The organism is Aliivibrio friggae (assembly GCF_057368515.1).
Window position 1 is genome coordinate 865,070 of record NZ_CM170649.1, and the last position, 57,671, is coordinate 922,740.

Genomic DNA, 57,671 nt, shown 5'->3' on the forward strand with positions numbered 1-57,671 from the left:
TACAATGATTGAAAATAATTTTGCCATTACAGGTACGTTTATCGCTTACCTGATAATGATGCTTGCGATTGGGGTTTATGCCTACAAGCGAACGAGCAGCTCATCTGATTACTTTTTAGGTGGTCGAACTCTAGGACCTTGGCCTGCAGCACTATCAGCGGGTGCCTCTGATATGAGTGGTTGGTTGTTACTTGGTCTACCTGGCTATGCTTACGCTGCGGGTTTAGAGTCTTTATGGCTTGCTGGTGGTCTATTAGTGGGTACATGGCTGAACTGGTTAATCTGTGCTAAACGTTTAAGAACCTACAGCATGACAACCGATGATGCATTAACACTGCCAGAGTTTTTATCACGCCGTTTCAATGATAAATCTAAACTAATTCAAACCATTTCAGCGTTGTTTATTTTGCTGTTCTTCCTTTTCTATACGAGTTCTGGTTTGGTTGCTGGTGGTAAATTATTTGAAACTGTATTTGGTCTAGATTACAAAGTAGCGGTGGTTATTGGTACGCTTTGTGTTGTGTCTTATACCTTATTTGGTGGTTTCTTAGCGGTAGCTTGGACTGATTTAGTTCAAGGTCTATTAATGTCAGCAGCGCTTATGATTGTTCCTATTGCAGCCATGCAAGGTGGTTTTGGTCAGTTGAGTGCGGATTTAGTTGCGATTAACCCAGAGCTTATGACGCTATGGACAGGCATGGATGGCAAACCGCTAAGTGCGATTGCGATTATTTCATTAGCGGCTTGGGGTCTTGGTTACTTTGGTCAACCACACATTCTAGCGCGTTTCCTTGCTTCTCGCACAAACAGAGAGCTGACGACTGCTCGTCGAATCGCCGTAGTATGGACTGCGTTATCGATGGTTGGTGCTGTGTTGGTTGGTCTTGTTGGTTTACTTTATGTAAATGGCTCAATGGCAGGTCAAGCGATTGATGGCGAAAAAATCTTCATGCTATTAGTGAATGCGATGTTCCACCCAGTTATTGCTGGCATCTTATTGGCTGCGATCCTTGCTGCCATCATGAGTACTGCAGATTCACAACTATTAGTTTCTTCTTCAGCATTATCTGAAGATCTATATAAACAACTAGTGAAAAAAGACGCAACCAGTAAAGAGGTCGTTAATGTAGGACGTCTTGCAGTGATTGCGTTATCACTTATCGCATTAGCGTTAGCGATGAATCCTGATAGCTCAGTACTTGGTTTAGTTTCTTATGCTTGGGCTGGTTTTGGTGCAGCATTTGGTCCTGCCATTGTACTAAGTCTTTACTGGAAAGGAATGAACCGTAATGGCGCTCTTGCTGGTATCGTTGTTGGTGGTATCACGATTGTTGTTTGGAAACAGCTAACAGGCGGTTGGTTCGATGTGTACGAAATTGTCCCTGGGATCATTTTCGCAACGACGGCAATTATTGCTGTGAGTAAGTTGACAGGTAAACCTGAAGAAGCGGTCGCTCAGCAACATAAGAAATTTGAACGTAACTTGGTTGAGTTTGAATAAGCTTACGTAAATCAATAATAGAATTTAGCCCCATTAGAGTGCTCTCTTTTGGGGCTTTTTTGTAGGTTCAATGAAATGAAACTGTTACAATCCAAACACTTCAAAAAGAAATAACAATTATAATCAATTAGATTGCATTATTAGGAGAGTAAACATGAAATTAATTCGTTTGGTGCTTGGCAAGATTATTTTGGCGGCAGATTGTGTATTTACACCATCAGGGGTAAAACGCGATCCTGCAAAGCAAGCCGAGATAGATGCAGAAACAGCAAACTATTCACTATACCAATTTGAAGCATGTCCATTCTGTGTGAAAGTTCGTCGTACAATTAAGCGTCAATCATTAAAGATCGAACTGCGAGATGCAAAAAATAATGAGCAGCATAGATCTGAATTATTAGCCGGCGGTGGCCGTGTAAAAGTGCCATGCCTGCGAATTGATAATAACGGCGAGACAACATGGATGTATGAATCGTCAGATATTATGGCGTTTTTAGAGAAGCAATACCCTTAATTTTCATAAGCTTGCAATACCACTAAGGTGGTATTTCTTGGTTGGTTTCATCTAGGTGTACCATTAATAGTACGCCTTTTTTATGTTTAAAATATGTAAATTATTAATAGTCTTACTTTTGATAATTGGTTGTTAATACTTCTATTACTAGCTATTCTATTTATTTTATGAGACTCAAGTCACAAAATACTTGGTTTTAAGTTATAGTTCAGTTAAACTGTTCTTCGTGACTTGATTCACAATAAAATAAAAACACATTAGGCTAGTGATTATGGATAAAATGAGTACAACTCATAAATGGTCAATTAAAAATTGTCCCAAGGATATAGAGAGCCAAGTTTTATCTGTTATTGGATTAATCGATAAGAAAGGTTCAGCATCAGATATGGATCTCTGTAAGATCTTTGGTGAAGTTTTATGGAGTGATGGGAAATATTTCAATTCTCACGCATTTCGCTTCTTATTTGATCATGAGACTCTTTCATGTGAAGTAACGAAGAGACACTTACACTAAAGTAAACAAGCTATGTATTTTTAAGGCCATTATTATTCCCCAATAATGGCCTTTTTTATTGTCTGTTATAAACCAAACTAATCATTTTCTACTCTCTAAAAAAACCTCTTTGAACGCAATAAACCTTACATTAAGTACGTCTTTACAATCTTTACTTTTTTATTCTGGTGAATGCGAATCGTTTTCATTATAGTGATATTTAAATACGAACAATTATCACTTGAGTGTAAAGAATATGAAAAAAAGTATCGCTACAATGTTATTTGGTTTACTAGTTTCTGCATCAAGTTATGCTGAAACTATTACGGTTTCTCACCAATTAGGTAAAACAACGCTTGAGACAAAACCTCAGCGTGTTGTTGTTATTGGAACGGGAACCTTAGATGCCATTGATTACTTTGGTATCAAACCAGTAGCGGTGACTCAAGCAACTACAATGCCTCCGTATCTATTAAAATACAAAACAAAAGAGTTTGCTTCTTCTGGTAGTTTAAGTGAGCCAGATTTTGAAACTATCTATATGCAAAAGCCGGATGTGATCATTATTGGTTCTCGTGCTGTTAAAGCCTACAAAGAGTTATCTGAAATCGCACCAACAATCGTCTTTACTGCGGATTCAAAAAGCTATTGGGAAAGTACACAGCAACAATGGCGTATGCTAGGCAATGTCTTTGAGATCCAAGATAAAGTAGAAGAGAAAATTGCTAGTGTAGACACTGAGTTCAAAGCGATTGCTGAACACAACAAAACAAATAATGTTGCAGCGTTAACAGTAATGAGCGCAGGCGGTAATATTACGACTTTTGGTGCTCAATCTCGTTTTTCTTCTATTTATAAAGATTTTGGTTTTAATGAAGCGGTAGAAGGCATTAAAGAATCTCGCCATGGTGATTTGGTATCGTATGAGTTTATTCGTAATGTGAACCCATCAAACCTTCTTATTGTTGATAAAGATAAGTTAATTAACAAAGATAAAAGCCGCACACGTGAAGAGTTTGCTAACCCATTAGTACAAGCGACGGATGCATATAAAAATGACAGCTTAACGTATCTTGATATTAATGCGTGGTATTTGGCTATTGCTGGAGTGACAGCAACAGATCAAATGATTTCAGATATCAAACAATCCATTCATCTTTAGATTTCATTCTAATTACCATTCATTTTTAGTTTTCTTTTAAAGCGTACTATTTCATTGAAGTAGTGCGCTTTGTGCAGGCTGAGGTTAGCTTTGAAAAAGTTATTGCTTGTTCTTATTGTATTAAGTTTTGCTTCTGTGTTTGTGGGAGTTGCTGACTTACCTTTAACCGCTATTTTTTCTGGTGATACAGAAGCACTAGAGCTCCTTGTTGTTAGTCGACTACCACGTTTATTAGCGATATTATTATCAGGTGCAGGATTAAGTATTGCAGGCTTAATCATGCAACAGATCAGTCAAAACCGATTTGCAGCCCCTTCAACTTCAGGCACGATTGAGTGTGCGATGTTGGGTTATGTTCTGAGTTTAGTGATTTTTGGCCATGGCGATAACTTACTGCTAATTTTTGCAACGGCGATTGGCGGTACACTTCTTTTTATTCAATTCATTCATCGTATTCAATTTAAAAACGCTATCTATGTTCCTCTAATTGGCATCATTTTTGGTAACGTTGTTTCATCTGCTGCAACCTTTGTCGCGTATAAATACGATGCAGTTCAGAACCTTTCTGCATGGACGGTCGCGAACTTCGCCAATATTCTGCAAGGTAACTATGAGCTGTTATACATTGCTGTGCCAATTTCAGTGATCAGCTATTGGTACGCGACTCGCTTATCTGCCGTTGGTATGGGGAAAGATTTCGCGACCAATATTGGTTTGAAGTACAAGCAAATTCTATTTCTCGGCATTATTTTAGTTTCTGTTATGTCAGCAACGGTAGTGATGATTGTTGGTCAATTACCTTTCCTTGGCTTAATCGTACCAAATTTAGTTGCTCAGTTTTATGGTGATAACCTACGCAGAAACATCCCTCTAACGGCGATTGTTGGCGCGATATTAATTCTTGTGTGTGACGTTGTAGGACGTGTGATCATTTTCCCTTATGAAATTCCAATCTCTATGATCATTAGTATTCTTGGTGGAATGGTGTTTATTTTCTTTATCGTTAAAGGTAAGCAGAATGTCTGATTCAATTAAACTAACGGCATTGGCATTCATAACCGTTCTATTCATCTTTTTGTTTATTGGTATTGGACTGGATGCTTCTAACTATGAGTACTTTTTGTCACGTCGCGTGCCTAAAGTATTAGCGATGATCTTAGCCAGTATTGCGATTGCACAGTCATCTTTGGTATTTCAAACCATTACACATAACCGCATTTTAACACCAAGTATTATGGGCTTTGATGCCTTGTATTTACTGACTCAAGTATTGGTTGTGGTTATTTTTGGCAGTTTTAGTATTTTCTTATTAAACCCATTTGTTAACTTTGCTATGTCAGTGGTGATAATGGTCGGATTTTCTTTGTTGTTATTTGGTTTTTATTTCAAGAAAAACAACAGTAACGTAATCACCTTATTATTACTTGGTGTGATTTTTGGACAGCTGTTTTCTAATGTGTCGTCATTTTTTATGATGTTGGTTGACCCAAACGATTTCGCGTCAATTCAATCAAGTATGTTTGCTAGCTTTAATAATATTAACAAAGACTTAGTTTATTTTTGTGTTATCCCATTATTACTAATTAGTGCCGTGTTATTTCGAATGTCTAACGTGCTTGATGTGTTCTGGCTTGATAACGATAACGCGACCAGTTTAGGCGTTGATGTGGGGAAAATAACCAAGCAAGTGCTTATTTTAGTGGCTATCTTAATTTCGGTATCTACTGCGTTAGTTGGTCCAGTGATGTTCTTTGGTTTATTGGTGGCAAACTTAGCAAAAGAGTTTTTCAATACCTATCGTCACCGAACTTTGCTACTGGGAAGCAGTTTAATGGCAATGTCGATGTTGCTTTCAGGGCAATGGGCGATTGAGAACATCTTTAAGTTTGAAACGACATTAAGCGTAGTGATTAATTTTATCGGTGGTTTGTACTTCTTATCACTGTTAGTTAGACAAAAAATTCAATAGAGAAACGTATGATTTCATTATCTCAACTTTCAAAATCATTTGGTCAGCAAAAAGTGGTTGATCAAGCTTCTGCTTCTTTTATTAAAGGTGAAGTGACGTCGATCATTGGACCGAATGGCGCAGGTAAAAGTACCGTGTTATCTATGGCAAGTCGCTTATTGGCCAAAGACAGTGGCAGTGTGCTCATTGAAAACCAAGAAGTGGTGGATTGGGACACAAAAGCCTTAGCGAAAAAACTAGCCGTTCTTAGACAATCGAACAATTTAAACATGCGCTTTACGGTGCGTGAGCTTGTTGCCTTTGGTCGGTTTCCTTATAGCCAAGGTAAGCTAACAAAGCACGATAATGAAGTGATGGATAAGGCGATCAATTATTTAGATCTTGCTCCTATTCAGAATAAGTACTTAGATCAATTAAGTGGTGGCCAGCGTCAATTAGCATTCATTGCGATGGTGGTTGCACAAGATACGGATTATGTCTTTTTAGATGAACCGTTAAATAACCTAGATATTAAGCATTCATTACAAATCATGAAAAACATTAAAACGTTGGCTCATGAATTAGGAAAAGCGGTAGTGATAGTGATCCATGATATTAACTTCGCGTCGTGCTATTCAGACAATATTGTGGCGCTTAAAAAAGGCAAAGTAGTTGCTAATGGCACGGTTGCTGAAGTGATCAGAAAAGACGTGTTATCAGAAATATACGAAACTGAATTTGATATCCATGAAGTTAATGGTCAACGTATTTGTATGTATTACGGACAATAAAGGATTAAGTTATGAATAAGAAACCTTCTCCACGTGTACTGACCGTGGTTAATAATCTACAGCTTACTACCAATATGCAGCGCATTACTTTTAAAGCAGAAGATCTTTCTGGTTTTGATATGGAAACAGAGGGTGGTTACATTAAGCTGATGTTTAATGAAAATGGCGGAACCGACCTTTCTGGTATTGCTGAAGGCACTCGTCCAATGATGCGTACTTATACCGTGCGTAATTTGAGAAAAGAGCAAAATCAGCTAGATGTGGATTTTGTTCGCCATCACCATGCGAATACAGTGATGAGTGCTGAAACAGGTGGCTTTGCTTCTGCTTGGGCTCAGAATGCGGTAAATGGTGATACGATTTCAATTGCTGGGCCAGGCAGTATCAAAGGGCTTAACCATCGTGCAGATTGGTACTTTTTAGTGGCAGATATGACAGCGTTGCCTGCTTTGTCTGCAAAACTTGAGGCTCTACCAACAACCGCAGTAGGTTACGCTGTGATTGAAATTAACCATCAATCAGATAAACAGACGTTAATTAAACCACAAGGTATTGAGCTTGCATGGGTTATTAAATCTGATGCGCAAGATTTAATAGATACGGTTCGAGAGCAAGAGTGGAAAGTGGGTCGAGTTTCGGTTTGGAGTGCGAGTGAGTTTAATCAAATGAGATCGCTTCGTACGTATTTCCGTAATGAAAAAGAAGTGGATAAAGACGATCTTTATATCAGTAGCTATTGGAAAGAAGGCTGTACTGAAGATGGGCATAAAGTAGCAAAGCATGAGGATCAACTCGCTGAAGGTTAAGATAAACTTTGCGTGATGGACCACATTTCTTTTGATGGATTGCTCCTATACTGGTAAACAATCTAATAGAAAAGGAAATGCCAATGCTTAATGAAAACCATGCTTTTATCTTAGATTTTCCAGAGCTTAAATTAGACATTGTTCAGCTAAATCATGACGATCCCGCATTCAAAGCAGAACTTCAAAAATACCATCAATTGGATTATGACATTCGAGAGTTAGAGATCTCAGGTAGTCCAATTGATGATGAAAATATGAATACACTTAAACATCAGCGTATGGAGTTAAAAGACACCCTGTATAAGCAGCTGACTGAACATCATGAGCAAGTCGCTCATTAATTTAACGTTTTATGAATAATGAATCCCTGTCGATTATTGATGGGGATTTTTTTTGCATAAATTTTAAAAAAATATCGTCTTTTTCAAATGGTGTTCGTCTTATAGATGTAAGTAGAAAATATTGAACCTATTTGGAGTAACACAATGATTAAATTAATTAGCTTTAAAAACTGCCCATTTGTACAACGTGTAATGGGATCTCTTGTAACCAAAAATGTGCCATTTGAAATAGAGTACATTGAATTAAATAATAAGCCACAATGGTTTTTAGATATAGCTCCCAATGGTCAAGTCCCTGTATTAATTACTGAAAATGAAACGGTATTATTTGAGTCTGATGCAATTGTTGAATACCTAGATGATAAATATGCACCAATCGAAGACTTATCAGCAGAGCAAAAAGCGTTAGATCGTGCATGGTCATATCAAGCAAGTAAACACTATATGCCTCAATGCGGAACCATGGGTAGTAAAGATAAAGAGACATTCGAAATGCGTTTGACGAACCTTTCTAAAGCGTTTGCGAAGGCAGAAGGTAAATTAGGTGAATCATTATTCTTTAAAGGGGATTATATCTCAAATGTAGATATCGCTTGGCTACCCTTACTGCATCGTGCGGCTGTGATTAAAGCTCAATCAGGGTTTGATATGCTGTATGGTTTTCCAAAAGTTCAAAAATGGCAATCAGCTCTTATTGAATCTGGCCTTACAGAGAAAACAGTACCACATGATTTTGTTGCTACTTTTAGTGGGTTCTATTTGAAGAATACCTACCTTGCACATGTGATGAATGGTACAGAAGAAGAGTGTGCAACAGGCACATGCTCAACATCATCAAGTTCATGTTGTAACTAGCAATATTTGTAACTTATATGCTTTAATTAAGGTAATCAATGTTATTGGTTACCTTAAATTGGTTGTGTCATTCAAAAATTAGCAGTGTAAAGGTAAGTTATTTGTATGAAATTAGAAGTGATTTGGTCTGAGTATCAATCAAGTTTAAAAGCGTTTTTACGGAGTAAAGTCTCTAATCCTGAAGATGTAGAAGACCTGCTGCAGGAAATTTTGATTAAAACGCATAAAAACCTTACAACGATATCGGATAATCAAAAAGTTAAATCTTGGCTATTTCAGATAGCAAATAACACCATTATTGATTTTTATCGCCAAAATAAAAAACGCACAGAGCTAACTGAAGATGATTTATGGTTCGATGAACAAAACGAAGAGCAAATAGTGAAAGAGCTTTCTCGATGCCTTTTACCGTTTATCAAGCAATTGCCTGATGAGGATGCTGAGTTATTATCTTTGATTGAAATCGAGGGGATATCTCAAAAAGAGTATGCTGAAAAAAGCGGGTTAAAGTATTCAACGTTAAAATCCAGAGTAAAGAAAAGTCGTGAAAAATTGCATGGTTTATTTATGACTTGTTGTGATTTCTCGATAGACTCTCAAGGAAATTTAATCGAATATAAATCCAAATCAGGTAAGTGTGATCGCTGTTGATTTTAGTTAAAGTGCATCTAACGTTTACAAAAAAGCCGACTTATAAACAGTCGGCTTTCTTATTTCATTCTTCTACTAACAATAATTACGCTTTGATAAGTAAGCTTGCTTCTTGTTTGGCTTTTTTGGTTTTAACTTGAGCCAAGATAACACCAGAAATCACCATTAAACCACCCATTAAATGATAGCTTTCAATCTTCTCGCCCAATAGGATTGCGGCAAGTGACACGGCAACCACAGGCAATAAGTTCATGAACATGGCGCTTGATTCAGCTCCAATGACATCAATCGCTTTTACCCACATCCAAGGCGCTAAAATAGACGCAGCGATAGATGCATACATGATTAATGGGATAGAACTTTCTGTTGGTAATAAATTGTCGCTGGTTAACCATAATGGCGCTAGCATGGCGACAGCAAACAACCCTTGCATATAAATTAGCTGCCAGCTAGTGATGGGCATTTTCCAGCGTTTTAATAATACACAATAAGTCGCATAGCAACTTGCAGCAATGACCATTAAGCCATCACCTTCTGTAATTGGTTGGTGTAAAAAGAACGTAATATCACCATGACCAAGCATAAAGGTTAAGCCCGCCAGTGAGATCACTGCACCGACAATACTTAATTTAGAGATACGTTTACCCAATAGAGGCAGACTAAGAAAAATACTGATTAACGGTACTAACGAAGTAATAAGAGACATGTTAGAAGCCGTTGTCGTTAGGCCGGCGTAATATCCTAAAGATTGGTTTAAAACCATACCAAGCAGCGCCAAAAATGCCAATTTAGAAAGATACGGGCGAATAACATGACGAGATTTTATGATCGAAGGTAAACAAAATGGAGTCAATAAAAGCATCGCAAAAGCCCAACGGTAAAAACTCATTGCACTTGGCTCAATAGCAGAAGCTGCCATCTTATTGATAATAGAATTGCCGCCCCAAATAAGTACGGTAAATAGCGGTAAAAGATAATACATGTGATCTGCATCTCGTTAGGGGTTAATGAGATGCAGTTTGACAGGTCTATTGAAATGCATATATCTCTAATCAGACACTTTGATTTAGTAGAAAGACATTATGGTATTAAACCAGATCACGGTTACATTTTGTGTTTCATTCCAGCCATTACTTTTTTCACAGGAGCTTTAAATTGCTCTTTATCACCATTGGCAAAATTCAGGGTGACATCAATAAACTCTTCTTCTTTTAATGGGCCTGTTAATTCAAAAAGCATAATGTGTAATCCACCCGGTTTTAGAGCGGTGTTTGCATTTTTTGTAATGGTTATGGATTCCACTTCACGCATCTTCATCATGCCATCTGTTTTTATTACAGTATGAAGCTCAACTTTATTTGCTGCTGAGGTAGTGGCTGATATCAGTGTTCGATCGTTATCACCGTCATTTTTAATTGTCATGAAAATCGCGCTATTTACCGCATTGGGTGGTGTTGCTCGTGCGTATGGATTTTCAATGATTAAGTCGCTTTGAGCAAAAGCGCTAGAGCTAAGTAAAAGGGCACTTAGAGCAAAGATTGTTTTTTTCATCGGATATTCCTTTAAGAAGTAATGGTCCCTTAGGGACACGAGTTATTTTTATTGTGAAAGAGATAGCATCGCTTTCACTATTGGATCAGGTGTCACGGTATGAGGCACTTTGGTGATTAATGTTCCGTCTGGTTTTAAAAAGTAAAAGTAAGAGGAGTGATCAATCGTATACTCTAGAGCTGAGTTTTTGAGTTCGGTTTTATGGAAGGTGACGCCGTAACGCTCAGCTAACATATTGACCGCTTGCAGTGAGCCAGAACTGCCTTCTATCTTTTTATGAAAGTAATGGGCGTATTCAGCAGAGTGTTCTGGTGAATCTCTTTCAGGATCAAGCGTGATAAAGATAGGGCGAAATTGAGATAATGTGGTGTCGTCTATTTGATTGAATGCGCCTGAAAGCATGGCTAATGAGGTCGGGCAGACATCAGGACAACGAGTAAAGCCAAAATAGACAATGCGAATACGGGGATCGTTCAGATCAAACAGATCAACGGCATTATTGCTTTCACCATAAAGAGACACATCGTCAGTGACGTTTGCTAAGTAGATCTGTTTTAACGCAAATCCTGCGAAGATGATCGCGATAATGAGTAAGAGTTTTTTCATTGTTGAGCCTTTAATGAAATAGTGACTTCTGTATTTCCATCAGTGAGGGTTCCTGTCCACACCATGGTATTTTGAGTACAAATAGGTAATAGGATCTCGCCTTCAAACGTACTGTCGTTGGTTTTGGTTAGTTGAAAAATAGGATTACCCATTTCCATATCTACCCCTTGGAGAGAAATAAGGAGCTTTTCTGAGTTTGTATTTGGCCACTTAACGGTAATAGGGCTAGGCTCTAAAGGCGTAAGAGTGTCTTTTTGTAGACGAATATCAACCCCATGCTGGGTGCAAGGTTGGCTGGACAGTTGACAAGTATCTTCAATTGCAATGCTTGGCTTCATCTTGTTTTTGACAAAATTAGTCATGTCAGAGAAAAAGAAGCCGATAAGTAATAAGGCAACAACAAATAATATTTTGAATACAGTAGAAAGTATTTTCATACAGACAGCAACTCAAGAAAAAAGTGTGCAAAGGGTAGCATAATGAAAATACAGGATAGAGTACTAGTTACTGTAGTGTGAGCTCAGTTAAGTTGTCTAAGAAAAGAGGTTATAACAATGGATAAAAAGCGTTGCGAATGGGCAGAGGTTTCTGATTTAGATAGAGATTATCACGACAATGAATGGGGTGTTCCTGTTTATTCTGATGATGAATTGTTTGAGTATTTAACCTTGGAAGGCGCGCAAGCAGGGTTAAGCTGGTCTACAATTTTAAAGAAGCGAGAAGGATATCGACTTCTGTTTGATCAGTTTGATATTGAAAAAATTGGTCAATACGATCAAGAGAAAGTAGAAGCCTTAATGTTGGATGCACGAATTATACGCAATCGCCTAAAGATTAATTCGACGATTACTAATGCTCACGCTTTTATTGAAATACAAAAAGAGTTTGGTAGTTTTTCTGATTACTTGTGGGGCTATGTTAATAAAACACCGATCAACAATCACTGGCAAAGTATGTCTGAGGTACCTGCAACAACTGAATTATCAGATAAGCTCAGCAAAGATTTAAAGAAACGTGGTTTTAAGTTTGTCGGTTCAACTATTTGCTATGCCTTTTTGCAAGCAACAGGCGTTGTTAATGATCATTTGGTTAGTTGCCCTTGTTATAACAAAGAACAGTAAGGAGAAGTAATGGATAAGAAATCATTACCTGATGTAGAAGAAAACATTATTGAAACCGTGGATGTGGACGGAACGTATCAAGAAGAGCTGCGTAAGAAAAAGGAACGTCGAAATTACCCTTCTAAACCTGTTTTATATGAGAGACGATTTAAAGAAGATCGTCGTTATAAAGACAAGGTAGACATCAAAATTTAAATCTTATATTTACTTAATGAGTGTGAACCATGTCACATTTTGTGTTTTTTGGAAATAGTTGTAAATTTTCTCAATTTTAATGCTTGCAAGTCAGAAAATCGCTTGTATTCCGTACAAAATAGGAGGATTATCCGCTTTCCTTTTCACTTGTATCAAAATGTTTCTAATATGAACCAGTTCGACTCTTTATTACCGCCACAAATGGCTGAACGCGCTGCTGAAGTTGGCGTAGCAAAAGCAACTAAAGACCCATTTAAATCATTCTTATTAGCAATTACCGCTGGTATACACATTGGTATTGCTTTCATCTTTTATACTACGGTAACAACCGGTGCTGAAGATATGCCATGGGGTATGACTCACTTTATTGGTGGTTTAGCCTTCAGTCTTGGTCTCATTTTAGTGGTAGTGACGGGTGGCGAACTATTTACCAGTTCTGTGTTAACACTGGTTGCTCGTGCAAGTGGAAAAATTAGCTGGAAAAGTCTTTGTGCTAACTGGGCTGTAGTGTATGTAGGTAACTTTATTGGAGCCATGCTGCTTGTTGGTATCATGTTAGTTGCAAAACAATACATGAGTGATGGCGGTGCTGTTGGTATTAATACCATGAAGATTGCTCAGCATAAACTTCATCACGGTTTTTGGCAGGCAATAGCACTAGGCTTAATGTGTAACGTATTGGTGTGTGTTGGTGTTTGGATGACATTCTCAGGTCGTACATTAACAGATAAAATTTTAGTGATGATCCTTCCGGTTGCTATGTTTGTTTCTGCGGGCTTTGAGCACTGTATTGCAAACATGTTCCAAATTCCAATGGCTATCGGTATTAAAACATTTGCTTCTCCTGAATTCTGGGCGGCAAGCGGTTATTCTGCATTAGATTTTGCAGACTTAACATTAAGTAATTTTGTCATTAATAACCTTATCCCTGTGACGATTGGTAACATCATTGGTGGTGGTATCTTCGTTGGTATGGGTTACTGGATCATCTATTTACGTGAGCCAAACCATCATTAATTTGATGCGCTAAACTGCTTATGTAGAGTTTAGATAGATGTTAGATAAAGAAAAGGAGCGTATTGAACGCTCCTTTTTTATGCCTGTTATTTAGTAATTTTCAACTAGTGGTTTACCTTGATTCTAAAGAACATTGCATAAAAGAGTGGGATAACTACTAATGTCAGTATGGTTGCGAACAACAAACCAAACATAATAGTCACTGCCATGCTTTTAAAGAATGGATCGATAAGCAGGGGAGCAACACCAAGTATGGTTGTTAGTGCTCCGAGTAATACTGGTCTTGCGCGGCTTAATGACGCATCAATAATCGCATTATAAGGGTGCTTACCATTTCCGACTTCAACATCCGCTTGGTCAACAAGTACGATTGCGTTTTTTACCATCATACCAATAAGACTTAAGAACCCAAGTATCGCCATAAACTCAAACGGCGTTTGGAATATGACTAATCCTATTGATACACCAATGATCGCAAGTGGTGCCGTTAACCAAATAACCAATGGTTGACGTAATGCGTTGAACATGAAAATAACCGCTAAGATCATCGCTGCAAACCCATAAGGTGCCGAAATAACTAATCCTTCATTGGCGTCTTTAGAGGCTTTATATTCCCCGTACCAAATCAACTGGTATCCAGATGGTAGTTCTATTGCTTCAACTTTCTCTCTTACTTGTTTAAAGGCATCCGCAGTCAGTACTCCAGGTGCAGGATCAGCTTGCACTAAAATTGTCGGCATTCGATCAATACGGCGTAAAATCGCATCTTCCCAAACTAAGTTTGATGATTCAATTAGTTGGCTTACTGAGATAAAACTGCCGGTTGTTGGGCTAAAGACCTCTGTATTTTCTATCGCACGTTGATGATTACGCTCTGTTTCTGGTGAGCGAGCCACAATTGGAATTAAGTCATTACCTTCACGATAAACGCCAACGTTTCGTCCAGATAATGTCTGAGCGATGGCTTTATTTATCTCTTGTGTGGTTAATCCAAATTGTTGTGCTTTTTCTTCTGAAAACTGAGGACGCAGCACTGGTACTTGTTGACGCCAATCGTCTTGCACCGCAATCAATTGTGGATCATTAATCATGATCGCCTTTGCTTGCTCTGCTAATTGGCGCAGTACATGGCTATCTGGACCTTTAAATCCAGCTTCAATTTTTTTACCGCCGCCGCGGCCTAGCATGAATTTCCATACTTTAATCGATGCATTGGTGTATTTTGTATCCAACTCAGTTTGAAGTTCAACCAACAGTGGAGCAATGTTTTGATAGTCATCAATATCAATCAGTAGCTGACCATAACTAGGGTTACGAGCTTCTGGTGAGTAGGTTAGCATGAAGCGTAAACCGCCACCGCCCACAAAACTGGTGATATTTGTGATGCCTTCTTTCTGTTTTACATCTTGCTCTATGGCCGCAATAGTTTGCTCTGTGCGCTTAATGTCTGATCCTTGTGGTAAATAGACATCAACCACAAATTGAGCACGTTGAGATTCTGGCATAAAGCCCGGTGGAATATAACGAACACCATAAATAGAAGTAAATAAAACAACCAGTAAAAGACCTACACTGATGCCGCGATGCGCTAATACCCAAGTTAATAATTGACGGTATTGTTGACTAATACGGCTTGGTGGTGCTTGGTTATCTATTGGTTTCACGGTTAGAAAATCGTGGCATAGCATTGGCGTGATTGTAATCGCAAATACCCAACTTAATAGCATCGAATATAAAATCACCCAAAATAGAGAGCCTGCATATTCGCCCATGTCTGATGGAGAAAGACCGATAGCACTAAAAGCACAAATACCTACAACCGTACCACCTAAAAGAGGCCATTTAGTTGCATTAACCACATCAGAAACAATCTCCTCACGGCTGTCATTTGGTGTGGTTTGTAAGCGTACTAAAATACCATCTGTCACCACAATCGCATTATCTACCAGCATGCCTAATGCAATGATCAATGCACCCAGAGAGATCCTTTGCATTGCGATGTCTTGGATTAACATGATGCATAACGTGCCTGCAACCGTCAGTAGCAAAACAAAGCCAATGACGATGCCTGAGCGTAGCCCCATAAATAGCAGTAAGACGACAAATACAATTACAACAGCCGCAATGAGGTTATCAATAAAGTTGGTTACCGACGCACGAACAGAATCCGATTGCATAGAGATAACGTTAAGCTCTATCCCTAATGGACGTTGACCTTCTAGCTCTGCAATGCGCGCTTTTACGGCATCGCCCATATCAACCACGTTACCGCCTGATACGTTTGAAATACCAAAACCTACGGCACGTTCACCATTGTAACGAACCAGCATAGAAGTCGGTTCTTGGTAGCCACGAATAACCGTTGCAATATCACCTAAACGAAGGACAGTATTATTATCCCCAAGGCTTACTTGCAGGTTATTTAAGTCATTAATTGAGTTAATTCCAGAGTTTGGGATCACAGGAATACGCATTGCATCCGTTTCAATACTACCGGCAACCGTAACGATGTTTTGTTTTTGTAGTACCTGATACACTTTCTCTGCAGATACGCCAAATTGCGCCATGCGCTCGCTCGACATTTCAACGAAAATAGTTTCTTGGCGCTCGCCTAGTGTTGCTGTTTTTGCAACACCAGGGACAAGAACAAGTTCACGTCGTAAGTCATCGACATAATCTTGCAGTTGTTTGTCACTAAAGCCTTCGCCTGTTACGGCAAAAAATAGCGAGTACACATCAGAAAAGTCATCATTAACAATAGATGCGCTTGCTCCTGGTGGTAATTGGCGTTGTGCATCCCCAATTTTACGACGCAGTTTATCCCACACTTGTTGCAAAGCGGCTTGGCTTTGAGCAAATTCAAGTTTGATTTCAACCGTCACTTCAGACATGCCTTGTTTAGAGACAGACTTCACTTCTTTTACTTCTTGAAGTGATTGAACGGCACCTTCAATAATATCGGTTACTTCGTCTGATACTTCCTGAGCGGTTGCGCCAGAATATGGGGTATTGATTACCGCTTGACGAATGACAAATTCAGGATCTTCAAAACGACCTAGTTTTAAATAGCTTAAGTAACCACCAAATAAGATCAGAGTGATAAGCACCCACACTGAGGTACGTTTAGTCATGGTATAACGTGCAATGTCCATCTCTATTCCCCGTCACTCATTGCTGATTGTTCAGAATAGGGTTTTACGATCATGTCGGTTTTAATGCTAGTGACACCGGCAATGATAATGCGTTCATTCATTTGCAAGCCTTGAGTAATAACCACTCGGTTTGCCAGTAATTCACCGGTATTAACCGCGCGTTGCTGTACTTGATTTTGAACATCAACCACCCACACAAATTGACCGCCTTTGTTATCTGGCACGATAGCGGTTAAAGGCACGGTAATAAGAGTGTTCTCTTCTGCTGAGTCTTTTGGATACACAGGAGTCACTTTTACTGTCATGCCCGGTAATACATTAAAGCCGCTTAATTCTTTAAACTTTAGTACCACAGGGTAGGTTTGCGTTATTGGGTCCGCTTGAGTGCCATACGTACTTAATACAAGAGGAAAGCGTACATTAGGAACAGCACTGATTTGAGCTATCGCTTCTGAGCCTTTTAATTCACCTAACATGACACTGTCTGGAATATTGATAAGTACTTCTAAGTTATCAAGATCATGAATGGTCAATACTGGGCTATTTGCTTGTATTTGCACATGATTGTCGATCATCTTACGACCAACAATACTATCAAAAGGAGCGGTCAATTGGGTGTACTCTAATTGACGTTTTGCTTCTTCTAGTCGATTTTTAGCTAGGTTATAGCGAGTGCTTAGTGTGTCTAAATCACTTTTAGCAATGGCTTGGCTTTTTTCATAAATCGCTTTGCCACGGTTGTATTCTGCTTGGCTATTTTTATATTCAACACGTGCTGACTCTAGTGCCGTTTTCGCATCACGAGGATCTAATTGCGCCAGTAATTGTCCTTTTGTTACCTGTTGGCCCTCTTCAACAAGCACATTAATAACACGTCCATTCATTCTAAAAGCTAAATCAGCACGTTCGGCAGAGCGTACAACACCGTTAAAGCGTAATTGCGCATTTATACTTGGGCTAATCACTTCAATAAGTGCAGGGCGAATAGTGTCGACTTTTGTTGTTTCTAATTGTGCTTCGTTTGAGTCACAACCAGAGATCATTAGTGTGCCAATCGCAAGGCTGACAGCCAGTACGGTTTTCTTCATTAACATAACAGTCGAAATACGTGAATTCATTGACTCATTCCTCATGAAAAGAGTGGTTGGTTGAACATAAAATAATCGAGCTAATCATTTTTTCAATTACTAAAGTAAACTCGTGAGTTTATTTTATGGCTAAATTATCACAAAGTAAACTCTTGAGTGTACATTTTTATTTTGAGTGGGTAGAATGTTCTAAATTTAGTGATGGAGGGACTATGAAAAAACTGACACGATCACAGCAAAAGCACCTTGATATTATCAATGCGGCAAAAGAAGAATTTATTGAGCACGGTTTTCTTGCTGCCAATATGGATAGAATTACCTCATCGGCTGAAGTGTCTAAACGTACCCTTTATCGTCATTTTGAAAGTAAAGAAGTGTTATTTGAATCGGTATTAACCATTATTAATGATTCAGTAAACGAAAACGTTTCTTATCAATTTGATGAAGAGAAAAGTACCGAAGAGCAATTGAATGATATTGCTTATAAAGAGATAGAAATACTTTATCAAACCTATGGTATTTCCCTTGCTCGCACCATAGTGATGGAGTTTTTACGCCAACCAGAAATGGCAAAAAACTTAATAAAAAATATCTACAGTATTCGAGCGATAACGCAGTGGTTCAATACGGCTATTGAAGCTGGGCGATTAAAGAATGTCGATTCAAAATTAATGACAGATGTGTACGTGAGTCTGTTTCAAGGCTTGCTATTTTGGCCGCAGGTAATGAATTTAGATACTGAACCGACAGGCGATGCGGTGAAGAGTAAGGTAGATACGGTGACGTCTATTTTTATTCAATCTTATGGTATTAAATAAGTGGTCCCAACTAAATAGAGATCTAATAAAAATGGCGGTGAAGATAAGGTGGATAACCTTTCTTTCACCGCCATTTTTGTTTCTATAGCTTGTTCAAAAAATACGTATTACTTGTCGTTTTTCTTTGCGTACATTTCTAAACCAACCACTAAGCCGATACCTAGAATTACACCAACAACAGCAAAACCAATAAGTGCAGGTTGTTGTGTTACTTGCTCATAGTTGAATGGTGATAGGTTGTGCTCAATCAATGGTACTTGCTCGCCTTTTGAGTTGGTGCGCCATTCAATCACTTCTTTCCAAGGCCAGATCTTACCTAATGTGCCCGCCATTAAGCCGGTTAAAAAGATTAAGGTAATATCACGGAATCTTCTTAATAAGAAAGAAAGTACGTGTGAAAAGCTCAGTAGGCCAATGGCACAACCTGACGCGAATAGTCCCATTGTGACTAAATCAAGAGACTTGACTGCACCAAGAACAGGGCTGTACATACCAATAAGTAGAAGAATGAAGCTGCCTGAAATTCCCGGTAAAATCATTGCACAAATGGCAATTGAACCAGCAAGAATATAAGTAAAGGTTGATGGTGTCATGGTCATTGGGTTTAGAACCGTAATGCTATAAGCAAACGCGGCACCCGCCAATAACATAACAAAGCGATCTAATGACCATTTCTCAATTTGTTTTGCGATATGAATGATTGAGATGATGATCAAACCAAAGAAGAATGACCACAGAGGAATAGGGTGCGTGTGCAGCATCCATGTGATGACTTTTGCGAGTGTTAAGATGCTCGTTAAAATGCCACCAAAAAGAGAAATAAGGAAAAAACCATTAATGTGTGCAAATGCCGCTTTAAATCCTTCACGTTTCCATAACCCTAAAATAGAAGGATTAATGCGACGGATGCTTTCTAAAAGCGTGTCATAAATACCAGTAATAAAGGCAATCGTACCACCAGATACACCAGGAACAACATCAGCTGCGCCCATTGCCATACCTTTAAAGAATGTCGTTAAATAGTTCATTTTAGCTCTATATAGATGAAAAAAAACTTATGCATAATGCACGAAGGTACGTGATTATACATAAGTTTTGTATAAAAAATGTCGTAAAAATGATTATCCCAATATCATTAATGAGATAATTGTTGGCATAGGCACTACTTCATCATACTTACTAGCTCATCAGCCATGGCAATCGCTGCTTTTCTATTCGCTAAATTTAGTTTTTGATATAAATTACGAATGTGAGTTTTGATTGTGGTTGGAGCCACATCAAACTCTGCAGCAATTTGCTCGTTACTAAAACCTGAATAAATTAATCCTAATACTTGCCACTCTCTATGAGTAAGAGGGCTTGTTCTTATCAGCTCTGGGACCTCTGGATTATTAATCACTTTTTCAATAAAGGTTTCATCAAAATGGGCAGAGCGAGAGCGTTCATTATTTGATAATGCTTTTTGTAATTGCTCAATACGATGCTTTTCAAGCTCAGTAAGATTTCCTTTTTGCAGTAATTTTGCTAATGGCTTTAAGGTGTTGCGGCCTGCCATTAAGAAACTGCCAATGATCCCCGTTTGATTCGATTGCTTTATTGCCAGGTGCATTGCTTCAATTGATTCATTTATTTGCTTATTCTCATACAACAACACTGATTCCATAATGGCATTACGGTTAATATCGGTGAGTAATTTATGTTGCTGAGCAATGGTTTGAGAAGCTTGCAGTGTTGCAATCGCCGTTTCAATATCTCCTAAATGGAAATAGGCTCTGGCAATATTGCGCCATTGAAGCTGAGTAAAGTGATTACAACGAGTTTCAGGTTTTTCTGTGTGCGTTAACCAATAGCTGATTGCTTCCGTATTGCCTTTCGCCTGCCAATAGAAAAGCTGAGCTGAAGAGGCATTGGCTTTCCAATCAATATGATAATCCGCTTGGCTTAATAGCTGCTGGCATTTTTCTAGATAGCGCTCAGCTTTGTCTAGTTCACCACGAGCTACCGCTAAACGAGCAAGCATTGAGTAACCACGTAGGTGTTTGGTTTCATCAAACGGAGAAAGAACATCTAACCCTTTCCATGTGCACTGTTCTGCTTCATCAAAACGAAACCAGAACCAGTAGATCTGCGCGCGTGAACGTAATAAAAATTCATGTAAAGGCAGCTGACCTAAATCTTGGTCTTCAATCAGCTTGAAGCCATTATCTTGTAAATCAAAAGCGGCTTGCATGAAGCCCTGTGCCATTAATATTTCACTTTGTTGCAAAATAGCCCACAACGCTTGGTGATAAATATTATAGGTCATTGCCATCTTTTCAGTTTGCTGCATTAAGGCAAGTGCTTGTGCAAGGTTTCCTGAAACGTGATGGTATTCGCCAATTACAGATGTCGCGACTATACGGCTGCGATATTTATTGGTATCTAACTCTTCAAGGGCTTTTTCTGCAAAGGCGAGGGCAGCTTCAGGTTCATTTTTGTTGATAGCAACTTGAGCGCGTAAAGCATCGAGTTCGCCCTGCATTTGTCTGTCTAACGCAATATTACGTGCAGACATCTCTTTTTGCCCTTCAGATAGTAGGTCATCCACTTGTAAGTAGTTGTGCTGGCTTTGCGCTAACCATGCTCGAATGATAACTAATCGAGGAGAGGTAAATAACACCTCGGGATCCAATTGCGTAATGGTAGATTCAAGTAACGTAAGCTCGCCATTATTGAATAGATGCCAGCCATACTGCGTTAAGATCTCTGCGACTAATTGATCATCTTTAGCATTTTTCGCGTGGCGAAGTGCTTGATAAATATTCTTTTGTGATAGCCAAGCGTTTGCGGCTTTTTGCTGCAGCTGTACTTCTTCATGCGCTAAATAGTTTTGGCGTTGATGCGTTAAGAACTCAGCAAATAAATTATGGAATTTATACCAGTCTTCTTTATCACTATCGCTATTAATGAATAGACCGAATCGGTTTAGATTCTCAATTAATAGCTGTGCGTCATTTCGGCCTGTGACCCTGACCAGTAGCTGGGTACTAAAGTGTTCGAATACCGCACAACGCATTAAAAAGTGTTGGGTTTCTTTATCTAAATGATCAAACACTTCTTCAGCAAGATAATCCCACAAATGGGCATGATTAAGCTGAGCCATCGCCTGTGTTGAGTTACTTAAAGACTGATTATTTTGAATACTATGCAGGGCTATGAGCTGTAAGGCAGATGGCCAACCTTCAACGTGTTTGCGCACGTTGGTAATTGATTCTTGGTCAATGTCATCGTTAAGACGTTGGTTAAAGAAAAGAGACGTTTCTGATTGGTCAAAAGCTAAACTTTGATTATCAATTTCAATCAATAGATCTCGAACTCGTAAATTGGCTGTGTTTAGTGGCGGTTGAGAACGACTGGTAATAACCAGAGTGAGATTATCAGGCAAATGCTTAAGGAAGAATTTTAGCCCAAGATGAATCGCGTCATTGGTGATTAAGTGATAGTCATCGAGTACGAAATAGGCTTCTTCTTGAAATGGGATCAGCTCAGTAAATACTTGAGAAAACAGACTAGATAAAGAGGCAAATTGACGTTTCTCTGTTAATGCTTTTGAGTGAGGAAGATCTAGTCCGGTTGCATTACTAATGGTTTGAACAAAATATTTAGCAAATTTATATTCATCATTATCACCATCATCAAGGCTATACCAACCTGTGGCCCCTTTACTTGATAACCACTGTGCAGCCATTGTTGTTTTGCCATAGCCAGCAGGAGATCGAAATAAGACCAATTTATAATGAATGGCATCTGCAAGTGTATTAAGTACACGCTGTCTTATGATGGCGTTATGCAAGCGTCTAGGAAAATGTAATTTCGATGGTATTAACATAATTATTGTTCTTCTTAAAAATACTAAGAAGATTATCCATAATATTGGAAAAGAATGTCTCATCTACGCCCCATAAGTGTGATCTATGTTTCTTTTTAGTTATGGTTTGTTTTATAAATCAATCTCTTCTATTGCGTTGTATGATGTAATTTCTTAAATGTTCCAAACTGTGATCTTGTTATCATTTTGTATTTAATGCCACAAAACTGTGCCAGTTATCACGTCAAATCCCCCTGTAAGCCTACAAAGTTTGAGTTATATCACGCTAAATTATGCTTGTTTTTACTACGCCTTTCTTGATTTTAGTCTCCGCCCCCAAGGAGGAGGATGCGACTATTATTCGAAACAGGCAGGATTACTCACAGTTGATTTATGAACCTTCGTGAGAGATACAAGATGAAAACGAACAACATCAAAGATTTTGATAAAGCGTCATTTCAAGCTTCTGTAAAGCAGCATTTAGTAACGACATTTGGTGCTGATGAAAAAACAGCCACTTCTAAGGTATGGTATTTAGCGATGGGTAAAGCCCTAGCTGAACTAACCACGTTTGACCTTGTTGGCACTGAAAATGATGAGAAAATTAAGAACGCACGTAGTGTGAACTACTTATCTTTAGAGTTCTTAATTGGTCGTTTAACAGGTAACAACTTAATTAGCATGGGTCTTTATGAAGACATTACCGATGCTATGGGTGATCTAGGACATAACTTAACGGATTTGTTAGAAGAAGAACGAGATCCTGCATTGGGTAATGGTGGCCTTGGTCGTCTAGCTGCATGTTTTATGGACTCATTAGCAGCGCAAGAGTTCCCTGCTATTGGTTACGGTCTGCATTATGAATACGGCCTGTTCCGTCAGTCTTTTGATGACTGTCGTCAACAAGAAGCACCTGATGCATGGCGTGGTGTAGAAGGCTACCCGTGGGAAGTGGCTCGTCCTGACTTTGCACAAAACGTTGGTTTTTACGGTAAAGTTGAAACGTACACTGAAAATGGCGAAGAGAAACGTCGCTGGGTTCCTAGTATGTCAGTTGAAGGTATGCCTTGGGATTTACCAATTGTTGGTTACCAAAGTGATACGGTTTATCCACTGCGTTTGTGGGAATGTCGTGCTAAAGCACCGTTTAGCTTAGCTAGCTTTAACAATGGCGATTACTTTGAAGCGCAACATGCTCTAATTGATGCGGGTAACGTAACGAAAGTCTTGTATCCGAATGATAACCACGAGAAAGGTAAAACACTGCGTTTAATGCAGCAGTACTTCCACTGTGCATGTTCGATTGCAGATATCTTACGTCGCCATGATGCGGCAGGTCATAAGATTGAAGATCTTCCAAAATACGAAACGATCCAACTAAACGATACTCACCCTACCATTGGTATTCCTGAGTTGATGCGTATTCTAATTGATGAGCGTGGCTTAACATGGGATGCAGCGTGGGCAATTTGTTCGAAGACATTTGCTTACACTAACCATACGTTACTTCCAGAAGCATTAGAAACGTGGAGCGAATCGTTAATTTCTCGCTTACTTCCTAGACATATGGAAATCATTTATCACATTAACTATCTATTCTTAGAAGGCGTAAAACTGAAATGGCCTGGCGATGTTGATAAGCTACGTAAGCTTTCAATCATTGAGGAAGGTACGCATCGTATGGTGCGCATGGCAAACTTATGTGTGGTTTCTTCTTACGCTGTGAATGGTGTTGCGGCACTTCATTCTGAGTTAGTTAAGCGTGATTTATTCCCAGAGTTTAATGAATACTTCCCAGGTAAACTGACGAACGTAACTAATGGTGTGACTCCTCGTCGTTGGTTGAAGTTCTGTAATCCAGGTCTTTCTAACTTGATTTCAACTAAGATTGGTAATGACTGGCCAGCAGATCTAGATCAGCTACGTGATATTGCAAAATTTGCTGATGACGCGAAATTCCAAAAAGAGTTTATGGCCGTTAAGAAGCAAAACAAACAACGTCTTGCGGATTGGGTTCAAGAGAACATGGGTATTGAATTAAATACTGATGCTATTTTTGATGTTCAAATCAAACGTCTGCATGAATACAAACGTCAGCACTTAGATCTGTTAAATATTCTTTCTTTATACCACCGTATTTTGAATGAACCTGGCTTTGATATGCACCCACGTGTGTTCTTCTTTGCAGCGAAAGCAGCTCCGGGTTACCACTTAGCAAAAGAGATCATCTTCGCTATTAATAAAGTGGCTGAGAAAGTAAATAACGACCCTCGTGTATCTGACTTCTTAAAAGTCGTCTTCATTCCTGATTACCGAGTGAGCATGGCTGAAATCATCATTCCAGCAGCTGACGTTTCTGAACAAATCTCTACCGCAGGTAAAGAAGCATCGGGTACGGGTAACATGAAAATGGCCCTAAACGGTGCATTGACTGTCGGTACAATGGATGGAGCAAACGTTGAGATCCGTGAAGAAGTAGGTGATGAAAACATCTTTATCTTCGGTCTAGATGTTGATGAAGTTGAAGCGCTAAAAGCATTAGGTTACAACCCATATAAATATTATGAAGCCGATTCATTACTGCAAGCGTCATTAGACCTATTGGCTGGTGATGAATTTACTCCAGGTCAAGTAGGCCTGTTATCTGCAACGCGTGACAACCTACTTTATGGCGGTGACCCGTACCTAGTATTGGCAGATTTCGCGGATTATGTTCGTGCTCAAAATGACATCGATGCGGCTTACCGTGATCAAAAGCATTGGGCGAAAATGGCGATTTTAAACACAGCACTTGTGGGTAAATTCAGCTCTGACCGTAGTATCCGTGACTATGTGAATAACATCTGGAAATTAAAAGCCGTTAACCGTTAATTTGAAATTAAAAATATAACAATGAGGGCAGTATTATGCTGCCCTTGGAGAAAAAGCGATGAAAGATAATAATACTCTACATCAAATCGCAGAGCAGGCTGGGCTAGCAAATAGTTACGTAAGTGCTTGGGGCGATGAAGAAAAAGTCAGTGACGATACCTTAATTCGTTTACTGGCTTCTTTGGGTTATGATACTAAGAATGAAGCTACATTGCAGCGTTCTTCTGAAAAAATGCAGAAGCAAGACGTGTTAGCGCCGGTGTCTGTTATTCGTGATAACGAGCCACTTCAAGTTTCTATGCAGTTAGGTAAAAGTGCTCGCATTAGTGAATTCAGTTGGAAAGTAACGACTGAAAATGGTGAGGTCCTTGAAGGTTACCTGCAATCTCAAATTGTAGCGGATGAGCGTGAAAAGGGTGGGGTATTATTATTTTCTTTACCAACATTACCTTGGGGATATCACACATTAGAAGTGATTCGTAAGCGCCGTAAAGCTCCTTACGTGATGACATTAATCGTGACACCTCAAGTTTGTTTTAAACAAGATGCAATTAATCAGGGGAAGAAACTGTGGGGTCCAAGTGTTCAACTTTATACACTAAGAACCGCTCATAACTGGGGTATTGGTGATTTTGGTGATCTAAAACAGTTGGTTGGTGATATTGCAAACCGTGGTGGTGATTTTGTTGGTTTAAACCCAATTCATTCACTGTTCCCTGCAAACCCTGAAGGCGCAAGTCCATACAGCCCATCTTCTCGTCGTTGGTTAAATATTCTGTATATTGACGTGTGTTCAGTACCAGAGTTTGCACTGTGTAATCAAGCACAAGAGTTGGTTGGCAGTGCGGAGTTCCAGCAGCGTTTGATTGAAGCTCGACAATCTCATTGGGTAAATTATACCGAAGTGTCAGCGCTTAAAATGAGTGTGTTGCCGCTATTATTTGCGGAATTTAAAGCGCGCCATTTAGATAAAAATAGCGCTCGCTCTGATGCGTTCCTTGCATTTGTAGAAGAGGGCGGTGAAAGCCTACTTCATCAAGCTGCATTTGATGCACTGCATAATTCACTTTATACCAAAGATCAAAGCATTTGGGGCTGGCCTGTATTCCCAAGTGAATTACAACATTTTGATAATAAACAAGTACAGCAATTTATTAAAGACAACCGTGATCAGGTTGATTTGTACATGTACCTACAATGGATTGCCTTTACTCAAATTAATGATGTTCAGCATTTTGCTGAAGATAAAGGGATGGATATTGGTCTATATCGCGATTTAGCGGTAGGGGTTGCGGATTCTGGTTCTGAAACATGGGCAGATCACGGAAATCTATGTCTAGATGCTAGTATTGGTGCGCCACCTGATATTTTAGGTCCTCTTGGTCAAAACTGGGGCTTACCACCACTTAATCCGCATGCATTAAAAGCAACAGGCTATGATGCTTATATTCAACTGCTTCGTGCAAACATGAAAGCTTGTGGTGCATTACGTATTGATCATGTATTGGGTCTGTTGCGTTTATGGTGGATACCAAAGGGTGAAGATGCGACAAAAGGCGCATACATGTATTACCCAGTTGAAGATATGCTGTCGATTCTTGCGCTAGAAAGCCATCGTTATGAGTGTTCAGTGATTGGTGAAGATCTAGGTACCGTGCCTGATGAAATTGTGAATTTACTTGCTGATGCCGGTATTCATTCATATAAAGTCTTCTTCTTTGAAACAGCAGAAGATGGTGGTTTTTATTCGCCTACTCATTATCAAGAGCAGTCGATGTCGGCACTATGTACGCATGATATGCCCACACTACGTGGTTTTTGGCATTGTGATGACTTAAAAATGGGTGAAGAGATTGGCCTATACCCAGATGCTGAGCAGTTAAAAGCCTTATTTGAAATGCGAGCAGAGTCTAAACAAGAGATTTTAAACAGCGTTGATTTCCATGGTTTCCTACCTGAAGGTATTGGCCGTGATGCGTCATTTGTACCAATGGATAGGCATTTAAGTGATGCATTGCAATGTCATTTGGCAGCAGGATCGAGCACGCTTCTCAGTTTACAGCTTGAAGATTGGCTAGAAATGGATAAACCAGTTAACATACCGGGAACTGTTGATGAATATCCAAACTGGCGTCGTAAGTTATCTATCACCTTGGATGAGATCTTTAATCGCCAAGAAGTGAATGAGTTAACTAAGCGTTTAACTGACATTCGTGCTCAAGCTAGCCGAAAATAATAGGAGTATTTACGTTGAACTTACTTGTTGAACGTAAAGAAAAGGACATTTACATGCAGCTTGAAAGAGCTGCATTTTCAGATCCGTTTTCTTTTTTAGGTCCACAATATCAATCTACTGACATTGCCTTGCGTGTTTGGCTTCCTGGAGCAACCTCGGTTAGTGTGCGTCTTTCTTCAAATCAGAAAAGTTATGCATTAAGCTCTGAACCTTCTCAAGAAGGGATGTTTATTCTTAATGAATCCCTTGATATTACCAATGAACATTACCAACTAGTCGTTAATTGGAATGGCATAGAGCAAATCATTGATGATCCTTATCAATATCACGACATTTCCCCGACAGATGCTCAGGCTCATGCGCCAAAAGAGATGTATAACCATTTGGGTGCTCATTTAGTTACGCTTGAGCGTGGTAAAAAGAGTGTTCAAGGTGTGCGATATGTTGTGTTTGCACCGAATGCATCTGCTGTCAGTGTTATTGGTGATTTTAACCAGTGGGATGGCCGTCGTCACCCTATGCAGCGTATTGATAATGGACTTTGGGCATTATTTATTCCAGAGCATGTGGCTGGAGTAAAATATAAATTTGAACTCAAAGGGCCTAGTGGGGAAGCGCTTCCTCATAAAATGGACCCATTTGGTGCGTTTAACGAGCAATACCCGTCTTTCTCTTCTGTTGTTTACGATCAAGCTGAATATCAGTGGCAGGATACGACATGGCAAACACGCCCTGTTACTCAAAAGCAAAAAGAAGCCTTATCTTTTTATGAACTTCATGCCGGTTCTTGGAAGCGAAATGAACAAGGTGAGTTTTTAACTTACCGTGAATTGGCTGAGCAATTAATCCCATACATCGTTGAGATGGGTTATACGCACATTGAGTTGATGCCAGTTTCGGAGCATCCGTTTTATGGCTCGTGGGGCTATCAACCAATTGGTTTATTCTCACCAACAAGTCGATTTGGTACACCTGATGACTTCAAATTCTTTGTTGATCAGTGTCACCAAGCAGGCGTAGGTATTGTTTTGGATTGGGTTCCGGCTCACTTTCCATCTGATTCTCACGGTTTAGCGAACTTTGATGGAACGTCACTGTTTAATGATCCTGACCCGCGTCGTGGTTGGCACAATGATTGGCAGAGTTTTATTTATAACTATGACCAACAGCACGTACGTGAATTTTTAGTTTCAAATGCACTGTATTGGTTTGAACACTTCCATATCGATGGCTTACGTGTTGATGCGGTTGCGTCAATGCTTTACCTTGATTATTCACGTGAAGATGGTGAGTGGATCCCTAACTGGGATGGCGGGAATCACAACCATGGTGCCATTGCCTTATTAAAATGGATGAATGAAGAGGTTTACACTCATTATCCAAATGCAATGACTATTGCTGAAGAGTCAACGGCTTTTCCTGGGGTTTCAGCACCCACGTTTGATGGCGGCTTAGGTTTCGGTTTTAAATGGAATATGGGCTGGATGCATGACAGTCTGAGCTATATCCAAGAAGATCCTATTCACCGTCGTTACCATCATGACACCATTACTTTTCCTATGGTGTATGCATTTAGTGAAAACTATGTGTTATCACTTTCTCACGATGAGGTGGTGTATGGCAAAGGCTCTATTTTAGATAAAATGCCTGGTGATGAATGGCAGAAGACGGCTAATATGCGAGCATACATGGGTTATATGTATGGTCAGCCAGGTAAGAAACTGAACTTCATGGGTGCTGAAATTGCTCAAAGTGCAGAGTGGGATCATGATGGTCAACTGCAATGGTTCTTAACAGAATTTGACCGTCACTCTGGTATGCAGGCATTAGTTCGTGATTTGAATAAAATGTACACTTCGCAACCAGCACTATATCAAAATGATTGTAGCCCTTCAGGTTTTGAATGGCGATTGCAAGATGAAGCCGAAATGAGTGTATTGGCTCATGAACGTTTAGGCGATAATGGTGAGCGTATTTTGGTGGTGAGTAACTTTACGCCATCACCAAGAGAAAACTTCCGCTTAGGTATGCCTGTTTCTGGTGAATATGAGTTATTACTTAATAGTGATGCGAATTTCTATGGCGGCAGTAACTATGATGTTATTGGCGAAGTAAAAACAGAAACTATTGAGTCTCAGGGACTACCTCAATCTATCTCGATTACATTACCGCCACTTTCAACGGTATTCTATCGTTTAAAGTAATCAGTTCAAAAATAGTAAGATAATACATAGCCCTGAATGACGATTGTGGTTCAGGGCTATTTTAATTTATGTATTTTATTCTGGTAATAAATATTCATCAAAACCAAGTTGAGTAAGGTTTTCAAACGCTTCCCATACCTCTTTGGGAATATTTTGTGCTTCTTGGTAACCTAATGTTGGATAGATTTTTAATCGATGTAATTCACCTAAAATAATACTAGCGACATGATCAAAAGTAACCTCTTCAGTAGGGTAATTGATAAAACTAATATTAGGCGAGCTAATACAGAATTCTATATTGCTCCAGTTTTTTAAGAATGTAGCGAGTAGTCTTCTTTCCATATAAGGCTTTTGAACTAACAGTAGAGATTCAACCTTGATATTTTTTTCTTTAAGCAAATCTTGAGTAAAGAAAATATTTTCACCCGTATTAGTCGCTTTTGTTTCAACAAGAATAGCAGAAGAGGGAACCCCCATATCTTTAGCCACATTTGCAAAAGTTTCAGCTTCGCTTAAGTTGAATAAGCCTTCTGTAGCACGTCCTTGTGCTCCTGAGAAGATAAGCAAAGGGGCATACCCGTCGAGATAAAGTTGAGCTGCATGTTCAGCAACACGTAAATCGTAGCTACATAGTACAAAAATAGCGTCACTTTTTTTTATTGGTTGATTTAAAAGATGATAATCCCAGATAAGTTGAAGCTGTTGAAACAAATGAAGCGGCATATAATAATTCCTGTTAAACGATATTATGAAATAATTGCACTGCCTTAAACAACTTTCAACTCCTATTTTTTATGGAATGATGAGCTATATATTAGATTGGTGAATATAATGTTAACTGTTTGTGTTGCTTTGGCCGGAAAGATTGAACTGAAGCACACTCTCAGATGAATTAATATTGAAAATAGATATAAGCTTAAATTTTCTCAATTTTACATATAAAATATGTTAAGTTAATCTCAAATAATGATAATAAGCACTATTAACTAATAGTGATTATATTAAAAATAATCTCAAGGAGAGAAAATGGCTGGTGTATTAGGAATGATTTTGGCTGGTGGTGAAGGCTCACGTCTGCGTCCGTTAACTGAGTCTCGCACAAAACCTGCTGTACCGTTTGGTGGCAGCTATCGTTTAATTGATTTTGCATTAAACAATTTTGTGAATGCAGATTTAATGCGAATTTATGTATTGACTCAGTTTAAGTCACAATCATTATTCCAACATATGAAAAAGGGTTGGAATGTAAATGGAATTACGGATCGCTTTATTGACCCTATCCCTGCACAAATGCGAACAGGGAAGCGTTGGTATGAAGGTACCGCCGATGCGATTTATCAAAATATCAGCTTTATTGAAGCATCAGAGCCTGAGCACGTATGTATCTTTGGTTCGGATCACATCTACAAAATGGATATTCGACAAATGCTCGATTTCCATAAGAAAAAACAAGCAGCGTTAACTGTCTCAGCACTTCGTATGCCAGCTAAAGATGCGACGGGTTTTGGTGTTATCGAAGTGGACGAGCATGGAAAAATGATTGGTTTTGAAGAAAAACCGGCAAATCCAAAATGTATTCCCGGCCACCCTGGTATTGCTCTTGTTTCTATGGGTAATTACATTTTTGAATCAGAAAGCTTATGTAAAGAGCTTAGACATGATGCGGATCTTGCTGACTCATCACATGACTTTGGTAAAGATATTATTCCAAAGATGTTTCCGGAAGGTAATGTATATGTTTATGACTTCAGCACCAATCATATTACTGGTGAAAAAGAAGAAGTTTACTGGCGTGATGTAGGTACGATTGAATCGTACTGGGAAGCGCACATGGATCTTCTTAAGAAAGATGCACCATTCTCTCTATATAACCGTAAATGGCCGCTTCATACATACTATCCGCCACTTCCTCCTGCGACATTCAGCGACTCTGACAATGGTCGTGTTCAAATCATTGACAGTTTAGTGTGTGGTGGCAGTTATGTTCGCGGCTCTCGTATTGAGAAATCGGTACTTGGTTTCCGTAGTAATATTGCCTCTGCTTGTGATATTAGTGAAAGTATTCTTTTAGGTGATGTGAAAATTGGAAAAGGATGCGTTTTACGCCGAGTTATCATTGATAAAGGCGTAGATATTGCCCCTGGAACTGAAATTGGTGTTAATCTTCAGGAAGATAAGAAGAGATACCATGTTTCAGATGAAGGCATTGTAGTTATCCCTAAAGGAGAGAGAATTGGTTACTAAGACGCTTTCAATTTTATTTGTAGCATCTGAGGTCGAAGGATTAATCAAAAGTGGAGGCTTGGCTGATGTAGCCAAGGCTCTGCCTAAGTCCCTTAACACATTAGGGCATCGAGTAAATATTGCGATGCCAGCTTACAAAAATATTTCAGGTCGAGACGACGCAGAGGTTTTGTTAGAGACAAATTTAGAGCATTGGCCACATACACCTTATCAAGTAAGGGCGTTAGAAGTGGATGGTGTTTCTGTCTTTGGTATTGAGTGTGCTCAGTATTTTGATCGTGCAGAAATGTACGCTGAAAATAATCAAGCCTATGCTGATAATGGTGAGCGTTTCGCTTTTTTTAGTGCAGCTTGTCTTGATATGCTGCCAAAGCTCAATGTGAAACCTGACATTATTCATGCAAACGACTGGCACACAGGTTTAGTGCCATACTTACTGAAGAAACGTTATAATAATGATGTTTTTTTTGCACACACACGCAGTGTTCTTTCTGTTCATAATGCGGTGTTTAAAGGTATTTTTCATTACGATGAAATTAATTGCCTTACAGAGTTCAAAACGCATTACGTTCCTGAAGCCTCAGTCAGTCATACGCACATCAGTATGTTAAAAGCCGGTGTGTTATGTGCCGATAAAATTAATGCGGTAAGCCCTACTTATGCAAAAGAGTTACTGACCGAACTTGGTTCTCACGGCATGGCCGCTGATTTCCAAGCAAGAGAAGCCGATTTGTTTGGTATTTTAAATGGCTGTGATTATGGAGAATGGAGTCCTGTAGTGGATACTTTCATTCCTAAGCAATTTAAGGCCAATCGCATTAGTATGGTTCGTGGTAAAAAAGCATGTAAATCAGCGTTGCAAGAAGAAGTTAATCTTCCTCAAAAAGACGTTGCTATGTATGGCATGGTTTGTCGTTTAACTAATCAAAAAGGCATTCATTACCTATTACCTATTTTAGAGCAGTTCTTAAAGAATGATGCTCAAGTTGTAATAGTAGGTACAGGTGATCCTATTCTGGCTAACCAATTGGCAGAGATTGCAGCAATACACAGTGATAAATTTGCCTTTGTAGAAGCTTACAGTAATAAGCTAGCACATTGGGTTGAAGCGGCTGCTGATTTCTTTTTAATGCCTTCAGAGTTTGAACCTTGTGGACTAAATCAAATTTATAGCATGGCTTATGGTACCCTTCCAATTGTACGTGAAGTCGGTGGTCTTAAGGACAGTGTGATTGATTATGATATTGATCCTGATAATGCAACTGGCTTTAGTTTTAAAAACCCAGAACCGGTTGAGTTATTATTAGTATTGATGCGTTCATTATTACTTTATAGTCAGAACCTAAATGAAATAAAGCGTGTTCAATTACATGCAATGACGCAAAATTTTAGTTGGGATGAAGCGGCTGAAAAATACATAAAAATGTATTTATCATAATTTGAATAAAGCAGCCAATTAAAAATACTTAAAGGAAAGACATTACGTCTTTCCTTTTTATTTACTGTCGATAAGCGTATAGGATCAGATAAATTGTACTGAAACTGTATCTTGACGTTACTTGGGTATAGAATAACGCTCTTTACTGGTTAGGTATCGCATCGTGATTTCAAAACTACCTAAATGGGTCGAATACGGCACCTTCTTTCTAGCACTTTTAGCTGGGATCACTAACTCAGTAGGCCTACTGGGTTTTCAGCACCAATCTATCTCTCATCTCTCTGGTACTGCCACGTTACTTGGAACTCAATTACTTGGGTTCAATGAAACAACATGGCACTTATTCTTTATTATCTTTAGCTTTATTTTAGGCTCTTCATTAAGTAGCTTAATTGTCGGTTGTACGGCATTAAAATTAGGGCGACGATATAATTTCGCACTGTGTATTGAAAGTGTTTTGTTGTTTGCTGCAATGATTATTTTAGGTGAAGGAAGCCAGTGGGGGCATTACTTTGCTTCTGCGGCTTGTGGATTACAAAACGGCTTGGTTACTACCTACAGTGGAGCTGTGGTTAGAACCACTCATGTAACTGGTGTGCTTACTGATCTTGGCATTATGCTAGGCATGAAGTTAAAGGGAGAGCCCATTCATCGTCGTCGTTTAGCATTGTATCTATTTATCGCATTTGGCTTTGTGTTTGGCGGGGTGATTGGTGGTTATTTCTATCCTTTCCTTGGGATAAATACACTAGCGATTCCTGCAACGTTATGTGCGTTGTTAGCGTTTTCTTACTCAGTTTATTTATATCAGCATAAAGATCATTAGGCGTTCTTAAGTCTTTACTGAAGATAATCAAATAAAAATGGCCGCTAATTTAGCGGCCATTTTAGTTTCAACTATTAACTCAATATTAAGAATTTGATGGTTGAACTAGTGGTTTGTATGGGTTATCCGCTTTACGACAAGCTGCAGTTGTGAAGATAACATCTGTTGAGCTGTTTAACGCTGTTTCAGCTGAATCTTGAACTACGCCAATGATGAAACCAATAGCAACGACTTGCATTGCAATTTCGTTTGGAATACCAAATAGGCTACATGCTAATGGAATTAAAAGTAATGAACCACCAGCAACACCAGATGCACCACATGCAGATACTGCGGCAACTAAACTAAGCAGTATTGCCGTAGGTAAATCTACGGTTACGCCAACAGTGTGAACGGCTGCAAGGGTAAGTACAGTGATAGTAATCGCAGCACCGGCCATGTTAATTGTTGCACCTAGTGGAATAGATACAGAGTAAGTGTCTTTATGTAGATTTAAACGCTCACATAATGCCATATTTACAGGAATGTTTGCTGCAGAGCTTCGTGTAAAGAATGCAGTTACACCGCTTTCACGTAGACATAAGAACACAAGTGGGTATGGGTTACGCTTAGTGCGAATAAATACAATTAATGGATTCACAATTAGCGCGATAAACGCCATTGAACCAAGCAGTACCGCTAATAGGTGTGAGTAACTTGCTAGCGCGTCAAAACCTGTTTCTGCAAATGTGCTTGATACTAAACCAAAGATACCAATTGGAGCAAAACGGATAACAACAGTTACGATATCTGAGATACAGTTAGACAGGTCAATAAATACTTTTTTCGTTGCATCAGATGCAGAGTGTAGCCCTAGACCTAACGCTACAGCCCAGCCTAAGATACCAATGAAATTACCAGTCATTAATGCATTGATTGGGTTATCAATAATTTTAAACAGTAAAGTGTGAAGGACTTCAGCGATTCCTTCTGGTGCGCTGTTTGTTGCAGCATCTGTAACTAAAGTAAGAGTTGTCGGAAAAAGAAAGCTCATAACTACTGCAGTTAATGAAGCACAAAAAGTACCGACTAAATATAAAACCACGACAGGTTTCATATTTGAATCTTGGCCTCGTTTTTGGTTAGCGATAGAAGATGCGACCAAAATGAATACAAGGATAGGAGCAATTGCTTTTAGCGCACTAACAAACAATTGACCAAATAGACCTGCAGAAACAGCAAGATCTGGTGATAATGTTGCTAGAGCAACACCTGCAACGATACCGATTAAAATTTGTATAACGATGTTGGTATTCATCATACGAACGAGTAAGGGTTGGGCTTGCGGCATATTAAATTCCTTTAATTTAGTACAACATACATCTTATCTGATGCTTATGCGAAGAATAGTAACATTATTGTCTATTTTTTTGCACTAACTTGTTAAAGAGTTCTCAATAAATGCCGATAATAATTATAAATAACGTGTTACATAAATAATTGTTGGTTATATTATTAATAATTTGAATGGCTGAGTGGGTGTTATGTATGAGTGGAATATTAAATAGTGTTGATCAGCGCACCCAGCTTGTGGGTGAAAATCGATTGGAATTGTTGCTTTTTAAGCTTAACACCACTCAAATTTTTGCGATCAATGTTTTTAAAGTAAAAGAGATTTTAAAAGTTCCTAAATTAACAAAACTACCAGGCTCTCATTATCATATTTCAGGAGTGGCTAGCTTACGCGGTGAGTCTGTTCCTGTGATCGATTTACGAGGAGCTATTGGGATGAAATCGATGGGTTGTGATGAAGAGGCGACATTAATTATCACAGAATATAATCGTACCACCCAAGGTTTTCTAGTTGGACAAGTTCAAAATATTATAAATACGACTTGGGCAGATATTCAACCGCCACCTAAAACTGTTGGGCGTCATAACTATCTTACAGCAATCACTCAAGTTGAAGTTGAGCCAAATGTTACTCGTATAGTCGAGATTATCGATGTAGAAAAAGTACTGGCAGAGATCATTGAGTATGATATTACTATTTCTGAAGGTGTATTAGATGAGAAGCTTCTTGCCCACATGCATGGACGTAAAGTTCTTACTGTTGATGATTCGAGTACGGCTCGTGCTCAAGTTAGAAATACGTTGCAGCAGTTGGGCTTAGAAGTTATTGAGTGCAGTGATGGGCTTCAGGCTCTGAATTTACTAAAAGGGTGGTGTAACGAAGGGAAAGTCGTTACGGATGAGATCTTATTAATGATTACTGACGCTGAAATGCCTGAGATGGATGGTTATAAACTGACACATGAAATTCGAAACGATCCTCGAATGAATGATCTTTTTATTACTCTGAATACGTCGTTGAGTGGTAGTTTTAATGATGCAATGGTACAAAAAGTCGGCTGTGATCGTTTTATCTCTAAGTTTCAGCCGGATCTCATTGTTGGTGTAGTGCAAGATCGTCTTGCTCAAATTATTAAATAGTGGGTCAACCTGCTTATAAAAATAGGTGGGTTATATAAAGTATTGGTACGGTAAACTGTATATTAAATGTGACAATTATGTTTGGTTTTGGTAGAGTTCTGACAGTTCCATGACATTGGAGCGCATTAGAGCAAGGCACTTTGTCTTTTACACATCAAATTTAAGGTAGTTTGTTCGCATATGATCTGGATGACATCCAAGTTAATAATTACGCTGATGGTTTTAGCGTATAGAACATATCACAAAGGACGTGTAAAATCTGAAGCTGAGCTTGATTAGCTTAGTGGATAAATTAAAAAGGAGGCTTATGAGCCTCCTTTTTTTATTGCGGTCTATTTATACCAATACTAGTGGTTATCTTTTTTCCTATTCGGCATTAAATATCGCGATTGATAGTGGTAATAAGCTGTAATCGAAAATAAACTGTTTTGTGCTGGTTCTTGTATCTTGAGTATCACAGATTAAAGACCAGCGAGAGTATTTTTTGGGCTTTGGTAATTCAAAGCGTGTAGGCACATTTGATTGATTAATTATAATCAGTAATTCTTTTTCACCATTATAGATATTAAGGTGAAGGCATAAAGATTCAGCACCATGCCAATCACTGTGTGTCATGTAGTTGCCTTCAGGTGTATACCATTCAACTTTTTGTTTCGTTCTATTTGAACCGCTAAATGCATTTATAATAGGCACCATATGAGTTTGTCTAGCTTGGATCATTTCTGATAACCATGCTTTAAACTCTTGTGCTTCTTTATTTAATGTCCAATTTACCCAGCTAATATCACTGTCTTGGCAGTAAGCGTTATTGTTACCTTGTTGAGTGTGTGAGCAATTATCAGCTGCAAGAAGGTGAGGGATCCCAAAACTAAATAATAACGTTGTCATCATATTGCGTTTCTGTTTCTCACGAAGGGCGATAATTCTAGGGTTACTTGTCGGTCCTTCAACGCCATAGTTATCAGAACGATTGTCGCCATGGCCATCTTTATTCTCTTCACCGTTAGCGTAATTATGACGCTCTTTATAGCTAACAAGGTCTTGAAGAGTAAATCCATCGTGGTAGCTAATATAGTTAACAGGAAGTTTATGTGGCCAGCGAGAAGCGCTAACCAGATCTCGAGATCCCATAAGACGAGTCGCAATGGATTTTAGGTAATTTTGCTCCCCGCGCCAAAAACTCTTAGCGGTATCACGGAATTTATCGCTACACTCATTCCAACCATCAGGAAATTGGCCAACCTGATAGCCGTTAGGGCCAATATCCCATGGTTCTGCAATCAGTTTTACTTTTCTAAGGATCGGATCTTGAGCAACGGCTTTGAAGAACGCATTGTTAGGATTAAATTGGTCATACTCACGACCTAATGTCGCAGCTAAATCAAATCGGAAGCCATCAATATGGTAGTGCTCAACCCAATACCGCAAAGTATCCATAACTAGGTTTAAACTTGGTTGATGCGTAATGTCCAGCGTATTACCACAACCGGTATAGTTAGTGTAATTACCATTATGGTGTAAGTAATAGTCTTGGTCTAAACCTTTTAGATTAAAGGTTGTTCCGCCATTACCACCTTCTGCTGTGTGGTTGTATACCACATCTAAGACCACCTCAATATTATTTTTATGTAATTCTCGTATCGCCGTTTTTAGCTCGCGAACTGCATCAGTTTTGGCATAGCGAGGATCTGGAGCCATAAAAGAGATAGGGTTATATCCCCAATAATTCACCATGTCCATTTCAAGTAAATGTGGTTCATGCATACAAGCAGCTACAGGAAGTAATTGTACGGTAGTGATCCCTTGTTGCTTTAAGTGAGCGATGCAGGCAGCATCCGCTAAACCAAGATATGAACCTCTTACATCCTTATTAACTTCTGGGTTTAACAGCGTAAAGCCTTTTACGTGAGTTTCTAATAAGATGGTTTCTGCACGAGGGATCATTGGATTAGCAGTACCTTGCCAATCAAATTGGTCGTCGACAACCACTGACTGAGCGAGTGTCCAACTTTGTTCTGCAGTGTAAGGTACTTGATAGTGAGGTGTATTTTTTAGTGCTTTTGCATAGGGGTCAAGTAAAAGAAGGGCTTCTTGGTCTTGAATGATTTTAAAGCCATAGGCGGTATTTTCTGTGATTCCATCGATAAAAGTATATTTTATAGAGGCGTACTCTGCGGTGAACGGGTATTCACAATATGTACCGTCATCATTAAAAATGATTAATGAAACGGGAGATGCGGAGGTGTGATGTACAGAAAAATTACAACCATCGCGAGTAAGTGTCGCACCAAGAGGGTACGGGAATGCATGATGTGTGTTCACAATATTCCTCAAATAAACAACAAAAGCCCAATTGCAGATTGGGCTTTTTATAATTAGTAACGTTTGTTAAGCGCCGACTTCTTTATAGAGCCTTTGGCATGCTTTTCCATCATTATGAAATAAATGGCATCGATTTGCAGGAATACCAATAGAGAAGGCATCGCCTGCTTCAATTAACGCTGTATCAGGGACACGGTATATCATATCGGCGTCAGCATCTTCAATTGTTAAATAAATTTGTGTTTCATATCCCAATTTTTCAACAACTAAAACATCTCCTTTAATAACTGCGTCGCCATTTTCAGCAGCAACTAAGTGCTCAGGACGAATACCTAGTGACATTCTTTCACCACGAGTGACCTGTGTTCCATCTACTGGGATCCAAAATGAAGCGCCGTTCTTAAATTGAACCTTAACTTGATTCTTCTCAACATCTTCAATGAAGACACTAATAAAGTTCATTTTAGGAGAGCCAATAAAGCCAGCCACAAAACGGTTTTTTGGGTAATGGTACAGTTCTAATGGCGCGCCAACTTGAGAAACATACCCGCCATCTAGCACCACAATTTTTTCAGCCATTGTCATTGCTTCGACCTGATCATGGGTAACGTAGATCATGGTGCAACCTAGTTTTTTATGCAGTTTGGCAATTTCGATACGCATTTGAACACGTAATGCCGCATCAAGGTTTGATAAAGGCTCATCAAGAAGAAAAACGTCTGGTTGAGACACCAAAGTACGACCGATAGCAACACGTTGGCGTTGACCACCAGAAAGTGCTTTAGGTTGACGTTCTAGTAAATGACCTAGCTGTAGGATATCAGCAGCGTGATCAACACGTTTTTTGATTTCAGATTTATCTGCTTTTGCTAACTTCAAGCCAAAAGACATGTTATCAAACAAGTTTAAATGTGGATAAAGCGCATAAGATTGGAAAACCATACCTACGCCGCGTTTAGAAGGTTCGACATCATTCATGCGTTTTTCACCCATGTATAAGTCGCCAGACGTAATGTCTTCTAAACCTGCGATACAACGTAATAATGTTGATTTACCACAGCCCGATGGCCCAACAAAAACAACAAATTCACCAGAGTTTATATCTAAATCAATATTCTTCGAGATTTTAACGTCGCCATAGGATTTGCAAACGTTACGTAAAGTGACACTCGTCATTGTGTCTATCCTCATTTAATTTTAAATAATTTTTACCAACTACTTATTCAGTTTGGTATTAGCTAAGCGCTTTTATAGTGTCATTCTTATGCAAAAGGAGGCGTTCGTCATCCTCCTCCTTCTTCTTTTTTTTGGGGGAGTAGGGGGGAGGAGTACTTAGATCACGTTTTTAATAAATGTCGACGGAGTTCAAAGTTTTTTTAAAATTCAACGTGAATAAGATCTCATTTAGGAATGCTTTTGTGAGCTAGCTCAACTCTAATCTAGATTAAGATCACGCTTTTAAGTGACAAGTGAAAAGGCGTAGAGAGTAGGAGGATGATTAAAGGGGCGTAATTACCGAAAATACATCCTGAAAATTGAATCATCACCTATTTTTACCTAACCCTACGGATGATTCGCTAATTATAAAGGAAGGATTCACAATGAAAAAAGTCCTCAGCACTGTCGCTTTATGCACAATGGCAGCTCTTGGTTCAATCAATGCTTCTGCAGCAATCGAAGAAGGTCAACTAACAATTTGGGTGACTGGTGATAAAGCCTACGAAGGTATGGCGGAAGTAGGTAAACGTTTTGAAGAAGATACAGGCATTAAAGTGACTGTTTCTTTCCCTGATAAAGCGGAAGAGAAGTTTCCTCAAGTAGCGGCAACCGGTGATGGTCCAGACATGATCTTCTATGCGCATGACCGTTTTGGTGGTTTTGCTGAAGCAGGTTTATTAGCGGAAATTAAACCATCTGAAGAATTGAAATCTGAAATTGTGGACTTTGCATGGGATGCCGTTGAATACAAAGGTAAAACAATCGCATACCCAGTGGCGATTGAATCAGTCTCTCTAATTTACAATAAAGCATTAGTAAAAACGCCACCAAAAAACTGGGAAGATATTCCTGCGTTAGATAAAGAATTAATGAAGAATGGTCAAAAAGCAATTATGTGGCCTTTACGTGGTGGTGCTTATTTCACATGGCCTTTATTAGCGGCTGACGGTGGTTATGCCTTTAAGAAAACAGCCGATGGCTATGATGTTAAGAACGCAGGTGTAAACCAAAAAGGCGTTCAAGATGCAATGAGCTTTATTGAGACCATGGTAAAAGACAAAACGATTTCAGCTGATATGGATTACTCAGTGGCTGAATCTGAATTTGTAAAAGGTAACGTTGCTATGATGATCAACGGTCCTTGGGGCTGGGCGAACGTTGAAAAAGCAGGCATCGATTATGGTGTAACAACACTGCCTAAGTTCCACGGACAAGCGTCTAAACCATTCGTTGGTGTTTGGGTTGGTGGTATCAGTGCGGTTTCTCCAAACAAAGATCTAGCGGTTGAATTCTTTGAAAGCTACTTATTGACGGATGAAGGTCTAAAAAGCTTAAACGATGATAAGCCACTAGGTGCAGTAGCATTAAACTCTTTCCAAGAGCAACTAGGTAATGATCCACGTATCGCAGCAACAATGGACAATGCAATGAATGGTGAAATTATGCCAAACATTCCAGAGTTCACAACGTTCTGGTACAGCATGGAAGAAGCTATTGGTAATGTGGTTGATGGTCGTCAAATGATTGGTGACGCACTAACGGCTGCTGAACAGCGCATGACAAAATAAATAGAATAATTTGAGAGAGGGAGTCTATCTATCTCCTTCTCTCGTTTGACTAAATCAACTTCTCATCAATGCATACCACTCTACTAAGTTTGTTTCCTCATTAATTGACTTACTAGGTTGGTATTTTTAAAAAGGTCTTGGAGCTTATGACAACAGCAGTCGCTTCGCATACAAATTATAAATCATTAGCAAAGTGGGGTTTATTATCCGCTATTGCTGCAATAAATGGCTATGTATGCGTACTTATGTATTCTCGTGGTGAAACTGCATTTGCAATGTTAACTTTGGTATTAACATCGCTAGCCGTTTATGTGTTTGGCAGTAAAAAAACGTATGCTCACAGATATACCTTTCCTGGTATTGCGGGCATGATTTTATTTATAATTTTCCCATTGGTTTACACTATTGGTTTAGCGTTCACCAATTACAGTGCCACTAACCAACTCACGTTAGAACGAGCACAAACGGTACAGCTTTCAAAAACATTCCAAAGTGGGAAGAGTTATAAGTTTCAGTTAATGAATCAAGGTAATGGTTACGCGTTAACCATCAAAGATTCAGGAGAGTTATTTGCAACTGAAACGTTTGATTTAGCCAATGCGGTTGAACGTGATCTTGTATTGACTCCTGTTGAGTCAATAAAAGGCAAGAAAGCAAAAATTAAAGAGATTATTGCGAAGCGTCCTAGCTTGAATTTAATCACATTGTCTTTGCCTTCTGGCGAAAGCATTAAGATGAGTGGTTTACGTAAATTTGCTGCAGTAGGACCTTTATTTGTTCTGCAAGATGATGGCGAAACACTTTATAACAACAAAACAGAAACCTATTTTAAAGCAAATCATGAAACAGGCTTCTATCAAGAAGTTAACGATAATGATGCTTTCGTTGGTGATCCTATTTCTCCTGGTTTTGTTGTTAACGTTGGTGCAGCTAACTTTGAACGAATTTGGAAAGATGATGGTATTAAAGAACCTTTCATTAGTATCTTTATTTGGACGGTGATCTTTGCTACCTGTACCGTTGTTTTCACTTTAGCAATAGGTTTGGTTCTTGCTGCGGTAGTGCAGTGGGAAGAGCTTAAAGGTCGTGCCGTTTACCGTTTGTTGTTAATTCTTCCTTATGCGGTTCCGGCGTTTATTTCTATCTTGATTTTCCGTGGTCTCTTTAACCAAAGTTTTGGTGAGATCAATATGCTGCTTGATAGTATGTTTGGTATTCAACCTAATTGGTTCTCAGACCCGTTCACAGCAAAAACAATGGTATTAATTGTGAACACTTGGCTAGGCTTCCCTTACATGATGATCCTATGTATGGGTCTATTGAAATCGATTCCAGAAGATCTTTATGAAGCTTCAGCTATTGATGGTGCAGGACCAATTCAAAACTTTTTCAATATCACAGTGCCAATGATGGTTAAACCATTAACACCGCTATTGATTGCCGCTTTTGCTTTTAACTTCAATAACTTTGTAATGATTGCGCTATTAACTAAAGGTGGTCCAAATATGATAGGAACCACAGAGCCTGCAGGTTATACCGACTTATTAGTAAGTTATACGTACCGAATCGCATTTGAAGGCAGTGGTGGTCAAGACTTTGGTTTAGCAAGTGCAATTGCAACGCTTATATTCCTATTGGTTGGTGGCTTAGCGTTACTAAACCTACGCTTCACTAAATTATCAAATAACTAGTCGTTAAAATAATAAATAATAGTTAAGTCGCTATTTATGAAGAGATTGTATTTAGCTACTTAACATCTAATAAATAAGGATTCATTGATATGCCAATGGTTCAAGGAAAAAACTTAAAATATCGTGTTTGGGCAACTCATGTAGCTATGTGGATTTTTTTAGCGATGATCATTTTTCCATTACTAATGGTTATTACTATTTCATTCCGTGAAGGTAACTTTGCTACAGGGAGTATTATTCCTGATAACCCATCATTAGAACACTGGAAACTAGCGTTAGGTATTGCGGTAGAGCATGCTGATGGAACAACGACTCAACCTCCATTTCCTGTTTTAACTTGGTTATGGAATTCAATTAAAGTCGCTGCGATAAGCTCTGTATTAATCGTTGTGTTATCTACAACCAGTGCGTATGCCTTTGCTCGACTACGTTTTAAAGGAAAAGAAACTATACTGAAAGGAATGATGATTTTTCAAATGTTCCCAGCGGTACTAGCCCTTGTCGCTTTATATGCTTTATTTGACAAACTAGGCCAATACATCCCATTTTTAGGGTTAAATACCCACGGTGGGCTTGTTTTTGCTTATCTTGGTGGTATTGCACTGCATGTTTGGACGATTAAAGGTTACTTTGAAACCATTGATAATTCATTAGAAGAAGCCGCTGCGTTAGATGGCGCAACGCCATGGCAGGCATTCCGTCTTGTGTTACTTCCGCTATCTGTGCCAATTTTGGCAGTTGTGTTTATTTTGTCTTTTATTGGTGTAATAACGGAGGTTCCTGTAGCATCTTTACTACTTTCTGATGTAAACTCGTACACATTAGCAGTTGGTATGCAACAGTATTTATACCCTCAGAACTACTTATGGGGCGATTTTGCGGCAGCTGCTGTATTATCAGCATTACCTATTACATTGGTTTTCTTACTTGCTCAGAAGTTTCTTGTGGGTGGTTTGACAGCTGGTGGTGTAAAAGGATAACGATAATTATACGGACCCGACACATTTTGGGCAGGGTCCATTTGCGTGAAGAGCTTTATGATGGTTTGGTCGCCGATCGGTAAAGTGTTCAGCGCAGTATTGGCATTACGCATAGCTGGGTAAGTGTTGCAGGATGCAACTTTACTTCTTGTAATCAGAGCCTGGGTATTATCACTCAGGCTTTTTTCTATCTAAAAGTTAGACATATGAAAAGAAGGGAAGGGAAGGGAAGGGAAGGGAAGGGAAGGGTTAGCTTAATTCAGGTCTATAAATTGTAGATTGATTTCTGCCATGCTCTTTAGAGTAATAGAGTGCTTTGTCTGCCATCTCTAACCAAGTTAAATAGTTATCATTTTCTTCGGATAACTCACAGACTCCTAAACTGACGTTATAAGTTATAGAAGAGCTACTATCACATTCAATCACTGTCTTTTCGATACGTTTACGCAGTCTTTCAGCAAAATAGAGAGCTTGCTCTGCATTGGTACCAGGAAGAATAACGGTAAATTCTTCACCTCCATAGCGCCCGCAAATGTCAGTGTTGCGAGAAGTCTTACGTAATAAATCTGCCGCGTTACGAATTACACCATCGCCGACGGTATGACCATAAGTATCATTAACTTTTTTAAAATGGTCGATATCAAAGATAACCACAGAAGATGTCGCCCCTGATATCTTTGCTTGTTCAAACTCTCTTTTTAAACATGACTCCCAATAGGCACGATTAAATAGTTTGGTTAATCCATCGGTTTTACTTAGATCTGATAATTGTTGATTCGACTCTTGTAAATGCAGCTTATTTTTGGCGATGTCAGTAACATCGTTAATCACTAAACTGACATGAGAAACCTGACCATTTAATGAAGTCAGTGGTGAGAAAGTAATGTTTTGACGCATCTCAGTCAAACCATTAGAGATCGGGGTAAAGTTCTTAAACTTGAATAAATAAGGCCTATCTTCCCAGCATGAAAAGCCGCGAGAATTTAAAGTAAATGAAGCATTTATTTTTTTCCTTAACCATTTTTCAGGCAGTTCTGGGATGACATCAAAAATAACATGCCCTAGGATCTTATCTGAAGTTATGCCACTGTAAGACTGCATGAAGTCATTCCAAGCACATACTTGGTAATCGTTATCTAATACAATTAATCCAGCATCTAAATCACCGATGACTTGCATCGCCCAATGAAAATCACTCATATCAGAGTTCATCATAATATACTCTCCAGAATGGCTTTAATGGCAGCTAAAGAATCGTTATCCATTAAAAAAATAACATCACATTTTAAATCAATTGTTTCCGCAGAATAGACAAATTCGATAGTAAAAATGTCATTATCATATTCTGTCAGGAAGGATGGTTTATGTCTTAATGCTGCTTTCAATTGGTCTGTCTCTAACACAATAGGTTGGCGTAATGAAATATCAATATCTAACTGTGTATTGAAAGACGATAGAAAAGAAGAGACTAAAAGGTTTGAGATATCCAAAATCGCTTCATTGGTTGTTATTTGCTCGTCGCCATTATCAACGTTTAATAATTCGGATAAATCGTCGCCATGCAAACAGACAAGTGCCTCACCATTAATCCCGTTACCCACAAACCGCTGTGAAATGGCACGATATTCTGAATTGTTTACAATATCTTGCAGTGTCATCTGTAATTCAGAGTGATGTAACGAAGCAACATTTGGTAGTGGCATGTCAATAAAACGGTCAAATTGTTCTGAAATGAGAGCGGCACTAGCACCTAGAGCAACATTACTGATCTCTTTAATATTGGCGATGACTTCTGAAAAAGAGAGGGTGTAGCTAGGGTTGTGATGGGCTAATTTAGCGCTTACAGGAATACCATACCGATGAAGAAGAGCCGCCATGACTTCAGGTTTAAATGGTTTTTCAAGAAATTCATGAGCGCCTAAGCTATAACAGCGCTGTTTTGCTTTTTCTTGAACATCTCCTGATACAACAATGATTTGAGTAGGGTGTGAGTTGATAGGTAGTCGTTCTAGAACACCAAATCCGTCCATTACTGGCATGGTTAAATCAAGAAAGAGTATATCAATCGAATGTTCTTTTAGTATCGCTAGAGCCTGAGAACCATCTTCCGCAAAAAAAAGAGAGTTTTCAGGTATCACCTCTATATTACTTGAGAGTGTTTTTCGTGCGACTTTCGAGTCATCACAAATTAATATATTCATTAAAGCTATAGTCAAAATTTGAACGGTACATCATTCTTGACAGTATGTATTTTTAAATCAACCTATTGATATTAAATAGTAGTGATAACAAGACAGAGTTAACATTTTTGCAATAAAATCGATGCAAGTGCAAATTATTTAAGAGATTGATAAGTTGATCTAGATCAGTGAAATTCAAGATCAAAGCAAAAAAAAGAAAAACAAAAGTTGAATAATTAAAAAAAAGTTGAATAATGGTAGGTAACAAAAGGCACAGATCTATGTGCAACCTACAGATGTATAATAAAGAGAATAATGATGAACAACGAATACGTATTAGTTATCAATTCAGGCAGCTCTTCACTAAAGTTTGCCGTTATCGATTCTGCTTCTGGTGATGCAGTATTAAGTGGTCTTGGTGAGTGTTTTGGCCTGGAAGATGCTCGTATGAGCTGGAAGTATCAGGGACAGAAAACAGAAATAGCCATTGAAGGCGAAGAGAATCACCATAAAATTGCAATTGGAAAATTAGTTGGACTAACTGAAGAGTTTGGTTTTACTGATGGCATCGTTGCTATTGGTCATCGTATCGTTCACGGTGGTGAAAAATTCACACAAACAGTTCGCATTTCTGAAGAAGTAACTCAAGAGATTGAAAGCCTATCAGACCTTGCTCCATTACATAACCCAGCAGGTGCTATTGGTATCCGTGCTGCTGTTGAAGCCTTCCCTTCTCTTCCTCAATTTGCGGTATTTGACACAGCGTTCCACCAAACTATGCCGAAGCGTGCATACACAGGTGCTATTGCTAAAGAGTTATATACTGATTTTGGTGTTCGTCGTTACGGTTTCCACGGCACAAGTCATTATTTTGTAAGCCGTGAAGCTGCGAAAATGATTAATAAGCCAATTGAAGAATCGAGCTTCATCTCAGTTCACCTAGGTAATGGCGCATCGGTTTGTGCAATTAAAGACGGTAACAGTGTTGATACATCAATGGGCTTTACCCCACTTTCTGGTCTAATGATGGGTACACGTTGTGGTGACTTAGATCCAGGCATCATTGAGTACCTACTTAAAAAAGGTTGGTCACAAGAGCAAGTATTTAACTCTCTAAACAAAGAGTCTGGTTTCCTAGGTGTGTCCGGCTTAACAAGTGATGCTCGTGGTATCCTTGAAGCGATGGAAGAAGGTCACGAAGGTGCAACATTAGCATTCCAAGTATTCACATACCGTGTAGCTAAGTACGTTGCTTCTTACCTAGCAGCGTTAGATTCTCTAGATGGCATCATCTTTACTGGTGGTATCGGTGAGAACTCTTTACCAATTCGTCGTGAAATCTTAAACAACCTTAAAATTCTAGGATTTGTTGAAGATGTTGCTGGCAACGAAGCTGCTCGTTTTGGCGCTGATGGCATTGTCGCTAAATCAGAAATGCTAAATGCAGTAGCAATGGTTATCCCAACTAACGAAGAATTTGTAATTGCTCAACAGTCTGTTGAACTACTGTAAATCCTTCTAAAATACAGAATATTAAAAAGCGAGCTATGATGGCTCGCTTTTTTTATATCCAATCATTTATTGATATTAATGTAATTATGAATGACCGTTCGAATAAATAGCTCACAAACCAATATTTTGACACGGTTCTTTTTTAAAGAAAATATATACTCATGATTTCTCCTTCTAGCGTGGCATTAAATTAGCTATTTATCTCGATAGAAATAAAAATCGATGGTGCTGATCAGCTTTGTGCTTTAAACCCTCAGATTTTTCGGAAGATTTGGGATCTTGTCCTATAGTTAGAATATACAAGAGACAAGCAATATCGTTTCTACTCCATAATAATTTAAATTAAAGAGTAATGAGATATGCAATTAATCTACCTGAGTATTTTTTTACTGTTTGGCTTAACAAGTACCGTGTTACAGGCTGGTGAAGTTAGATTATTTACGTGGGAAGGCTATTTTTCAGATGAAATATTAGCAGATTTTGAAAAACAAACAGGCCATACTGTTAAACAGATTTACTTTGAAAGCGAATCTTTGCGAGATGATGTTGTGTACTCTGGAAAGGCATCAGCATACGACTTATTTATTCTCGACGGCTATACAGTAAAAACCTTTGGTGAAAAAGGTATTTTAAATGCAATCAACCCATCCCAGTCCTCTGAGTTAACTTACTTCTCTGATGGAGCAAAAGAAGCTTGCCATCAATATGGAATTCCTTATTCGTTTGGTTCTATTGGGATTGGCTATAGAAGTTCAAAAGTAGCGGAGACATTTGGTTCATGGATGGATGTTTTTGATTATGCGAAAGAACATCCAGGTAAAGTCGTTATTCCTGATGAAGACATGGATACTGTTGCTATTGCGTTGATGGCTTTAGGTTACCATCCAATGGCCAATGAGGAGTCGGAACTAAAAGAAGCTTATAAATTACTCAATGAAGTAATAGGTGACCTATTAGTTTTTAGAAATAGTCTTGGTTATGCGATTGATGAGGGTACGGAGTCAGTCATGGATGTTGCTGTATTTTATTCTGGTGAGACAGAGCAAATATCTAAAACAACAGGTCAAGATGATTGGGAATACACCATTCCTCGTGAAGGGACATTACTATGGTATGAGTGTTTTTCTTCTCTAGCAAACAAGCCGTTAAGCCAAGCCTCGTTATCATTTCTTCAGTTTATTAGTACCCCAAAAAACGCAATAGAAAATGCAGAAAAAATATGGTTTGCAACCGCAAATGATCGAGCGCTGACGTTAGCAAATGATGAATATTTGAATGATACAGAGTTGTTTCCGCCAGCAGCAGAAGCACGACAGTATTATTATTATGAACCTCTAGACAGTAATGCTCTAAAAATTAGAGGGAATATAATTAACGTACTGTCAAAAGAATAAGGAGATTCGAATGAAGTTATCCGCCAAAATCAATTTCATCATACTCCCAGTAATGCTTGTTATCTTTTCTCTTGCAGGAATATTGTCTTACAACAGCCAAAAAACGCAATTGATTTCATCTTTAAGTGAAAAAATTGAATATGAATTGAAGCATATCTCAGACAGTTTAAAAGATTCACTTTATGAATTGGATTCTGTTGCGAATATGTTTCTAGGAGGCCAAAGCGTAAATAAGTACCTTAACAACTTAAGGTTTGATAGTCATAAAAACTACTCGAATAAAGAACTTGTTAAAAGTATTAATCAATTAGAGTTGAGAGGGGGTGAAATAGTAAGCTTTGGTATACTTAACTCAGATAAGGAAGAGGTCTTTTTATATGATGCAGAAGACCCATTTGCAACAATTGAGATCACTGAGGCTATTACAGAGCATTTCGCTTATATCAATGAAAATATAAAGCCACAAGGTGTTTCAGAACTTCAGCCATCTAGGTATCAACTTCTAATGACCGAAAAAAGAGGTAACGAGATACTTTGGATAAGAACGTTCTCACCTGATCAAGCAATATCCACGACCTCTTTTTCTAAGGGACACTCCATTTATACTGCGATTATTAAATTACGTTTACCAAGAGCCACAAATTATATGCATGAGCTAAAAAGCAGCCTTGGTGAAAATGTATTGATTAATATTTCTCCCATTGGGCATTCACAAACAATGGAGAGTGTAACAACGCTAAACTTCATGAATGATAAAGACATTAATTACGGATTATATCTAGCAAATCAGTTGTGGAAAATCGAAGTTTCAGTGCCATATACTTATTTGGATAAGCTGTACCAACCATATCGATTTTTATTCTTGTCTATCGTTATTGCAGTTACAGGGATTACATTTATTCTTTTAAAATCGTTGATTACAAGTCGAATTATTAATCCGGTCGTTAATTTGACCAAACAAGTGGAAGATACCGTTCCTGGGGACAAACTTCGAATAGCAAGGCTTCAAAGTAATGATGAAGTCTCCTTATTGACGAATAAATACATCGATTTAATAATGAAACTAGATAACATTGCAAAATATGATCATCTAACAGGGCTAGCCAACCGGATCCAGTTTCAATTAGAACTTAGTAAACTTGTATCGAATAGTTTGAATCAACAGACTCGATTTGCGATGTTTTATATTGATTTAAATAACTTTAAAAGTGTGAATGAACGATTTGGTCATTTTATTGGAGATCAGGTTTTAAAGGTGTTTTCTACTCGTTTAGCTGAGTCTTTACATGAGACAAATCTTACTCATGGTGACGAAAGTCAATTTGATATCGCTCGATTATCGGGTGATGAGTTTGGGCTTGTTATTCACAATGTGAGAGATATGAATAATGTAGTTCAAGCAGCTAAAAATATTATCTCTCTTTTTGATGAAGGATTTAGAATAGATAATCACCTCTTTGATATCGGGATCAGCATTGGTATCGCAATGTACCCTGATGATGCAGAAGATGCCGATCATGTCATAAAAAAAGCCGATATAGCCATGTACTCAGCAAAAAGCTGTAGCCACAGTGCATACCAATTTTATACATCAAAATTGTCTTATGAAATCGAACGATATGAAAAAGTTACGATGAGTTTAAAAGACGCACTAGTCAATAATGAGTTTTATTTAGTCTATATGCCTATATATGACTGCCAAAATGGGTCTTTGCGTGGTTGTGAAGTATTATTACGCTCAACTAATGAGACCTTAGCTGCTTATGGGCCAGAGCAGTTTATTCCTATAGCTGAAAAATCAGGTTTGATTAAAGATATGGATTATTGGGTTCTTGAATCTGCATTTCAAAAGTTATCAAAATGGATAAAAAAATTCAGTTTTTCAGGGGTCCTTGCGATTAACTTTTCTTCATGGCAATTAAAAAACCCAGAATTTGTAGAAAAAGTATCAGGTCTCATTGATACTTACCAAGTTCCCCCTCAGCTTATTGAGCTCGAAATTACTGAGACCTGTTTTGTGCCAGGAGAGCATAAAAACGGAGATATATTATCGGCTTTACATGGCTTAGGAGTAAATCTTTCATTAGATGATTTTGGAACAGGATTTACCGCTTTTAGCCAATTAATCGATTATCCTATTGATATTTTAAAGATAGACCGAATGTTTATTAATGAGATTAATAAAGGTAAAACTGAAGATAGGCCTCTAGTGGATATTATTGTCGATGTTGCAAAACTGTATCACTTAGAAGTTGTTGCTGAAGGGGTTGAAACGGAAGAACAGCTTAATTATGTGCGGGCGCTTGGTTGCCAGTTAGTTCAAGGCTATTTTTTATCTAAACCACTACCTGAAGCGGAGTTTGTTTTGTTACTTGAGAAAAGCAATTCACAGGTGAGTGAAATAGTTTTAGATAAGGAAGGTAATGGTGATCTAAGCTCTCCTCGCTGTCAGGTACTTTGAGGTAAACCGTTGAAAATAATAAGGCAGAATAAACAGTGATGTAAATCACAAATGCTGCTATAATCGCCTGAAATTTGAAAAGCTGGACATGTGGGCCAGTTTTTTTATGTCTATTTGAATAACTAATTGGAATGTACTGTGCTAACGACTGCTAACATCACAATGCAATTTGGCGATAAGCCTCTTTTTGAAAATATTTCTGTTAAGTTTGGTAACGGTAACCGTTACGGTTTAATCGGCGCAAACGGCTGTGGTAAATCTACCTTCATGAAAATCTTAGGTGGAGAGTTAGAACAGTCTGGCGGTACAGTATCAACTGATCCTAATGAGCGTATGGCTAAATTAGGTCAAGACCAATTCGCATTTGAAGAATACACAGTAATCGATACTGTGATCATGGGTCATAAAGAGCTATGGAAAGTAAAAGAAGAGCGTGACCGTATCTATTCTTTACCTGAAATGTCAGATGAAGATGGCATGCGTGTTGGTGATTTAGAGACTGAATTTGCGGAAATGGATGGCTACTCAGCTGAAGCTCGTGCGGGTGAACTTCTATTAGGCCTAGGTCTTCCTGAATCACAGCACTTTGGCTTAATGAGCGAAGTTGCTCCAGGTCTTAAAGTTCGTGTTCTACTAGCTCAAGTACTGTTTGCTGAACCAGATATCATGCTTCTTGATGAACCAACGAACAACTTGGACATGCATACAATTGCGTGGTTAGAAGATGTTCTTCTTGCTCGTAACTGCACAATGATCATCATCTCGCATGACCGTCATTTCTTGAACGCAGTGTGTACACACATGGCTGATGTAGATTACGGTGATATTTGTCTGTTCCCAGGTAACTACGACGAGTACATGACAGCAGCAACACAAGCTCGTGAACAACTTCAAGCAGACAATGCGAAGAAGAAAGCACAAATTGCTGATCTACAAACGTTCGTAAGCCGTTTCTCTGCAAACGCATCAAAAGCGAAACAAGCAACGTCTCGTCAGAAGCGTTTGGATAAAATTGAACTAACAGAGATTAAAGCATCTAGCCGTCAATCTCCGTTCATTCGTTTTGACCAAGAAAAACCACTTTTCCGTAATGCATTAGAAGTTGAAGGCCTAAAACAAGGCTACGATGAAAACATTTTAATCAATGGTGTAAACCTAATGGTTGAAGTGGGTGAACGCATTGCAATCATCGGTGAGAATGGTATTGGTAAATCAACGTTCCTAAATACGTTAGCGGGCGAGATGGAACCAATGTCTGGCATGGTGAAGTGGTCTGAAAATCACAACATCGGCTTTTATGCACAAGACCACAGCCATGATTTTGAAGAAGATGTAAATCTATTAGATTGGATGGGTCAGTGGAAACAAGAAGGCGATGACGAGCAAGTTGTTCGCGGCATTCTTGGTCGTATGCTTTTCTCTCAAAGTGACATTAAGAAATCAGTAAAAGTGATTTCTGGTGGTGAGCAAGGTCGTATGTTATTTGGCAAGCTAATCATGCAAAAAGCAAACATCCTTCTTATGGATGAACCAACAAACCACATGGATATGGAATCAATCGAAGCATTGAACTTGGCTCTTGAGAACTACAAAGGTACATTGATGTTTGTATCTCATGACCGTCAGTTTGTATCTTCTATTGCAACGCGCATCATTGAAATCACGAAAGATGGCGTTAACGATTTCCACGGTACTTACGAAGAGTACCTAGCAAAACAAGGCTTAAAAGGCTAATTCAGAAATCTAATATTCTGGATAGAAAATAAAAAATGGAAGACTAGAGATAGTCTTCCATTTTTTATATCTGTTATAAGTGAATTTTCAGCTTCAGATTACTTAGTGAATCTGTCAAACTCTGAAATAGACGCACGTCCACGCAGTGCTAAGAATTTAAGGAACTGGCTAGGGGTATGAGTAATCATTTTCTCTAGAGGAAAGCCTACAGCATCAATAAGTAGTTCTACTTTTTCAAACTTACCAATATCTGTACAGAAGTGTGCATCACTTCCTGTAGTGATATAGGCTCCTAGCTCTTTAGCTACTTTGGCAATGTCATAACAACGGTCAATACTACCAATGCGACTGCCGCCTTTTAGAGAGGTATTGTTGATTTCTATTGCGACGTTGTTATCCACCGCACATTGAATGACTTCTTTAAAATTAAAATTAAAATTTGGGTTTCCAAGATGCCCCAATGCATCGACTCGTCCTGATTGAATAATATTCAAAAGAGCTTGTGTATGAACTTCTTTATTTTGAGGAGGAAAAACAGGTTCATGGAAACTAGCAATGATCCAATCAAGGTTTTGATCAACAGAGAGGGGGATATCAATGTCACCTTCGATATTGCATATATTAACCTCGCAGCCTCTTATTATAGCCACTCCATGAAGAAACCGAGGTAATACTCTCTGATTACTGAAAAACCAGTAATGCGGCGCACCAGGCATTGAAGAGGCATGATCTGTCGTGCAAAACATTGGTAAACCAAGTTGGGAGGCAGAAAAAGCGTTTTCACTGATTGTACTGTAAGCGTGGCCACTAGCGTAGGTGTGGGTATGAGTATCTACTTGAATGCGCATTAGTTTTCTCCTTTAAACTATAATGCGATCAGTATAACCGATTTTTGCAACTTTTAGCTTTGACATTTGTCTGACAAAGTGTAGGAAAAAGAGAAGTAACATTCATGTTGTTGATGAAAGCGTTAAGATATTTGGAGTTTGTTATGATTAGTACAGAAACAATTAAAATTGAACTGAATGAACTGACAGTTTATCAATTACGAAACTTACAGCATGCGATCAATAAAAAGTTAAAAGAAAAGACAGCAATAAAAGAGCCATCTATTAGTGAGCTTCTAACAAATGAAGAATTAGATATGCTAGCTGAGGTTATGAAAGTTTAGTTTTTGTAACTTTGCGTCAGCATTAAAAGAATGAGTGTTTAAAAGGTGACCGCAATGGATCACCGTAGTGTAAGTGTTAACCCATAAATAGCCAGATAGCGACACCAATCATCAAACTACCTGAAATTCGGTTCATGATCTTTACGTTATTTGAATGACCAAGGACACGTTTCAGACCTTTCCCACCGACTGCATACAGTGTCATACATAAAAACTCACAAACCAAAATGATCGAGACAAGTGCGATTAACTGCGGTGCAATAGCATGACTTCCATCGATAAATGGAGGAAGTAATGAGACCATAAAAGCCCAACCTTTTGGGTTAGCTATTGCGGTTACAAAACCTTGAACCACTAAATCCCAATCTTTTCCTTTCGGTGCCTCTGTAGGTTCTCCTGTCATAGCAAGCTTGCCTTTTGAGCGCCACATTTGAATGCCAATATAAGCAAGGTAACTGGCACCCACTGCTTTAAACCCAGTAAATAACCATGGGTAATTAAGCATAATAGCAGCGACACCTAATACTGCAGCAACAGCGACGATAGCTACGCCAACTAATTCACCTGCCATCATCCAAAGTGTGCGTTTATAACCAATACTCATCCCTAAGCTTAGTGCTAATGTCATGCACATACCAGGAGTAACAGAGACGAAGAAAAAAGTAGGGACAAAAGCCCATAAAATAGCCGTATTCATTATATTTACTAGGTAAAAGGGTATAGCAAAATAGAGTACGGAAATTAAACTTAAAAGCAATGTAAATGTTTACACGATAATGTTAATTTTAATAATAGTGTTACATAAATCAACTTAGCTTACTTTTTAAATAGCGAATAAAGAGTTGCGTTCGAGTGTGTTCGTAATCCAATGTAGGATAATACGCATTGACTGAAATATGATCAGTCGTCATTTCAGGTAACACGGCGATTAAATTACCAGAATCAATATCATCAATGAGCATTTGCTTACTAGCTAACAAGATCCCCATTCCTCGTTTGGCAGCATGGAATAGAGCTTCAGGGTTGGTCGTTGCAAAGTTACCTCGTAGAGTGACTCGCTTTCCATTTGCTAGCTTTATTTCTCGGACCGGACGTTCTCCCCAAATCAGCATATTATGATGCTTTAGTTCATCAACATTATTTGGCATGCCGTGTTTTTCTATATACTCTTTTGAGGCGAAAAATCCTGAGTGATGCTCAAAGAGAGGCGTAGATTTATAGCTAAAGGTATTGAGCTGCTCGAGTTCTCGACTAATAAAGACATCAATATTACTTTCAGGGACTTGGCCTGGTAGGGTTGTGATCAACTGAACTTTAATCTTTGGGTAGGTTGCTAGAAATTCATCCAAATATTTGATGATAAATTTAGATCCGACGGCAAGCGTTGCGCCTATTTTTAATAGTCCTGTCGGTGTTTGATTAATCGCTCGAGTTTCATCAACTAAATGCTGCCATTGGTCTAGTTGTAGCCGGGCACGTTGATAAAATAGAATGCCGGCTTCAGTTTGATGAACAGAACGCGTCGTTCTAGTTAATAGTTGTACCCCAACCCGATCTTCAAGCCAGTTGATGCGTTTACTAATAGCAGAGCCTGACGTATTCATTTGAAAAGCCGCGGAATTAAAGCTGCCTTCCTCTACTACTTTTATATAACTTCTAACGCACTCTATCCAATCCATGATTAATTCCTATTAGGACGCAATGTGATTCCTCTAGTTACTATTATCAATGATATTGATTGAATGTAAACTGGCTAAATGAATAAAAATAAGACACAAACGCTGCCATCAGGTCGCTTAAATAAAACGCCATTACTTCTTGCTATGATGATCATTGCGACGGGGCAAGTTGGTGTGAGTATTTATCTGCCATCACTGCCATTAATCAGTCAAGATCTTGGAGTTTCATCTGCAGATGTCCAACTCTTAGTCACGCTGTTTTTAGTTGGCTTTGGTGGTTCGCAACTGTTTTATGGCCCTTTATCTGATGCATTAGGTCGACGTCCTATCTTTATTTTAGGGCAGGGGATTTACTTGTTAGGTACCGTACTGTGCTTTGCCATGACAGATGATTTTACTGCGTTAGTGTTTGGTCGATTGCTTCAAGGACTTGGAGCGGGCAGTGCATCGGTCCTTGGGCGAAGTGTATTAAGGGACAGTTACAGCGGACATCACTTAACCAAGGCTATGTCTTATATATCAATAACGGCTTCTATATTGCCTATTCTTGCTCCTGTGATTGGAGGTTGGATTGCGTGGCACTTTAGCTGGCAATGGGTATTTGGCTTTGTACTGATTTATCTCGCGAGTATCTTAGCGATTGGTTATTTTATCTTGCCTGAGACGCTTCCGTATAAACCACAAAAATTCAGCTTTGTTCAAACATTACGAGATTATGGTTCTTTATTTAGCAATGCGCAGGTGATCTCAAGCGCGAGCTTAAATTGGGTAAGTTATTTGAGTAGCTTGGTTTCAGTCTCTTTGTTGCCATTTTTACTGCAAGATGGGTTAGGGTTAACTGCCGCTGAATATGGGCAAGTGATGATCATTCCCTCGGCAGGGCTTATGATCGGTAGCTTTATTCTTAATAGTTTAAATAAACGCTGTAGTGTTATTCAATTAATGGGTATAGCGCTTGGGATAATGGCAGTGTCAGGCTTATCTTTGGTTATTCTTGAGACCTCATTATTTTC

The 57,671-nt window shown here is 38.8% G+C and carries 48 protein-coding genes (1 of these 48 cut by a window edge); 31 read left to right on the forward strand and 17 right to left on the reverse strand.

Going from position 1 to position 57,671, the window contains the following annotated elements; all coding sequences use genetic code 11:
* The first annotated feature begins 4 nt into the window (after nucleotides 1–4).
* The 11 genes from putP to sigZ all read left to right on the forward strand — a co-directional run bounded on the left by putP (nucleotide 5) and on the right by sigZ (nucleotide 9,062).
* Nucleotides 5–1,501 (forward strand): sodium/proline symporter PutP, encoded by a 1,497-nt coding sequence (putP, locus tag AC2INI_RS17320; RefSeq protein WP_122032653.1) that lies wholly within the window; start codon nucleotides 5–7, stop codon nucleotides 1,499–1,501.
* Between the two features lie 154 nt (nucleotides 1,502–1,655).
* Entirely contained in the window at nucleotides 1,656–2,015 is a 360-nt protein-coding gene (locus AC2INI_RS17325; protein ID WP_122032654.1) for a glutathione S-transferase N-terminal domain-containing protein, read from the forward strand.
* Nucleotides 2,016–2,286: 271 nt separating this feature from the next.
* Nucleotides 2,287–2,529, forward strand: a complete 243-nt coding sequence (locus AC2INI_RS17330) for a hypothetical protein (protein WP_012552096.1) — start codon at nucleotides 2,287–2,289, stop codon at nucleotides 2,527–2,529.
* Between the two features lie 235 nt (nucleotides 2,530–2,764).
* Complete coding sequence (locus tag AC2INI_RS17335) at nucleotides 2,765–3,670, forward strand: siderophore ABC transporter substrate-binding protein (protein ID WP_486305835.1); 906 nt, start codon at nucleotides 2,765–2,767, stop codon at nucleotides 3,668–3,670.
* Nucleotides 3,671–3,760: 90 nt separating this feature from the next.
* On the forward strand, nucleotides 3,761–4,696 hold the full coding sequence (gene vctD, locus AC2INI_RS17340; protein ID WP_486305836.1) for an iron chelate uptake ABC transporter permease subunit VctD: 936 nt from the start codon (nucleotides 3,761–3,763) through the stop codon (nucleotides 4,694–4,696).
* Nucleotides 4,689–5,639, forward strand: coding sequence for an iron chelate uptake ABC transporter family permease subunit (locus AC2INI_RS17345; protein ID WP_486305837.1), 951 nt, complete (start codon nucleotides 4,689–4,691; stop codon nucleotides 5,637–5,639). Before vctD ends, AC2INI_RS17345 begins: the two co-directional genes overlap by 8 nt.
* 8 nt (nucleotides 5,640–5,647) lie before the next feature.
* Nucleotides 5,648–6,409: an iron chelate ABC transporter ATP-binding protein VctC gene (vctC, locus tag AC2INI_RS17350; protein WP_045104150.1), complete on the forward strand. Its 762-nt coding sequence runs from the start codon at nucleotides 5,648–5,650 to the stop codon at nucleotides 6,407–6,409.
* 11 nt (nucleotides 6,410–6,420) lie between these two features.
* Entirely contained in the window at nucleotides 6,421–7,215 is a 795-nt protein-coding gene (locus AC2INI_RS17355; RefSeq protein WP_486305838.1) for a siderophore-interacting protein, read from the forward strand.
* 83 nt (nucleotides 7,216–7,298) lie between these two features.
* Nucleotides 7,299–7,556, forward strand: a complete 258-nt coding sequence (locus AC2INI_RS17360) for an HP1242/YdcH family protein (protein ID WP_486305839.1) — start codon at nucleotides 7,299–7,301, stop codon at nucleotides 7,554–7,556.
* Nucleotides 7,557–7,700: 144 nt separating this feature from the next.
* Nucleotides 7,701–8,411 carry a glutathione S-transferase family protein gene (locus tag AC2INI_RS17365; protein WP_486305840.1) on the forward strand — a complete coding sequence of 237 codons (711 nt, stop codon included), beginning with the start codon at nucleotides 7,701–7,703 and terminating at the stop codon, nucleotides 8,409–8,411.
* A gap of 105 nt (nucleotides 8,412–8,516) precedes the next feature.
* Nucleotides 8,517–9,062, forward strand: a complete 546-nt coding sequence (gene sigZ, locus AC2INI_RS17370) for an RNA polymerase sigma factor SigZ (RefSeq protein WP_486305841.1) — start codon at nucleotides 8,517–8,519, stop codon at nucleotides 9,060–9,062.
* Between the two features lie 85 nt (nucleotides 9,063–9,147).
* Here the strand turns inward: sigZ and AC2INI_RS17375 are convergent, their stop codons facing one another.
* From AC2INI_RS17375 to AC2INI_RS17390, 4 genes are all read right to left on the reverse strand, one after another.
* A complete protein-coding gene (locus AC2INI_RS17375) occupies nucleotides 9,148–10,044 on the reverse strand; it encodes a DMT family transporter (protein ID WP_486305842.1) in 897 nt (298 codons plus the stop codon).
* A gap of 122 nt (nucleotides 10,045–10,166) precedes the next feature.
* Nucleotides 10,167–10,613: a copper chaperone PCu(A)C gene (locus AC2INI_RS17380; protein WP_486305843.1), complete on the reverse strand. Its 447-nt coding sequence runs from the start codon at nucleotides 10,611–10,613 to the stop codon at nucleotides 10,167–10,169.
* Between the two features lie 48 nt (nucleotides 10,614–10,661).
* On the reverse strand, nucleotides 10,662–11,219 hold the full coding sequence (locus AC2INI_RS17385; RefSeq protein WP_486305844.1) for an SCO family protein: 558 nt from the start codon (nucleotides 11,217–11,219) through the stop codon (nucleotides 10,662–10,664).
* A complete protein-coding gene (locus AC2INI_RS17390) occupies nucleotides 11,216–11,656 on the reverse strand; it encodes a hypothetical protein (protein ID WP_122032666.1) in 441 nt (146 codons plus the stop codon). The genes AC2INI_RS17385 and AC2INI_RS17390 overlap by 4 nt, the downstream gene beginning before the upstream one ends.
* Before the next feature lie 117 nt (nucleotides 11,657–11,773).
* Between AC2INI_RS17390 and AC2INI_RS17395 the strand changes: the two genes are divergently transcribed.
* The 3 genes from AC2INI_RS17395 (at nucleotide 11,774) to focA (ending at nucleotide 13,552) form a co-directional block, all read left to right on the forward strand.
* Entirely contained in the window at nucleotides 11,774–12,340 is a 567-nt protein-coding gene (locus AC2INI_RS17395; RefSeq protein WP_486305845.1) for a DNA-3-methyladenine glycosylase I, read from the forward strand.
* Between the two features lie 9 nt (nucleotides 12,341–12,349).
* The gene (locus AC2INI_RS17400) at nucleotides 12,350–12,535 is read left to right on the forward strand and encodes a hypothetical protein (protein WP_486305846.1); all 186 of its coding nucleotides are present in this window, start codon (nucleotides 12,350–12,352) and stop codon (nucleotides 12,533–12,535) included.
* A gap of 168 nt (nucleotides 12,536–12,703) precedes the next feature.
* Nucleotides 12,704–13,552: a formate transporter FocA gene (focA, locus tag AC2INI_RS17405; protein WP_045104140.1), complete on the forward strand. Its 849-nt coding sequence runs from the start codon at nucleotides 12,704–12,706 to the stop codon at nucleotides 13,550–13,552.
* A gap of 104 nt (nucleotides 13,553–13,656) precedes the next feature.
* Here the strand turns inward: focA and AC2INI_RS17410 are convergent, their stop codons facing one another.
* Both AC2INI_RS17410 and AC2INI_RS17415 read right to left on the reverse strand, forming a co-directional pair.
* Nucleotides 13,657–16,704 (reverse strand): efflux RND transporter permease subunit, encoded by a 3,048-nt coding sequence (locus AC2INI_RS17410; protein WP_486305847.1) that lies wholly within the window; start codon nucleotides 16,702–16,704, stop codon nucleotides 13,657–13,659.
* Between the two features lie 2 nt (nucleotides 16,705–16,706).
* Nucleotides 16,707–17,822 (reverse strand): efflux RND transporter periplasmic adaptor subunit, encoded by a 1,116-nt coding sequence (locus AC2INI_RS17415; RefSeq protein ID WP_486305848.1) that lies wholly within the window; start codon nucleotides 17,820–17,822, stop codon nucleotides 16,707–16,709.
* A gap of 182 nt (nucleotides 17,823–18,004) precedes the next feature.
* Here AC2INI_RS17415 and AC2INI_RS17420 point away from each other — a divergent pair, with 182 nt between their 5' ends.
* Nucleotides 18,005–18,610 (forward strand): TetR/AcrR family transcriptional regulator, encoded by a 606-nt coding sequence (locus AC2INI_RS17420; protein WP_486305849.1) that lies wholly within the window; start codon nucleotides 18,005–18,007, stop codon nucleotides 18,608–18,610.
* 107 nt (nucleotides 18,611–18,717) lie between these two features.
* Here AC2INI_RS17420 and AC2INI_RS17425 read toward each other — a convergent pair whose 3' ends face one another.
* On the reverse strand, nucleotides 18,718–19,638 hold the full coding sequence (locus AC2INI_RS17425) for a polyprenyl-phosphate transporter (RefSeq protein WP_122032672.1): 921 nt from the start codon (nucleotides 19,636–19,638) through the stop codon (nucleotides 18,718–18,720).
* A 134-nt stretch (nucleotides 19,639–19,772) separates the two neighbouring features.
* The gene (gene malT / locus AC2INI_RS17430; RefSeq protein ID WP_486305850.1) at nucleotides 19,773–22,478 is read right to left on the reverse strand and encodes an HTH-type transcriptional regulator MalT; all 2,706 of its coding nucleotides are present in this window, start codon (nucleotides 22,476–22,478) and stop codon (nucleotides 19,773–19,775) included.
* 396 nt (nucleotides 22,479–22,874) lie between these two features.
* Between malT and AC2INI_RS17435 the strand changes: the two genes are divergently transcribed.
* Genes AC2INI_RS17435 through glgB form a run of 3 tightly spaced genes read left to right on the forward strand, consistent with a single transcriptional unit; the run spans nucleotide 22,875 to nucleotide 29,768 of the window.
* On the forward strand, nucleotides 22,875–25,328 hold the full coding sequence (locus tag AC2INI_RS17435; protein ID WP_486305851.1) for a glycogen/starch/alpha-glucan phosphorylase: 2,454 nt from the start codon (nucleotides 22,875–22,877) through the stop codon (nucleotides 25,326–25,328).
* A 58-nt stretch (nucleotides 25,329–25,386) separates the two neighbouring features.
* Nucleotides 25,387–27,564 carry a 4-alpha-glucanotransferase gene (malQ, locus tag AC2INI_RS17440; protein ID WP_486305852.1) on the forward strand — a complete coding sequence of 726 codons (2,178 nt, stop codon included), beginning with the start codon at nucleotides 25,387–25,389 and terminating at the stop codon, nucleotides 27,562–27,564.
* Nucleotides 27,565–27,617: 53 nt separating this feature from the next.
* Nucleotides 27,618–29,768 (forward strand): 1,4-alpha-glucan branching protein GlgB, encoded by a 2,151-nt coding sequence (gene glgB / locus AC2INI_RS17445; RefSeq protein ID WP_486305853.1) that lies wholly within the window; start codon nucleotides 27,618–27,620, stop codon nucleotides 29,766–29,768.
* A 75-nt stretch (nucleotides 29,769–29,843) separates the two neighbouring features.
* Here the strand turns inward: glgB and AC2INI_RS17450 are convergent, their stop codons facing one another.
* Nucleotides 29,844–30,491, reverse strand: coding sequence for a YdcF family protein (locus tag AC2INI_RS17450; RefSeq protein WP_122032676.1), 648 nt, complete (start codon nucleotides 30,489–30,491; stop codon nucleotides 29,844–29,846).
* Between the two features lie 303 nt (nucleotides 30,492–30,794).
* Here AC2INI_RS17450 and glgC point away from each other — a divergent pair, with 303 nt between their 5' ends.
* The 3 genes from glgC (at nucleotide 30,795) to AC2INI_RS17465 (ending at nucleotide 34,276) form a co-directional block, all read left to right on the forward strand.
* Complete coding sequence (gene glgC, locus AC2INI_RS17455; RefSeq protein ID WP_122032677.1) at nucleotides 30,795–32,012, forward strand: glucose-1-phosphate adenylyltransferase; 1,218 nt, start codon at nucleotides 30,795–30,797, stop codon at nucleotides 32,010–32,012.
* The gene (gene glgA / locus AC2INI_RS17460; RefSeq protein WP_486305854.1) at nucleotides 32,002–33,450 is read left to right on the forward strand and encodes a glycogen synthase GlgA; all 1,449 of its coding nucleotides are present in this window, start codon (nucleotides 32,002–32,004) and stop codon (nucleotides 33,448–33,450) included. The genes glgC and glgA overlap by 11 nt, the downstream gene beginning before the upstream one ends.
* Before the next feature lie 163 nt (nucleotides 33,451–33,613).
* Nucleotides 33,614–34,276 (forward strand): YoaK family protein, encoded by a 663-nt coding sequence (locus tag AC2INI_RS17465; RefSeq protein WP_122032679.1) that lies wholly within the window; start codon nucleotides 33,614–33,616, stop codon nucleotides 34,274–34,276.
* An 85-nt stretch (nucleotides 34,277–34,361) separates the two neighbouring features.
* Here AC2INI_RS17465 and sstT read toward each other — a convergent pair whose 3' ends face one another.
* Nucleotides 34,362–35,606 (reverse strand): serine/threonine transporter SstT, encoded by a 1,245-nt coding sequence (sstT, locus tag AC2INI_RS17470; RefSeq protein WP_122032680.1) that lies wholly within the window; start codon nucleotides 35,604–35,606, stop codon nucleotides 34,362–34,364.
* 197 nt (nucleotides 35,607–35,803) lie between these two features.
* Between sstT and AC2INI_RS17475 the strand changes: the two genes are divergently transcribed.
* On the forward strand, nucleotides 35,804–36,748 hold the full coding sequence (locus AC2INI_RS17475; protein WP_122032681.1) for a chemotaxis protein CheV: 945 nt from the start codon (nucleotides 35,804–35,806) through the stop codon (nucleotides 36,746–36,748).
* Nucleotides 36,749–37,114: 366 nt separating this feature from the next.
* On the opposite strand, the gene glgX is transcribed toward AC2INI_RS17475, so the two are convergent.
* Nucleotides 37,115–39,070 carry a glycogen debranching protein GlgX gene (gene glgX / locus AC2INI_RS17480; RefSeq protein WP_486305855.1) on the reverse strand — a complete coding sequence of 652 codons (1,956 nt, stop codon included), beginning with the start codon at nucleotides 39,068–39,070 and terminating at the stop codon, nucleotides 37,115–37,117.
* A 66-nt stretch (nucleotides 39,071–39,136) separates the two neighbouring features.
* A complete protein-coding gene (gene malK, locus AC2INI_RS17485) occupies nucleotides 39,137–40,246 on the reverse strand; it encodes a maltose/maltodextrin ABC transporter ATP-binding protein MalK (protein ID WP_122032683.1) in 1,110 nt (369 codons plus the stop codon).
* Nucleotides 40,247–40,671: 425 nt separating this feature from the next.
* Here malK and malE point away from each other — a divergent pair, with 425 nt between their 5' ends.
* The 3 genes from malE to malG all read left to right on the forward strand — a co-directional run bounded on the left by malE (nucleotide 40,672) and on the right by malG (nucleotide 44,527).
* Nucleotides 40,672–41,856, forward strand: a complete 1,185-nt coding sequence (gene malE / locus AC2INI_RS17490) for a maltose/maltodextrin ABC transporter substrate-binding protein MalE (protein ID WP_122032684.1) — start codon at nucleotides 40,672–40,674, stop codon at nucleotides 41,854–41,856.
* Nucleotides 41,857–42,002: 146 nt separating this feature from the next.
* Nucleotides 42,003–43,547 (forward strand): maltose ABC transporter permease MalF, encoded by a 1,545-nt coding sequence (gene malF, locus AC2INI_RS17495; protein ID WP_486305856.1) that lies wholly within the window; start codon nucleotides 42,003–42,005, stop codon nucleotides 43,545–43,547.
* Nucleotides 43,548–43,636: 89 nt separating this feature from the next.
* Nucleotides 43,637–44,527, forward strand: a complete 891-nt coding sequence (malG, locus tag AC2INI_RS17500) for a maltose ABC transporter permease MalG (RefSeq protein WP_446702330.1) — start codon at nucleotides 43,637–43,639, stop codon at nucleotides 44,525–44,527.
* Nucleotides 44,528–44,776: 249 nt separating this feature from the next.
* Here malG and AC2INI_RS17505 read toward each other — a convergent pair whose 3' ends face one another.
* Both AC2INI_RS17505 and AC2INI_RS17510 read right to left on the reverse strand, forming a co-directional pair.
* Nucleotides 44,777–45,739: a sensor domain-containing diguanylate cyclase gene (locus AC2INI_RS17505; protein WP_162922461.1), complete on the reverse strand. Its 963-nt coding sequence runs from the start codon at nucleotides 45,737–45,739 to the stop codon at nucleotides 44,777–44,779.
* Nucleotides 45,739–46,728: a response regulator gene (locus AC2INI_RS17510; protein ID WP_122032688.1), complete on the reverse strand. Its 990-nt coding sequence runs from the start codon at nucleotides 46,726–46,728 to the stop codon at nucleotides 45,739–45,741. The genes AC2INI_RS17505 and AC2INI_RS17510 overlap by 1 nt, the downstream gene beginning before the upstream one ends.
* A 297-nt stretch (nucleotides 46,729–47,025) precedes the next feature.
* Between AC2INI_RS17510 and AC2INI_RS17515 the strand changes: the two genes are divergently transcribed.
* The 4 genes from AC2INI_RS17515 to AC2INI_RS17530 all read left to right on the forward strand — a co-directional run bounded on the left by AC2INI_RS17515 (nucleotide 47,026) and on the right by AC2INI_RS17530 (nucleotide 53,808).
* Nucleotides 47,026–48,219, forward strand: coding sequence for an acetate/propionate family kinase (locus AC2INI_RS17515; RefSeq protein WP_162922462.1), 1,194 nt, complete (start codon nucleotides 47,026–47,028; stop codon nucleotides 48,217–48,219).
* A 359-nt stretch (nucleotides 48,220–48,578) separates the two neighbouring features.
* Nucleotides 48,579–49,613, forward strand: coding sequence for an ABC transporter substrate-binding protein (locus AC2INI_RS17520; RefSeq protein ID WP_486305857.1), 1,035 nt, complete (start codon nucleotides 48,579–48,581; stop codon nucleotides 49,611–49,613).
* Nucleotides 49,614–49,623: 10 nt separating this feature from the next.
* On the forward strand, nucleotides 49,624–52,074 hold the full coding sequence (locus AC2INI_RS17525; RefSeq protein WP_486305858.1) for a putative bifunctional diguanylate cyclase/phosphodiesterase: 2,451 nt from the start codon (nucleotides 49,624–49,626) through the stop codon (nucleotides 52,072–52,074).
* A gap of 138 nt (nucleotides 52,075–52,212) precedes the next feature.
* The gene (locus AC2INI_RS17530; RefSeq protein ID WP_486305859.1) at nucleotides 52,213–53,808 is read left to right on the forward strand and encodes an ABC-F family ATPase; all 1,596 of its coding nucleotides are present in this window, start codon (nucleotides 52,213–52,215) and stop codon (nucleotides 53,806–53,808) included.
* A gap of 98 nt (nucleotides 53,809–53,906) precedes the next feature.
* Here AC2INI_RS17530 and AC2INI_RS17535 read toward each other — a convergent pair whose 3' ends face one another.
* Nucleotides 53,907–54,656 (reverse strand): PHP domain-containing protein, encoded by a 750-nt coding sequence (locus AC2INI_RS17535; protein WP_486305860.1) that lies wholly within the window; start codon nucleotides 54,654–54,656, stop codon nucleotides 53,907–53,909.
* Between the two features lie 143 nt (nucleotides 54,657–54,799).
* On the opposite strand from AC2INI_RS17535, the gene AC2INI_RS17540 reads away from it, so the two are divergent.
* Nucleotides 54,800–54,979, forward strand: coding sequence for a hypothetical protein (locus AC2INI_RS17540; RefSeq protein ID WP_122032694.1), 180 nt, complete (start codon nucleotides 54,800–54,802; stop codon nucleotides 54,977–54,979).
* Nucleotides 54,980–55,055: 76 nt separating this feature from the next.
* On the opposite strand, the gene AC2INI_RS17545 is transcribed toward AC2INI_RS17540, so the two are convergent.
* Together AC2INI_RS17545 and AC2INI_RS17550 are read right to left on the reverse strand one after the other, a co-directional pair.
* A complete protein-coding gene (locus AC2INI_RS17545) occupies nucleotides 55,056–55,676 on the reverse strand; it encodes a LysE family translocator (protein WP_122032695.1) in 621 nt (206 codons plus the stop codon).
* Nucleotides 55,677–55,785: 109 nt separating this feature from the next.
* Nucleotides 55,786–56,658: a LysR family transcriptional regulator gene (locus AC2INI_RS17550; protein WP_486305861.1), complete on the reverse strand. Its 873-nt coding sequence runs from the start codon at nucleotides 56,656–56,658 to the stop codon at nucleotides 55,786–55,788.
* 78 nt (nucleotides 56,659–56,736) lie between these two features.
* Between AC2INI_RS17550 and AC2INI_RS17555 the strand changes: the two genes are divergently transcribed.
* Nucleotides 56,737–57,671 carry the 5' portion of a multidrug effflux MFS transporter gene (locus AC2INI_RS17555; protein ID WP_486305862.1) on the forward strand. The gene runs 274 nt beyond the window's last position, so only the first 935 of its 1,209 coding nucleotides appear in the window; the start codon lies at nucleotides 56,737–56,739; its stop codon lies beyond the right edge, outside the window.

What these genes read in the sequence shown, in the direction of transcription:
- AC2INI_RS17390 (WP_122032666.1), bottom strand. Translation starts at nt 11,656, where the DNA reads ATGAAAATACTTTCTACTGTATTCAAAATATTATTTGTTGTTGCCTTA.
- glgB (WP_486305853.1), top strand. Translation starts at nt 27,618, where the DNA reads ATGCAGCTTGAAAGAGCTGCATTTTCAGATCCGTTTTCTTTTTTAGGT.
- AC2INI_RS17540 (WP_122032694.1), top strand. Translation starts at nt 54,800, where the DNA reads ATGATTAGTACAGAAACAATTAAAATTGAACTGAATGAACTGACAGTT.
- AC2INI_RS17435 (WP_486305851.1), top strand. Translation starts at nt 22,875, where the DNA reads ATGAAAACGAACAACATCAAAGATTTTGATAAAGCGTCATTTCAAGCT.
- AC2INI_RS17510 (WP_122032688.1), bottom strand. Translation starts at nt 46,728, where the DNA reads ATGAATATATTAATTTGTGATGACTCGAAAGTCGCACGAAAAACACTC.
- AC2INI_RS17450 (WP_122032676.1), bottom strand. Translation starts at nt 30,491, where the DNA reads ATGCCGCTTCATTTGTTTCAACAGCTTCAACTTATCTGGGATTATCAT.
- malF (WP_486305856.1), top strand. Translation starts at nt 42,003, where the DNA reads ATGACAACAGCAGTCGCTTCGCATACAAATTATAAATCATTAGCAAAG.
- glgC (WP_122032677.1), top strand. Translation starts at nt 30,795, where the DNA reads ATGGCTGGTGTATTAGGAATGATTTTGGCTGGTGGTGAAGGCTCACGT.
- AC2INI_RS17395 (WP_486305845.1), top strand. Translation starts at nt 11,774, where the DNA reads ATGGATAAAAAGCGTTGCGAATGGGCAGAGGTTTCTGATTTAGATAGA.
- AC2INI_RS17385 (WP_486305844.1), bottom strand. Translation starts at nt 11,219, where the DNA reads ATGAAAAAACTCTTACTCATTATCGCGATCATCTTCGCAGGATTTGCG.
- AC2INI_RS17515 (WP_162922462.1), top strand. Translation starts at nt 47,026, where the DNA reads ATGAACAACGAATACGTATTAGTTATCAATTCAGGCAGCTCTTCACTA.
- AC2INI_RS17505 (WP_162922461.1), bottom strand. Translation starts at nt 45,739, where the DNA reads ATGAACTCTGATATGAGTGATTTTCATTGGGCGATGCAAGTCATCGGT.
- sstT (WP_122032680.1), bottom strand. Translation starts at nt 35,606, where the DNA reads ATGCCGCAAGCCCAACCCTTACTCGTTCGTATGATGAATACCAACATC.
- AC2INI_RS17345 (WP_486305837.1), top strand. Translation starts at nt 4,689, where the DNA reads ATGTCTGATTCAATTAAACTAACGGCATTGGCATTCATAACCGTTCTA.
- AC2INI_RS17525 (WP_486305858.1), top strand. Translation starts at nt 49,624, where the DNA reads ATGAAGTTATCCGCCAAAATCAATTTCATCATACTCCCAGTAATGCTT.
- AC2INI_RS17375 (WP_486305842.1), bottom strand. Translation starts at nt 10,044, where the DNA reads ATGTATTATCTTTTACCGCTATTTACCGTACTTATTTGGGGCGGCAAT.
- AC2INI_RS17360 (WP_486305839.1), top strand. Translation starts at nt 7,299, where the DNA reads ATGCTTAATGAAAACCATGCTTTTATCTTAGATTTTCCAGAGCTTAAA.
- AC2INI_RS17330 (WP_012552096.1), top strand. Translation starts at nt 2,287, where the DNA reads ATGGATAAAATGAGTACAACTCATAAATGGTCAATTAAAAATTGTCCC.
- AC2INI_RS17400 (WP_486305846.1), top strand. Translation starts at nt 12,350, where the DNA reads ATGGATAAGAAATCATTACCTGATGTAGAAGAAAACATTATTGAAACC.
- AC2INI_RS17415 (WP_486305848.1), bottom strand. Translation starts at nt 17,822, where the DNA reads ATGAATTCACGTATTTCGACTGTTATGTTAATGAAGAAAACCGTACTG.
- AC2INI_RS17520 (WP_486305857.1), top strand. Translation starts at nt 48,579, where the DNA reads ATGCAATTAATCTACCTGAGTATTTTTTTACTGTTTGGCTTAACAAGT.
- AC2INI_RS17535 (WP_486305860.1), bottom strand. Translation starts at nt 54,656, where the DNA reads ATGCGCATTCAAGTAGATACTCATACCCACACCTACGCTAGTGGCCAC.
- malQ (WP_486305852.1), top strand. Translation starts at nt 25,387, where the DNA reads ATGAAAGATAATAATACTCTACATCAAATCGCAGAGCAGGCTGGGCTA.
- AC2INI_RS17545 (WP_122032695.1), bottom strand. Translation starts at nt 55,676, where the DNA reads ATGAATACGGCTATTTTATGGGCTTTTGTCCCTACTTTTTTCTTCGTC.
- malE (WP_122032684.1), top strand. Translation starts at nt 40,672, where the DNA reads ATGAAAAAAGTCCTCAGCACTGTCGCTTTATGCACAATGGCAGCTCTT.
- AC2INI_RS17325 (WP_122032654.1), top strand. Translation starts at nt 1,656, where the DNA reads ATGAAATTAATTCGTTTGGTGCTTGGCAAGATTATTTTGGCGGCAGAT.
- AC2INI_RS17335 (WP_486305835.1), top strand. Translation starts at nt 2,765, where the DNA reads ATGAAAAAAAGTATCGCTACAATGTTATTTGGTTTACTAGTTTCTGCA.
- AC2INI_RS17410 (WP_486305847.1), bottom strand. Translation starts at nt 16,704, where the DNA reads ATGGACATTGCACGTTATACCATGACTAAACGTACCTCAGTGTGGGTG.
- AC2INI_RS17420 (WP_486305849.1), top strand. Translation starts at nt 18,005, where the DNA reads ATGAAAAAACTGACACGATCACAGCAAAAGCACCTTGATATTATCAAT.
- AC2INI_RS17475 (WP_122032681.1), top strand. Translation starts at nt 35,804, where the DNA reads ATGAGTGGAATATTAAATAGTGTTGATCAGCGCACCCAGCTTGTGGGT.
- malK (WP_122032683.1), bottom strand. Translation starts at nt 40,246, where the DNA reads ATGACGAGTGTCACTTTACGTAACGTTTGCAAATCCTATGGCGACGTT.
- malT (WP_486305850.1), bottom strand. Translation starts at nt 22,478, where the DNA reads ATGTTAATACCATCGAAATTACATTTTCCTAGACGCTTGCATAACGCC.
- AC2INI_RS17425 (WP_122032672.1), bottom strand. Translation starts at nt 19,638, where the DNA reads ATGAACTATTTAACGACATTCTTTAAAGGTATGGCAATGGGCGCAGCT.
- focA (WP_045104140.1), top strand. Translation starts at nt 12,704, where the DNA reads ATGAACCAGTTCGACTCTTTATTACCGCCACAAATGGCTGAACGCGCT.
- AC2INI_RS17550 (WP_486305861.1), bottom strand. Translation starts at nt 56,658, where the DNA reads ATGGATTGGATAGAGTGCGTTAGAAGTTATATAAAAGTAGTAGAGGAA.
- sigZ (WP_486305841.1), top strand. Translation starts at nt 8,517, where the DNA reads ATGAAATTAGAAGTGATTTGGTCTGAGTATCAATCAAGTTTAAAAGCG.
- putP (WP_122032653.1), top strand. Translation starts at nt 5, where the DNA reads ATGATTGAAAATAATTTTGCCATTACAGGTACGTTTATCGCTTACCTG.
- malG (WP_446702330.1), top strand. Translation starts at nt 43,637, where the DNA reads ATGCCAATGGTTCAAGGAAAAAACTTAAAATATCGTGTTTGGGCAACT.
- vctC (WP_045104150.1), top strand. Translation starts at nt 5,648, where the DNA reads ATGATTTCATTATCTCAACTTTCAAAATCATTTGGTCAGCAAAAAGTG.
- AC2INI_RS17355 (WP_486305838.1), top strand. Translation starts at nt 6,421, where the DNA reads ATGAATAAGAAACCTTCTCCACGTGTACTGACCGTGGTTAATAATCTA.
- AC2INI_RS17365 (WP_486305840.1), top strand. Translation starts at nt 7,701, where the DNA reads ATGATTAAATTAATTAGCTTTAAAAACTGCCCATTTGTACAACGTGTA.
- AC2INI_RS17380 (WP_486305843.1), bottom strand. Translation starts at nt 10,613, where the DNA reads ATGAAAAAAACAATCTTTGCTCTAAGTGCCCTTTTACTTAGCTCTAGC.